Here is a 56,416-nt window from a genome sequence, read left to right on the forward strand (position 1 = left end):
CACGGAGGCCCACAGCCGCGACGGCGCCTCCCACGACGCCTGGTGGTCGCGTCCCCGAGTCGCGGCCATCACGCCGAAGGAGCGGAGGAACGGGTGGGGTCAGCCCTCTCGACGACATCGGCGCCCAGGTGCCCTCCCGTCAGGAACACCGTCGGGCAGGGCTCCTGACGCCCCATGCGTCGGAACCCTCGGGAAGGGCAACCTTGCGCGTCACGCCCACGGACTCGATCGGCGCGGGCGGGCCGCACATGGAGGCAGCCGGTCGGCTCGGGCTGCGCCTTCCCCGCCTCCGGGTCGACGGGGACTTCTGCCACTCGGCGTGGGCCAGGTCCGTGCAGCGAGAAGGGCCGAGGAGTACGGAAACCGCCACTTCGACCAGTCGCGTGTGGCCGTGGGAGCCCGCTGTTCCAGCGCCGCCTGGAGAGCGGCGGCGCCGACCGTGCGGCTCGTGGCCGCCGGCTGACGCGGTCAAGCGCACTGGTCCCCGACCGGCCCCAACCGGCCCCCAGAAACGATCAAGGGGCCGTTTTGGATTGCTCCAAAACGGCCCCTGACCTGCGACTCTTTCGAGTCGGGACGACAGGATTTGAACCTGCGACCCCTTGACCCCCAGTCAAGTGCGCTACCAAGCTGCGCCACGTCCCGATGCCCGCTGACCTGGGGTTTCCCCTGGTTTCACGCGCAGGAGAACAATACCGCACTTCGCGGGGTGGCCGCGCGCACCTTTCCGCTCCCCGGTCCGCGGCGGGAGCTTCTTGACCTCGACCGCACTTGAGGTTGCACGATCGGTGCATGACACAGGCAACCGCGGACACGGGTGTCCGCTACGAGGATCTGGGCCGGCTCATCGGCCTCATGACCGGGGCCGAGAAGCACGGCCCCGCCGCCACCTCCACACTCGACGTGCTGTGGGTGCTCTACGACCGGGTGCTGCGGGTGACGCCCGGGACCGCCGAGGACGCCGGGCGGGACCGGTTCCTGCTGTCCAAGGGGCACGGGCCGATGGCGTACTACGCCGTCCTCGCCGCCAAGGGGTTCTTCCCCGTCGAGTGGCTGCCCGGCTTCGGCTCGTACGACTCCCCGCTCGGGCACCACCCGGACCGCACCCTCGTTCCCGGTGTGGAGATCGGCAGCGGGTCCCTCGGGCACGGACTGCCGCTCGCCGTGGGCAGCGCGCTCGGGCTGCGCGCCCAGGGACTGGACGAGCCGGCGGTGTGGGTGCTGATCGGGGACGCCGAGCTGGACGAGGGCAGCAACCACGAGGCGCTCGCCTACGCGGGCTCCGCCGGCCTGGAGCGGCTGCACACGGTGGTGATCGACAACGACTCCGCGACGCACGGCTGGCCCGGCGGGATCGCGGCCCGCTTCGAGGCGGCCGGCTGGTCCGCGGCCACCGTGGACGGGCGGGACCATGCCGCGCTGCACGCCGCGTTCACCGAACCGCATCCCGGCCGGCCGCACGTCGTGGTCGCCCGTGTCGAGAAGAAGTTCTGAGGGCGGGAGACAGACATGGACACCATGCGGGAGCGTTTCATCACGGTCACGTCGGACCTTCTCGACGAGGATCCCCGGCTGACCCTGGTGCTCGCGGAGATCACCATGGACGGCTTCCGGCCCGCCCAGGGGCGGCACCCGGACCGGGTGGTCAACGTCGGGATCAGGGAGCAGCTCCTCGTCGGAGTCGGCGGCGGCCTGGCCCTCACCGGCCTGCGGCCGGTGGTCCACACCTTCGCCAGCTTCCTCGTGGAGCGGCCGTTCGAGCAGGTCAAGCTGGACTTCGGGCACCAGGGCACGGGTGGCGTGCTCGTCAGTGCGAGCGCCAGCTACGACTGGCCGGCCGGCGGCTACACGCACATGGCGCCGGGCGACGTGGCGCTGCTCGACACCCTCGACGGCTGGACGGTCCACGTCCCGGGCCACCCGGACGAGGCGGAGGCGCTCCTGCGCCACGCGTACGCCGCCGGGGACGACAAGGTGTACGTCCGGCTCTCCCAGCAGTCGAACGCGGCCCCGCGTCCGGTCGAGGGCCTGCGGTTCCAGACCGTACGGGAGGGGCGGGCGGGCGTGGTGGTCGCCGTCGGACCGCTGCTGGACAACGTCCTGGCGGCGACCGAGGGCCTGGACCTCACGGTGCTGTACGCCCCTACCGTCCGCCCCTTCGACGGCGCGGCCGTGCGCGAGGCGGCCGGCCGCGCCGCGGCCGACGTGGTCCTCGTCGAGCCCTACCTCGCGGGCACGTCCACGGCCGCGGCGAACGACGCCCTGGCCCACACACCCCACCGGGTGCTGGGCCTGGGCGTGGGACGGGCCGAACTGCGACGCTACGGCACCATCGACGAGCACACCGCCGCGCACGGCCTGGACCCGCGGTCCCTGCGGGAGCGCATCACGGGATTCCGGGCGCCGAAGTGAACACCCCCCACCGCCCGTCAGCCCGCGCCGGCCGCCGACAGTTCCGGATGGGCCGCCGCGAGCCGCTTCGGGGCCGCCTGGAGCCAGGAGTCGATCAGGATCGAGCGCAGTTCGCCCTCGTCCTCCACCGCCTGCAGGCGGACCCGCAGCCAGGCATAGTTGTCGTCGTGGCCCTCGCGCACGAAGAACTTGCCGGGCTCCGCCGCGATCAGCTCGGCCCGGTCCTCCTTGGGGCACTTCACCCCTATCGAGGTGTCGTCGTCACCGAGCGCAGCGAAGATCTTTCCGCCGACCCGGAAGGTCGGCATGCCCCAGGCGAGCTTCTCGCTGCTGTCCGGCAGCGACAGCGCGATCGTACGGACGTCCTGCGCGGTGGTGCCCATCGCGCGACTCCTCTCCGGCCACTGGTGAACCCTCGTCCACGACCGTAGACCCCGGCACTGACATCCGCCGCCCCGCACCGCACTGCCCCCGCACCGCACCGCCTTCCCCAGACTCACGGCGTCACGCCGCCTCACCCCGCCTCACCCCGCCTCACCCCGCCTCACGCGGTCCGCCGCCGGTCCTCCCTGGCGTGCACCAGCTCCACCAGCTCCGCCGCCAGCGCCTTCACGCTCGCGAGCCCCTCCGTCCCCCACCGGTGCGGCACCACGTCCACCGCGCACACCGTCCCCAGCACGATCCCGCGCCGGTCCGTCAGCGGCGCGCCGACGTAGGAGCGCACGCCGCTCCCGTCGACCACCGCGTTGCCCGCGAAGCGCGCGAAGTCCCGTACGTCCTCCAGCACCAGGGCCCGCCGCCGCACCACCACGTGCGGGCAGTAGCCGTGGTCCCTGGCCAGTACCCGCGCCGGGTAGTCGCTGGCCGGCGCCTCGGGCGCGTGGTGCAGCCCGGCGAAGAACTGCCGTTCCTCCCCGATGAAGTTGACCCCCGCGTACGGGGCGGCGAGCGCGTCCGCGACGCGCCTCGCGAAGGCGTCCAGTTCGGCGTCGGCCCGCTCGCCCAGGCCCAGTTCGCGCAGCCGGACGACGCGCGCGGGCGCCTCCCGGTCCACGGGCGTGAGCAGCAGGTGTCCGGTCGATTCGTAGTACGTCATGGCGGTTCCCCCGACTCCGAAGACGAAGAGCTGACTGTGCAGGCGCTTTCCTTGAACATGCACAGGAGATGGCGGACGAGCGCGGCCAGCGCGCCCGTTCCGGAACTGTTCAGGCGTGCGTCGCACCGTACGACGGGCACCTCGGGCCCGAGCCCCACCGCTTCGCGCACCTCGGCGGGCCCGTAGCGGTGACCGCCGTCGAACTCGTTGACGGCGACGATGAAGCCGATCCCGCGCCGCTCGAAGAAGTCCACGGCGGGGAAGCAGTCCGCGAGGCGGCGGGTGTCGGCGAGCACCACCGCCCCGAGCGCGCCCGCGCACAGCTCCTCCCACAGGAACCAGAAGCGGTGCTGCCCGGGCGTGCCGAAGAGGTAGAGGACATGGCCCTGTTCGAGCGTGATCCGGCCGAAGTCCAGCGCGACGGTGGTCGTGGCCTTGGCCTCGACCCCGTCCAGCCGGTCGGCGGTCCGGCTGAGGTCGCTCACCAACTCCTCCGTGCTCAGCGGCTCGATCTCGCTCACCGCGCTCACGAAGGTGGTCTTCCCCGCCCCGAACCCGCCCGCGACCAGGATCTTCAGCGTCGCGGGCACGGAGTCGGGGACGGCCGCGTCACAGCCGTTTGTGGAGACCATCGAGCACCGCCCGGAGCAGGGACTGGTCATCGGCGGCGAACGAGCGGCCGCCCGGGAACCGCGGGGCCTGCGCCACGACGGCCCCGTGTTCCATCAGATCGGACAGCAGCACCTTCACCACCACCGCGGGCAGCCGCAGTTGTCCGGCCACCTCTGCGACGGTGACCGCCGCGGTCCCCGCGCACAGCCGCAGGGCGAGGGCGTGCTCCGCCCCCAGGGGGATGCGCGGCCGCACCCCCGTCGCGGTCACGAGCGAGAGCAGGTCGAGTGCGACTCCCGGCCGGGTCCGCCCGCCGCTGGCGGTGTACGGGCGCATCACCCGGCCCGCCGAGTCGTCGAGCCAGGGTGTGTCACGCGTGGCCTTCGGCACCCCCCTCGCGCGGCCCCTCATCGCTCCGGGTCGGCGACGGGCCGACGCGGTGGGGCCGCCAGGTACGGACGCACGCTCTTGACCAGCATCGCCATCTCGTAGCCGAGCACTCCGGCGTCGGCCTCGCGGTCGGCGAGGACGGCCAGGCAGGTGCCGGCGCCGGCGGCCGACACGAAGACGAGCGCGGTGTCGAGTTCGACGACGACCTGGCGGACCTCCGAGCCGTCCGCGAAGCGGGATCCGGCGCTGCGCCCGAGCGAGTACAGCCCGGACGCCAGCGCCGCCAGGTGGTCGGCGCTGTCCGCGTCGAGGCCGTGCACGCAGGTGACGAGGCCGTCGGCGGTGAGGAGTACGGCGCTGCGCGTGTACGGCACGCGCTGCACCAGGCCGCTGAGCAGCCAGTCGAGGTCCGGGAGCCGGTTGCCGGTCTTCGTCGCCACTTCGCCGCCCATGGGGGTGCGCTCCTTGCTGAGGTGAGGGGTCGGGGTCATACCTGCTTCTCCGACTGGGCGAGGCCGAAGCCCCGTTGGAAGGCGGCCATCAGGCCGGGGTCGTGCACGGGCTGACCGGTGCGGGCGGACCGCCGCGGGGCGGGCGCCTCGCGCAGCTGGGGCGCGAGGTGTTCCTGGGCCCGCCGCCTGGGCAGCGGCGGCCGCTCCGCCTCCGTGGTCCCGGGCTCGCCCCACGGCCCGGCGGGACCGGACCGGGGCGCGCCCACCGCCGGAGCCGAGGCTCCGTCCCCGGCCCGGGGCGCGGGCAGCGGCATGGCCACGGCTTCCGTGGCTCCGCCCCCGGCCCGGCGCACGGGCAACGGCGCGGCCGAGGACGCACGCGCGGGCGCGCCCCCGAACCGCATCCCGGCCCCGTCCCCCGCCTCGGACAAGATCCCGGCCCCCCGCCCGGGCTCACTCCCCGGCCGCGATCCACTCCCGGCCTCCGGCCCGTCCACGGGCGTCGTCGGCGCCTGCGCGGGCCGGGCTGCGGGCCCAGGACCGGACTGCCTGAACCGCGTACCGGGCCCGGACTCCCACTCAGGCACATCACCAGGCCGAATCCCGCTCCCGGCCCCCGGCTCGGACACGATCCCGGAGCTGATCCCGGCCCCAGGCCCGGGCGCGGTCCCGCCACCGGGCTGCACCCCGACCGAGGATTCCGACTCCGACCGGCGACCGGCCCCCCGCCCGGGCCCACCCCCCGGCCGCGACTCGCTCCCGGCCTTCGGCACGCCCACGGGCGTCGTCGAGGCGTGCTTGGGCCGGGCTGCGGGCCCAGGACCGGACTGCCCGAACCGCGTACCGGGCCCGGACTCCCACTCAGGCACATCACCAGGCCGAATCCGGCTCCCGGCCCCCGGCTCGGACACGATCCCGGAGCTGATCCCGGCCCCAGGCGCGTGCGGGGCACCGGACTGCACCCCGATCCCAGCTTCCCGCGCGGGCGCGTGCGCGTGCGCTGCCCCGGACCGGATCCCGGCCGCAGGCTCCCGCGGGGCCCCGGGCGCGGTGCCGGGTCCCGGGGCGGTCTGCGGGCGCGGCCCGCGAGCGGGGTCGGGGGCGGCCCGCGGAACGGGCGCGGGCCCGTTCACGGCCGGGGCAGGGCCGGCGGCCCCGGCGCACCAGGCCCCGGCCCCGGCCCCGGTTGGCGCCCCTCGCCCCGGCAGGGGCTCCGGGTCCGCGCGCGGCGGGGTCACCCGCACCGGCTCCAGCGGCGGCACCGCCGCCGACTCCCCGGTCCCCCACGAGGTGGCCCGGGAGCCACCCGCCGCGTCGGCGGCGCTCGGCGCCTCCGCGCCCAGCAGCTCCTGAGGCAGCACCAGCACGGCGAGCACGCCGCCGTAGATGTTGGACTTGAGCTCGACGGCGATCCCGTGCCGGCGGGCCAGCGCGGAGACCACGAACAGGCCGATCCGCCCGTCGGCGAGAAGGTGTCGGACGCTGAACTGGTCGGGGTCGCCGAGCAGGGCGTTCATCCGGTGCTGTTCCTCGGCCGGCATGCCCAGCCCGCGGTCCTCCACCTCGACCGCGATCCCGGCGGTGACCCGTTCGGCGCGCAGCACCACATCGGTGTCGGGTGCGGAGAACACCGTGGCGTTCTCGACCAGTTCGGCCAGCAGGTGTACCACGTCCGCCACGGCGTGGCCGCGTACGCTGCCGCCCGCCGGGGGCACGACCTTGACCCGGGTGTACTGCTCGACCTCCGCCACGGAGGAGCGCAGCACCTCGCTCAGGTCGATGGGCCGGGTCCACTGACGGCGGGACGCGGCGCCGCCGAGCACGGCGAGGTTCTCGGCGTGGCGGCGGATGCGGGTGGCCAGGTGGTCGACGTGGAAGAGTTCCTTGAGCAGGTCCGGGTCCTCGACCGTGTCCTCCAGGCCGTCCAGCAGCGAGATCTCGCGGTGGACGAGGGACTGCAGCCGGCGCGCGAGGTTGACGAAGACCTCGACCTTGCGCTCGCTGTCGGACGGCGCGGCCGGGCCGGCCAGCCGTACGAGCGCCGTGTGGGCCTGTTCGCGGGCGCCGCGCAGCTCCTGGGAGAGCAGCCAGAACTCGTCCACGCCCGCCGGGTCGGTGCCGAGCGGTGGTCCGGTCGGTCCGCCGCGCACGGGGCGGGGCGGGGTCTCGCCCCGCTCCAGCCGGTCGGCGGCCGTCCGCAGTTCCTGGCGTCCGCGCGCACTGGAGCGGCGCAGTGCCTCGCACCGGTCCCGGACGGCCTTGGCCGCCCGCTGGGCCCCGAGCAGGGCGGCGGCGAGGGCTCCCAGGACGAGCAGGGCGCAGCCGGTGAGCACCGGCCAGAGCCGGGCGTCCCGTTCGCCTGCTCCCCCGCCGAGTTGGAGGGTGAAGATGACCGCGGCGGCGCCGCTGAGCCCGGCGGCGAGCGTCGGCAGCACGGCGGCGCGGACCAGTTGGGGGCGTATCTGCCGGGCCGGACCGGTGACGGCGTGTCTCGACGGGGCGTGGCGGGCGGCGCGGAGTCCGGACATCGGCGTCCTCGGTACGTGGGGCCCGGCCCCCAGCGTTCCCGGGGCCCGGTGTTGATCACCGGATACCCACGCTAGACCGCACCATCCCGACCCGGACGGTCAGTTGGGGAAGTTCACGGGGGTGCTTCCCGCTCCCGGTGGAGCGCTCGCACAGCCGCCCGAATCCGCCGGGGCGCCTCCCGCGAGGACCGGCAACGGCCCCGTGCCGCCGGGCTCCCGGGCCGCCTTGCCTACCCGCTCCCGCGCCCCGTGCCCCCGCCCCCGTGCCCCCGCCCCCGACGGCCGGGGCGTCGCGCCCGCCGCGGGCGTACGCCCACCTCGGGTACGCCCACCTCGGGCACGCCCACCTCGCGCACGCCCGCTCCGGGCTCGCCCGGCTCCCAGCGGCCCCGCAGCCGAGGGGCGGGGCCGCCCGGCCGCGGGGCCCCGGTACGTCAGGACCCGACGGCCTCGGGCTCCTCGCGGATCACGGCGTGCGGCCGCGCCGCCGTGACCGGATGCGGGGTCGCGGCCGGGGTGACCGCGGCGCCCGCCACGAAGGGCCGCCACCAGGGTTCCGCCGGGGCATCGGCGGAGCCGGGCTCGAAGGGCTGGCCCGGGATCGGCAGGGCGATGGCCGATCCGGTCTCCTCGGCCGCGGCCAGGGTGCCCTCGCCCGGTTCGTCCCACGGGTGGAGGGCCAGGTTGAAGGTGCCCCAGTGGATCGGCATCATCGTGCCGCGCGGGGCTCCGCCCTGGAGGTCGAGGTGGGCGCGCATGCCCTCCCCGGGGGTCATGTGGATGTCGGGCCAGTACTCCGAGTAGGCCCCGATCTGGATCATCGTGGCGTCGAACGGCCCGTGCTCGGCGCCGATCTCCTTGAAGCCGGGGAAGTATCCGGTGTCCCCGCTGTGGTAGATGCGGTGCTCGTCGCCCGCGACGACCCAGGAGGCCCACAGGGTGTTCTGCTGGTTGCGCAGCCCGCGTCCGCAGAAGTGCCGGGCGGGGGTCGCCGTCAGCGAGAGCCCGGCGACCTCGGTGCTCTCGTTCCAGTCCAGCTCGCGCAGCCGGTCGGCCGGTACGCCCCAGCGCTCCAGGTGCGCGCCGACGCCCAGCGGGACGGCGAAGACCGTGTCCGTACCGGCCAGCGCCTTGATCGTCGGCAGGTCGAGGTGGTCGTAGTGGTCGTGCGAGATCACCACCACGTCGGCCGTCCCCAGCGAGGCCAGGGGCACCGGCACGGGGTGCAGCCGCTTGGGGCCGGCGAAGGGGAAGGGGGAGCACCGCTCGCCCCACACGGGGTCGAAGAGCACCCGTCGGCCGTCGATCTCGGCGAGCACGCTGGAGTGGCCCATCCAGGTGAGCCGCAGACCGCTCACGGGCGGCTTCGCCAGCTCCGCGAGCGTCGTCGGGTACACGGGGATCGGCGCGCCGGGATTGCGCCGGAGCCGCTCCTCCTTGTGGAAGTAGATCTTCGCGAACTCCGCCATCGACCCCGAGGGCCTGGTCCGGGCCCCGACCGGATTCTGGAAGACGCCGTCGGCGAAGTTCGGCGAGCGGCGGATCCTCTCCAGCCGGGCGCCGGACGGGTCCGCGCCGAAGGCTTCGGGCCGCAGGGCACGCAGCCGTGGACGCAAGGGACGGGAGCCGGTCAAAGCGCCTCCTGGGAGGATGGGGTCAGGACGGTCGTCGCACTACGACCATCCCAACGCACACGCGCCCCGGAGGATTCCGCTCGCGGCTCCCGTCCGCACCGCCGGTCGCCCCCTACAACGGGAGCAGGTCCGGTCGCTTCGCCTCCACGTGGTCCCCGGAGGACTCCCCGCGCAGCCGTCGGCCGATCCACGGCGCCAGGTGCTCGCGCGCCCACTGGATGTTGTCCCGGGTCACGTCCACCGAGCCGCGCGGCCGCTCCGGCGGCCACGGCTGGTCGGGGTCGGCGGGCACTTCCAGCCCCAGCACCTGGGCGGCGCGCAGTGCGACCCGCGTGTGCCCCTCGGGTGACAGGTGCAGCCGGTCGGCGTCCCAGGCCCGCCGGTCCTGTACGGATTTCAGCGACCAGAGGTCGAGCACCGGGCAGTCGTAGCGGTCGGCGATGGCGCGGACGTGCGCGCTGTACGTCGCCACCTTGCCGCGCAGGTGCTTGAGGACCGGCACGCCCCGGGTGTCGAAGCCGGTGGTGATCATGACGTGGCCGACGGCCCCGGTAAGGTCGGCGACGGCGGCCTCGAACCGCTCCGCCACGTCGTCGGGGTCGCTGCCGGGCCGGATGATGTCGTTGCCGCCCGCGCAGAAGGTCACCAGGTCGGGCGCGAGCTCCTTGGCCCGCGGGACCTGTTCGGCCACGATCTGGTCGAGGAGTCGGCCGCGCACGGCCAGGTTCGCGTACCGGAAGTCGTGCTCGTCACGCCGGTCGGCCAGGAGCACGGCGAGCCGGTCCGCCCAGCCGAGAAAAGAATCCCCGGGTCCCGGGTCCCCCACGCCCTCGGTGAAGCTGTCCCCGATCGCCGCGTACGAGCCGATGGTCTTGAGTGTCGTCGTCGTCGCTGCCACGAGACGACATCCTTCACTCCCGTACACGACCTACGCCAACGTAAGCAGGGGTTGACGGACCGTGATCTTTACCACGCGGGGGATAAGGAATAGGTACACGTGAGGCCGGGACCCCCCTCGGGGCCCCGGCCTCACGCGTGCCTGCGTTCCGGCGGCGGGTGCCGTCAGATGCTCACGCCCTTCGAGCGGAGGTAGGCGAGCGGGTCGATGTCCGAGCCGTAGGACGGGCCCGTGCGGATCTCGAAGTGGAGGTGCGGGCCGGTCGAGTTGCCGGTGGAGCCGGAGAGACCGATGCTCTGGCCGCCGGTGACGCTCTGACCCGCCGAGACGGACAGCACGGAGAGGTGGCCGTACTGCGAGTAGGTGCCGTCCGTGTGCTTGATGATGACCTCGTTGCCGTACGCGCCGGCCCAGCCGGACGAGACCACGGTGCCCGGGCCGACGGCCTTGACGGTGGTGCCGGAGCTGGCGATGAAGTCGACGCCGGTGTGGTAGCCGGAGGACCACATGCTGCCGGCGACCTTGTACTGGGTGGATATCCCGCCGCTCACCGGGGCCACGAAGCCGGAGGCGGACCGCTGCGCGGCCGGCGCCTCGGCGGCGGCTTCGCGCTGCACCGGGGCGGCCTTCTCGGCGACCTTCTCGGCGGGCTTGGGAGCCGACTTCGGAGCCGGCTTCGCAGCGGCCTTGGGAGCCGGGGCGGGAGCCGGGGCGGCGGGGGCGGAGTCGGGTGCGGCCGCCGCGCCCTTCGCGCCCAGGGTCAGCTTCAGGCCGGGGTGGATGAGGGAGGGGTTGGTACCGACGGCCTCGCGGTTGTCGGCGTACAGCCGCTCCCAGCCCCCGGAGAGGTGGCGCTCTGCGGCGATCTTGGAGAGGTAGTCGCCGGGCACGACCGTGTAGACGGTCGGCGCGGCCTCCACGGCGGCGGTCGGGGCCGCCTGGAGCGAGAGGGGAAGCTGCGGCGCCACGGCGGGGGCCGCGGCAGGCGCGGCGGCCGGAGCGGGGGCCGCCTGGGCGCCGGCGGCACCCATCAGGGGCAGCGCGAGCGCCGCACCGCCGGTGCCGGCGACGGCGAGACCGCGGGAGATGGAACGGGACTTGGGACGGCGGTGCTTGCCCTTTGCGGACATGGCGAATTCCTCTCCGTCGCCTGCGAGGTGAGCTGTCGGGTTCGGACTGGAGATGTCCGGCCGTCCGTGAACGGAACATGGGCGGCTTAACCCCGAGCCGTCCCGGAAAGATCCGGAACAGCGGCTTACCTGGTTCCCCCGCTCCTGCCGAGCGCGTGAATAGTTGGGTGCGGTTTCCGGGCGGCGGCAGGATTCGGCGGTCCACCCGGATGGATCGCGAAGGTAATCCCATAAGGCCGTACACAACAAGCCGTGAATTCCCTGACGGAATAACAGGGATGAGGGACCGCCGGAATTCCGGTCACCCTGCGTCCCGCCCCCACCGCCAACAACCGCTCCGGCCGGGCCATTCACCCTTCGCGATCAGGCACGCACGGTCACCGTATGATCTGGCTCACGGGGCCGCGTCCGATCTCGCCGCCGTTCATGGCAAGTTGGCGCCAAGTAGCTTAATTCGGACAGATGACCCACCACGAAGCGGAGGAGTTCCCGTGACCCAGCAGATACAGGAGCCGGAACTGTCCGGAGTGCGCAATTTCCGCGACGTGGGGGGATTGCCGACTTCCGGCGGGCGAAGGGTCAAGGCGGGACGACTGTTCCGAAGCGGACATCTCGCGCATGCCACCGAAACCGACGCAGAATTCCTCGCCTCGCTCGGCCTCCACACCGTCTTCGACTTCCGCAACAACGCCGACCACGCCCTGGAGGGGCCGGACGTCGAACTGCCCGGCGTCCGGAACGTCAACATCCCGCTCTCGGACCCGGCCGACGGCCGGGAGTTCTGGAAGATGGTCCGCGACGGCGACCTCGACCAGCTCCGCGCCATCCTGGGCGACGGGAAGGCCGCGGCCCGGATGGAGAGCTCGTACCGCGGGATCATCAAGCACCGCACCGGCGAGCACAGCCGGGTGGTGCACGCCCTCGCCGAGGACAGCGTGCCCGCCCTCCTGCACTGCGCGGCCGGCAAGGACCGGGCGGGCCTGTCGATCGCCGTCACCCTGCTCGCGCTGGGCGTCGAGCGCGAGGCGATCGTGGCGGACTACCTGGAGTCGAACGCTCCGCACCGTCGCTACCGGGTACGCCGCAGCGGCGGGTCGGCCGAGGCCCGCTCCCCCGAGGCGATGGAGCTGCTCGCCCCGCTCTTCGATGCCCGCGCCGAGTACCTGGAAGCGGCCTTCGACACCATCGACGGGCACTGGGGCGGTGTGGACCGCTACCTGGCGCAGGGCCTCGGACTCACGCCCGAGACCCTCGGCCGGCTGCGGGAGCGGCTGCTCGACTGACGACGCCGCCGCAGGCCGTCACCGGTTGCCGACGGCCTGCTTCACCAGGGTCCTGCCGAAGTCCCACATCAGCCCCGAGCCGCCGTGCGCCTCGTCCATGACGTCCCGGAAGGCGCCGACGAACCGGTCGACGTCCCGCTCGTCCACGATCAGCGGCGGGATGAGCTTGATCACTTCGAGGTGGTCCCCGGACACCTGGGTGAGGATCCGGTGCTTCTGCAGCAGCGGCACGACGACCATCTGCGCGAAGAGCCCCTTGCGGGCCGCCTGCAGCATGGTCCACCGGCTGCGCAGCCCCAGCGAGGACGGCCGGCCGAACTCGATGCCGATCATCAAGCCGCGCCCCCGCACCTCGTGCAGCAGCTCGTACTCGCCCACCAGGGCGGCGAGCCGCCCGCGCAGCAGGTCCCCCACGGCGCGGGCACGGGCCACGACCTCCTCGTCCTCCATGACCGACAGCACCGCCAGCCCGGCCGCCATCGCCTGCGCGTTGGAGCCGAAGCTCGCGGAGTGCACGAGCACCCGGTCCATGGACGAGTAGACCTTCTTGAAGATCCAGTCCTTGCCCAGGGTCGCGCCGACCGGCACGTACCCACCCGACAGGGCCTTGGCCACGCACACCAGATCCGGTTCCACGCCCGGCTCGTGCTGGTACGCATAGAAATCGCCGGTGCGGCCGAGGCCGGTCTGCACCTCGTCCGCGATCAGCAGGGCCTTGTGCCGGCGCAGCAGCTCCTGCGCCGCGAGCAGGAAGCCGGGCGGGGCGGCGAGCACCCCCTTGCCCTGGATCGGCTCGACGACGAAGGCGGCCACGTCGCCGCGCTTCAGCTCCCGCTCCAGTGCGCCCAGGTCCCCCAGCGCGACCTTCGTGTCGGGGAGCAGCGGCGCGAAACCGTCCCGGAAGCCGCCTTCGCCGTTGACCGAGAGCGACCCCGTCGTGAGCCCGTGGAAGGCGTGGTCGCAGTAGAGGATCCTGGGCCGCCCGGTGGCGTACCGGGCGAATTTCAGGGCCGTCTCCACCGCCTCGGTGCCGCTGTTGCCGAAGAAGACGCGGTCCAGGTGCGGGCTGTACGAGAGCAGCTTCTCCGCGAGCAGCCCGGGCAGCGGCTGGCAGTCGAAGCGGGTGAGGTCGGCGAGCTGGGCGTCCAGGACGTCGTGCAGGGCGCGGCGGACCACGGGGTGGTGCCGGCCCAGGCCCATCACCCCGAACCCGGCCAGCATGTCGAGGTAGTCGTTGCCCTCGGCGTCCCAGAAGTGGGCTCCCTCGGCCCGTTCGTAGACCTTGTCGAAGCCGATGGTGTGCAGCATCCGGGGCAGCTGGTGGTTGAGGTGCCGGGCGTGCAGCTCGTACCGCTCGCCGCCGCGCTCGGCCAGCAGGGCGCCGAGGTCGAAGCCACTGTGCCGGCCGCCCTTCCCCAGGCCGCCGGGGCCCAAGCCGCCCGGGCCCTGTCCGCCCGGGCCTTGTCCGGCCGGCGTCATGCCGACTTGTCCCGGTTGCCGCCGACCGTCTCCCTGGCCGCGCGCAGGGACTCCTTGAGGGAGCCCATGGTGGCGAGGACGGCGGTCGGCTCGTAGCCGCAGTGCGCCATGCAGTTCGCGCAGCGCGGGTCCTTGCCCCGGCCGTACTTGCTCCAGTCGGTGTCGTTGATGAGTTCCCGGTACGTGGGCACGTAGCCGTCGCTCATCAGATAGCAGGGGCGCTGCCAGCCGAAGAGGGAGTAATTCGGAATGGCCCAGGCCGTGCAGGGGAAATCGGCCTTTCCTTCCAGGAAGTCCAGGAAGAGCGGCGAGTGGTTGAGCCGCCAGCGCCTGCGGTTGCCGCCCGCGAAGGCCTTCCTGAAGAGTTCGCGGGTCTGTTCCACGCCGAGGAAGTGCTCCTGGTCGGGGGCCTTTTCGTAGGCATAGGCGGGCGAGATCATCATCTCGTCCACCTGGAGTTCGTCATTCAGGTAGTTGAGTACCTCGATGATCGTCTGCGGAGTGTCCGTGTTGAAGAAGGTGGAGTTGGTGGTCACCCGGAACCCGCGCCTCTTCGCCTCCTTGATGGCCGCGACGGCCTCGTCGAAGACGCCTTCCTTGGCCACCGACTCGTCGTGCCGTTCGCGCAGGCCGTCGATGTGCACGGCGAAGGCGAAGTACGGGGACGGGGTGAACTTCTCGATCTTCTTGCGCAGGAGCATGGCGTTGGTGCAGAGGAAGACGTACTTTCGCCGCGCCACCAACTGACGGACGATCTCGTGGATCTGCGGGTGCATCAAGGGCTCGCCGCCCGCGATGGACACCATGGGAGCGCCGGACTCCAGCACGGCGCCGACCGCCTGGGCCACCGGCATGCGCTGCTTGAGCACCCCGGCCGGATGCTGGATCTTCCCGCACCCTTCACAGGCCAGGTTGCAGGCGTAGAGCGGTTCCAGCTCGACGATCAGCGGGAACTTCTCACGCTTCCGCAACTTCTGTTCGAGAAGATAGGTCCCGACCCTGATGGTCTGGCGCAGCGGCATGGCCATCTGGCTCACCTCCTGGGGAGCAGCAAAGAACGGTGCCATTCGTAGAACGCGGGCAGTACGGCACGTAGTACGCGGAAGGCCGATATTCCACCGCGGACGGTGCCGATACGGACGAGCTCATGCTCCGGAGCGTCCACGACCACCCGGACGGCCGCAACCGGACGGCCGCTGCCACGGGTGGCGGTCCGCAAAGTGGCCGCGGACTCCATGTCGACCGCGATCGCGCCGGTGGCGCGCAGCCGCGCGCGCTCCTGGCCGCGGACGACGTGGTCGGATCCGGTCAGTACGCCGATGTGCACGGCACGGCCCGGGGCGGCCCGGGCCAGCGCCTCGGCGAGCAGGGGGGTACCCGTGCACGGGACGGCCCCGTGCGCGTCCCGGGTCTCCTCGGCGAGGACCAGGTCGCCGGGGTTCATGCCGGGGACCAGCCCGGCGCAGAACCCGGTCGCGAGGACGGCGGCCCGGCCCATCCCGGGCCGGGCCAGTGCCCGGCCCACGGCCCGCTCGGCGGCGCGCGGGCCCATGCCCGTGCGCAGCAGGGCGTACGCGTCGGGCGCGCCGCGGCCCGCGCCGCGCAGCGCCGCCTGCTCGATGCGCAGGGCGCAGGCGACCATCAGCGGGGTGGTCACCGGATCTCCACGGCCGCGGGCCCGGCCGCGGCGCCGGGTTCCCCGTACAGGTAGCGGCCGAGCGCGGTGAGCGGGAACACCTGCCGGTACAGGTGGTAGTTGATGGAGAAGTCCCAGGGGAAGCCGGTGCCCGTGAAGTACGGCTCGTCCCAGGAGCCGTCCGCCTGCTGGGTCTCGACCAGGTAGGCGATGCCCCGCTCGACGGCCACGGCGTCCCGCTCCCCGGCCGACAGCAGGGCCATCAGCGCCCACGCGGTCTGCGAGGCGGTGGAGGCGCCCTTCCCCGCCCAGGAGCGGTCCTTGTAGGAGCGCTGGTCCTCGCCCCAGCCGCCGTCCCCGTTCTGTACGGATTCCAGCCAGCGCACGGCTCGCCGGATCGCGGGATGCCCCGGGGCGAGGCCGGCCGCGGTGAGGGCCGGCACCACCGACCCGGTCCCGTAGATGTAGTTGGTGCCCCAGCGGCCGAACCAGGCTCCTTCGGGCTCCTGTTCGGCGAGCAGCCAGGCGATGCCGCGCCGGGTCCGGGCGTCGCCCGCCCGGCCCTCGAAGGCGAGCATCTCCACGACGTGGGCGGTGACGTCCGCGGAGGGCGGGTCGATGACCTCGCCGAAGTCGCAGAAGGGCAGCCTGTTCGGGAGGGGGCTGGTGTTGTCGGCGTCGAAGGCGCCCCAGGCGCCGTTCTTCGACTGCATGCCGAGGTTCCAGGACACCCCGCGGGCGATGGCCGCCTCAACCCGGGCAGGGTCGGGATGCCTGATGCGGCGCAGCGCGAGGACGACCTCGGCGGTGTCGTCGATGTCGGGGTAGTTGTCGTTGTGGAACTCGAACGCCCAGCCACCGGGGGCGAGTCCGGGCCGCCGTACCGCCCAGTCCCCGCTGCGGACGATCTCCTCGCCGAGCATCCAGTCCGCGGCCTTGACCAGCGCCGGGTGGTCGGGGCGCAGGCCGGCGTCGGCCAGTGCGATCGCGGCGAGGCAGGTGTCCCAGACCGGGGACTGGCAGGCCTCGATCATCCGGGCGCCGTCCTCGCGCCACACCGCGAACCGGTCCAGGGATTCCAGTCCGGCGCGCATCACCGGGTGCCCGAGGTCGTAGCCGAGCAGGTGCAGGGCGATGACGGAGTACACGGCGGGTGGCTGGATGCCGCCCCAGCAGCCGTCGTTCTCCTGGCGCTCGATGATCCAGCGGGCGGCGGCGGCCATGGCCGCCTTGCGCAGCCGGCGGGGGGCGAAGCGCCGGTAGACGTGCAGGGCCTTGTCCATCCGCTGGAAGGCGCCGTCCCAACTGGCCAGCGGAGCCAGGTCCCTGGCGGGGTTCGGCTCCCGCGCGTCGGCGTGCAGCTCGTCCAGTGTGAAGGGGGCGGGGCGGACGGGGCGCAGCGCGGAGACCACCGTGAGCGGGACGATGGTCTGGCGGGCCCAGCAGCCGAAGTCGTAGATGTTCAGCGGCACCCAGGGCGGCAGGAACACCAGCTCGGGAGGGAGCTCGGGCAGGTGTTCCCAGCGCCACCAGCCGAAGAGCGCCAGCCAGATCCGGGTGAAGACGCGGGCGGCGGCGATCCCTCCGTGGGCGCGGATCCAGGCCGACGCGCGGGCCATGTGCGGGGCGTCGGGGGCGTCCCCGGCGAGGCGCAGGGCCACGTACGCCTCGATGGTGGCGGAGAGTTCGGGCGGTCCGCTGTGGAAGGTGGCCCAGGTGCCGTCGTCCCGCTGCTCGCCGCGGATGAACAGGGCGGCGGCGTGGGTGGTGGCCTCGTCCCGGATCCCGAGGAACTGCCGGAGCAGCAGGTCCTCGGCGTCCATGGTGACGTTGGTCTGGAGGGTTCCCTTCCACCACCCCGCGGGGTCCTGGCGGCCCAGCAGCTGGCGGACCGCTCGCGCGGCGGCGCCGTACGCGGCCTGCTCCTTGCCGTCCGGGGGCTCGGGCAGCTCCACGGCGGCCCAGTCCCCGACCCGGCCCGGCCACGGGCCGGCTTCGGTCGTCGTGCTACCAGCGCCAGCGCTCTCCGCGCTGCCGTCGGTCGTCGCTGTCATGGCTTCCCCTTAGAACAGTGTCCTGTGCTGTGCTGGGGTCTGCCGTCGGCCGGCGCCACGTCGCGCCGGCCGGCGACTCGCGAGTCATATCCGCCGCCCGGTGGCGGTCACCGCTTGCGCACGACGACGAAGTCGGCGAGGGCCACGAGCTGGTCGCGGACCCGCTGCGGCATGTCGACGTCGTCCAGGGCCCTGATCGCCACGGCGTGCTGGCGGCGCGCCTCGTCCGCCGTCCACCGACGGCCGCCGGCCGCCTCGATGAGCGCCGCGCGGGCCGCGAACTCCTCCTCCGAGAAGTTCTCGAAATCGTTGCTCTTGGCGTCGGCGGCGAGCAGCTCGGCGAGCTCCTCGCAGGCCGGTCCGCCCGCCGCGAGGGCGGCGACCACCGGCAGGGACTTCTTGCGCTGGCGCAGGTCGCTCCAGGTCTGCTTGCCGGTGGCCTCCGGGTCGCCCCAGATGCCGAGGAGGTCGTCCACGGCCTGGAAGGCGAGGCCCAGGTGGTAGCCGTACTCCTCCAGCTTGTCGGCCGTACGGTCGTCCGCGCCGCCGAGCACGGCGCCGATGGACACCGCGCAGGCGAGCAGGGCGCCCGTCTTGTTCCCCTCCATCTCCAGGCACTCCTCGACGCTGACGCGTTCGCGGTGCTCGTAGGAGATGTCCTGCGCCTGGCCGTCGATGAGCTTGCGGGAGGCGGTGGTCAGCCGGCGGGCCGCGCGGCCCGCCTCGACGGTGCCGAGCTCCAGCAGCACCTCGTTGGCGAGGGCGAAGAGCGCGTCGCCGACCAGGATCGCCTGGGCGGGACCGTGCACCTTCCACACCGTGTCGCGGTGGCGGCGCTGCTCGTCGCCGTCCATCAGGTCGTCGTGCAGCAGCGAGAAGTTGTGCACGAGTTCGACGGCGACCGCGCCGGGGATGCCGACCTCGGGCGGGGCGCCCGCCGCCTCGGCGGAGAGCAGTGCGAGCGCGGGGCGCACGGCCTTGCCGCCGTCGCCGTCCGCCGGGTTGCCGTGGGCGTCGATCCAGCCGAAGTGGTAGGCGGCGACGGTGTCCATGGGCGCCGCGAGCCGGTCGACGGCGGCGCGGAGCACGGGAGTCGACAGCGTGCGGCCGCGTTCCAGGAGGGCGATCGTGTCCGCCTTCTCCACGCCCCCTCCGGCCGTGCCCACACTGGCATCCGTGTTCTCGACAGCCGGATTCCCCGGGTTCACTGGCTCTCCTCTGGTTCCTGTACGTGCTGTGCCGGTAGTGCTGGTGGTGGTCATGCCGCCTCCTGCAGAGGGTGTTCGCGGGGGCGGCCGAGCGCGGCGAGCGCGGCGTGTGCCGCGTTCAGTCCGCTCCGCACGGCGCTCTCCATGGTCGCGGGCCAGCCGGTGGCAGTCCACGCACCGGCCAGGTAAAGCCCCGGCGTGTCGGTCCGCGCCCCGGGGCGCAGCCGGCCGACGCCGGGTGTGGGGGCGAAGGTGGCCGTCCGCTCCCGGGTGACGAAGAAGTCCCGTACCTTGGCGCCGCGCACCGCGGGCAGCAGCCGCTCCAGCTCGGGCAGGTACTTGGCGCGCAGCACCGAGACGGGCTCGTCGATGTCGTCCTGGGCGACGGACTGGGACAGCGCCAGGTACTGGCCGCCGTCGGGGAGTCCGGAGGCGTCGGTGCGGTCGAAGACCCACTGCACCGGGGAGCCGAGCGCCGCGAAGAACGGCGCCTTGAGCACCTTGCGGTCGTAGACGACGTGGACGTTGAGGATCGGCGCGGTGCCGATGTCGAGGAGCTTGTCGGGGTCGGCCAGCGCCCCGGGCGGGAGCAGCCCGTGGGCCTCGCGCTGGGGGACGGCGAGCACGACGGTGTCCGCGTCGAGGGACTCCTCCTCGGTGTCGACCCGCCAGTTCCCCTCGGGCGCACGGGAGACGCAGGTGACCCGGGTGCGCAGCTCGGTCCGTACCCCGGCCGCGTCGAGCGCCTTGCGGGCGAGCGTGTCGTGCAGGTCGCCGAGCGGTACGCGGGCCCAGCCGATGTCGGCCGCGCCGTTCTCGGAGAGCAGCCCGGTCTTGAAGACCATCGCGGCCAGGCCCAGCGAGGACTGGTCGGCGGTGGCGTTGAGGGTCGCGATGCCGACGAGGTCCCACAGGGCTTCGACGGTCCGGGCGGACTGGCCGTAGCGGCCGAGCCAGGTCGCGAAGTCCAGGCCGTCCAGCGCCGGGTCGGCGGGGTCGAGGCGGCGCAGCGCGAGGGCGGCGCGGCCTACTCCGGCGCGCTCCGCGAGGGACAGGTGGGGGTAGCGGGCCAGGGAGGCGGCCAGGTGCAGGGGCACCGGCAGGGAGCTGCGGCGCAGCCGCCCCAGGCGCGGGCCGCGGGGGTGGGCGACGTCGAGGACGGGCACGTCGAGCCGGTCCTGGACGGGGGCGAGGTGCGCGCCGTCGACACGGTCGAGGAACCACCGGTAGGCGGTGCAGCAGCGCAGGTAGACGTGCTGGCCGTTGTCGACGGTGAGCTCACCGCGCTTGAAGGAGAAGGCGAGGCCGCCGAGCCGGGGGCGGCCCTCCAGCAGGGTCACCTGGAGCCCGGCGCCTGCGAGTTCGAGGGCGGCGGTGACCCCGGCGAGTCCCCCGCCGACGACGACGGCGCGCTGCTCCGTGCGGTGGTCGCCGCCGCTCATGAGCCCTCCCCGGTGGTGCGCTCGCCCGTCGGCCGGTACTGCCGGTCCCGCGCGGGGGCCGAGCCCGCCGGGAGAGACGCGGCCGGGGGCCGGCCGGTTGCCTCCGGGGCCCAGGGCGCGGCCGGGCGGCGGACCTGGGGCACGGCGAAGACCGGCGGGGCGGTCGGGGGCAGGGTCATCAGGCCCGCCGCCGGGCGCTCTGGCGGGAGATCGTGCGCGCGTCGAGGCCCGAGAGGCCGCGCACGGCGACGTACGCCTTCTCGTGGGTCGGCAGCGAGACCCGGCCCCGCAGTACCGCCTCCGGTTCCCGTTCGATGCGGTCGAGGAGGCGCCGGTAGATGCCGGCCATGGCGGCCACGCAGGCGCCGCTGCGGCGGTCCAGCATGGGCAGCAGCCGGTAGCCCTCGGCGAACAGGGCGCGGGCGCGGCGGACTTCGTGGTGGACCAGCCCGGCGAAGTCGGAGCCCGCGGGCGCCCGGTCGCTGTGGAGGGCTTGCGAGCAGCCGAACTTGGCGAGGTCCTCGGCGGGCAGGTAGGTGCGGCCGTTGGCGGCGTCTTCGCGAACGTCCCTGAGGATGTTGGTGAGTTGCAGGGCGAGTCCGAGCGTGTCGGCGTACTCCGCCGCGCGGGCGGAGTCGGGCGCGCCCGGCGCCGTGCCGAACACGCCGAGCGAGAGCCGCCCGATGGCTCCGGCCACGCAGCGGCAGTAGGCCTTGAGGTCGTCCCAGGTCTCGTACGTCTCGCCGCGCACGTCCATCAGGACGCCGTCGATGAGTTCGTCGAGGCCGCCGAGCGGGATCGGGAAGCGCTGCGCGGCGTGCGCGAGGGCCACGGCGACGGGGTCGGTGTCGTCGTCGTCGATCTCCTCGGCGCGGATCCGGCCGAGGAGGGCGCGGGTCTCCTCCAGCCGGGCCAGCTTCGCGGCGGGCGCCAGCGCGCCGTCGCCGATGTCGTCGACGCGCCGGGAGAAGGCGTACAGCGCGGACATCGCCTGGCGCTTGTCGGTGGGCAGCAGCCGGATGCCGTACGCGAAGTTGCGCGCCTGCGACCCGGTGACGGCCTCGCAGTAGCTGTAGGCCGCCATGACCTGGGCGGACGCGTGTGTGGGGCCCTCCACGGTGGGGCTCACCCCTTTCTCGGCGCAGTGCGCAGGACGGCGACCACCTCGCGGAGCAGGCCGCTCCTGGTGGGCTTGGGCGGGCCGGGTGCCACGTCGAAACCGGCGGCCGCGATCGCGTTCAGGGCGGCGCGCCCTCCTCCCACGAAGCCCGCGAGCAGCAGCCGGAGCCTGCCGTGCACGCTACCCACCAGCGGGGTGCCTTCATTCAGGAGTTCGCGTGCGCGTTCGACTTCGAACGCGACCAGCGAGCGTACGGACGCACCGGCGGACGGCGCCTTGAGGTCGGCCTCGGTGACGTGGAAACGCCGCATGTCCTGCGCGGGAAGGTAGATCCGGTTCCGGCCGAGGTCCTCGGTGACGTCCTGGAGGTGTTCGGCGATCTGCAGGGCGGTGCAGACGGCGTCGGAGCGGCGGACCCGCTCGGGGGTGCTGGTGCCGGTGAGGGACAGCACGAGGCGCCCCACGGGGTTGGCCGAGAGCTCGCAGTAGGCGAGCAGGTCCCCGTACGTCTCGTAGCGCGCGACCCGCTGGTCCTGGCGGTTGGCCTCGATGAGCCCGAGGAAGGGCTCCGGGGTGAGGCCGTGGGCGCGGACGACGGGCTGGAGGGCCAGCACCAGCGGGTGGCGCGGCGGACCGTCGTGGCCGCCGAACACGCGCCGCAGGTCGGCCTCGACGGCGTCGAGCAGGGCGAGCCGGTCGCCGGCGGCGGCGGGGTCGAGGCCCAGCAGCACGGCGTCGCGTCCGCCGGGGGCGAGGTCGCCGTCGCCGATGTCGTCGACGAGGCGGGCGTAGCCGTAGACCGCCATCAGGCCGTCCCGCCAGGCACGGGGCAGGAATACGGGGGCGACGGGGAAGTTCTCCGACGCGGCCTTGCCGAGGGTGGCGCGCGCGTGGACGGTGTCGGACAGGGGGCGGATGCCGTCCGCCGGCGTCACCGCCCGCCGCCCGGGGCGGGGACGGCCCTAGTGCCTGGGGGACGGAGAATTCCCGTAGCCATTGCCGTCACATCTCCCGTTCTACACTGCGGACCCAATACATCCTATTTCGGACACGCCGCCCGGGTTTTACCCGGGCCGCCCCAGGCCGTTCACCTGCGGGGAATCGTCCCCTCTTGCCGCGATTCAGGACTGCTTCAGCTTACGCTGTACAACGCCGCCGGGACCGCTCGGGTATTCGTCGCGCCACTGAATGTCGCCGGGGAAATGCCGGGACATGCCGGGGCCCCCGCCGCGCTGAGCGGAGGGGGCCCCGGAAGCCGGCCGCGGAGTGCGGAATCCGCGTCAGCCGTTGGACGCCTTCTCATATGCCGAGACGACTTCTTCCGTGGGTCCGTCCATCAGGAGCTCGCCCCTTTCCAGCCACAGCACCCGGTCACAGGTGTCACGGATGGACTTGTTGTTGTGGCTCACGAGAAAGACCGTACCGGCCTTCTCCCGCAGTTCGCGGATGCGGTTCTCGGAACGCACCTGGAAGCTGCGGTCACCGGTGGCCAGCGCCTCGTCGATCATCAGGACGTCGTGGTCCTTGGCCGCCGCGATGGAGAAGCGCAGTCGCGCCGCCATACCGGAGGAGTAGGTGCGCATCGGCAGGGAAATGAAGTCGCCCTTCTCGTTGATGCCCGAGAAGTCGACGATGCCCTGGTAGCGCTCCTTGATCTGCTCGCGGCTCATGCCCATCGCGAGACCGCCGAGGACGATGTTGCGCTCGCCGGTGAGGTCGTTCATCAGCGCCGCGTTCACGCCCAGCAGCGAGGGCTGGCCGTCGGTGTAGACCTTGCCCTCCTCGCAGGGCAGGAGGCCCGCGATGGCGCGCAGCAGGGTCGACTTGCCGGAGCCGTTCGAGCCGATGAGGCCGATCGCCTCGCCGCGGTACGCGGTGAAGGAGACCCCGCGTACGGCGTGGACCCGGCGGACGCCCGGCGCGTCGCCCTTGCCCCGGCGCATTATCTTGCTGAGCGCCGCGGTGGCGCTGCCCTTGCCGGAGCTGCCGGTGTTGACGCGGTAGACGATGTGGACGCCGTCGGCGATGACGGTGGGGACGCGTCCCCGGGTGTTCTCAGCCACGGCCGTAACGCTCCTCAGCCTTCCAGAAGTACACGAATCCGCCGAGGCCGATCACGACGGCCCAGCCGACCGCGAACGCCCAGACGTGCGGCGGCAGGTTCTCCCGTCCGTACTCGTCGATCAGCGCGAACCGGACCAGGTCCATGTAGATCGCCGCCGGGTTCCACTGGAGCACGTCCGAGACCCACGCGGGCACGTCCCTCTCCTCGAGCGCCCCGCTGATCGAGAACATGACGCCCGAGGCGTACATCCACGTACGCGTGATGAACGGCATGAGCTGCGCGAGGTCGGGGGTCTTGGAACCCATCCGCGCGAAGACCAGCGCGAGGCCGGTGTTGAAGACGAACTGGAGCACCAGGGTCGGGATGACCAGCAGCCACGACAGCCTCGGGTAGTTGCCGAAGCCGACCGTGACGACCACCACGACGATCATCGAGTACAGCAGCTGCTGCAGCTGCTGCATCGAGAACGAGATCGGCAGGGAGGCGCGCGGGAAGTGCAGGGCGCGGACCAGGCCCAGGTTGCCGGGGATGGCCCGGACTCCCGCCATCAGCGAGCTCTGGGTGAAGGTGAAGACGAAGATACCCGTCACCAGGAAGGGGATGTAGACCCCCTTCTCCATGCCCCGGCCCGCGTTCAGGATCAGGCCGAAGATCAGGTAGTACACCAGCGCGTTCAGCAGCGGGGTCGCCACCTGCCAGACCTGGCCGAGCTTCGCCTGGCTGTACTGCGCGACCAGCTTGGCCCGGGAGAAGGCCATGATGAAGTGGCGCCGGCCCCAGAGCTGCCGCACGTACTCGCCCAGACCGGGCCGTGCGCCGCTCACGGAGAGGCCGTACTTCCTGGCGAGCTCCGCGGGGCTCAGCCCCGCGTCGTCGGACGGCGGCCTGCTCGTGGCGAGGGCGCCGTCGTGGGTTGTGTCACTCACAAGTTGAAACTTTCGTCTTCAAGATGCGGCATGAGGGGCATCAGGCTGGTGGCGCGAAGCCCGTGATCGCGCCATGTTCCCAGACGCGGGCTTGTCAGATGACAGGTGGTCGGCCCAGCCGGGTCAACCGCCAGACCGTACGCCATTTCATCGGGCGGCGGGGACCGCAGGGAGTGGTCCATCCCTCCCTGAATCCGCCGAACCAGGCCTTGAGCGCGGGCACCGAGGGCCTGCGCAGGAGCGTCAGCAGGAGCCAGACGCCCAGGTAGACCGGGACCAGCGGGGCGGGCAGGTTGCGGCGGGCGAGCCACACCCGGTTACGGGCCACCATACGGTGGTAGACCGCGTGCCGGGAGGGGGCGGTCGCCGGGTGCAGCAGCACCATGTCCGCCCGGTAGTCGATCAGCCACCCGGCGTCGAGGGCACGCCAGGCCAGGTCGGTCTCCTCGTGCGCGTAGAAGAACTCCCCCGGAAGCGCTCCGACCTGCCCGATCACCCTCGTGCGGACGGCGTTGGCGCCGCCCAGGAACGTGGTCACCCGGGAGGAGCGCATCGGGTCCGCGGCGCGCAGCCGCGGCACGTGCCGGCGCTGGGTCACACCGGTCTCGGGGTCCGCGATCCGGAAGCTGACGATCCCGAGCCGGGGGTCCTCTGAGAAGGCCTGGCGGCACAGCTCGGCGGTGTCGGTGCGCTCCAGCAGGCCGTCGTCGTCCAGGAAGAGCAGGGCGTCCACGTCGCTGCCGCCGGGGCCGAAGGCCTCGATGCCGACGTTGCGCCCGCCGGGGATGCCCAGGTTCTCGGGCAGCGTGACGGAGCGCACGCCCTCGGGCAGGCCGGTGACCTCGACGCCCTGGCCGACGACGACGACCTCGACCGGTTCGCCGTCCTGCCGGGCCACCGAGTCGAGGAGCGCCTTGAGCTCGTCGGGCCGGTTGCCCATGGTGATGATCACGGCGCCCAGCCGCATCGGGGCGGTCGCGCTGTTCGATGTCATCGCAGCCTGCTCGAGGCGAGGACCGAGACCAGGTGCAGCACCGTCTGCAGCATCGCGATGCCGGCGAGTACGGCGACGCCGATCCGGGAGAAGAACAGGTCGCCGTGGACCTGGTCCATGACGGCCAGCACGAGGATCAGCAGCGAGGCCTCTATGCCGAGGACGAGGCGGTGGAACTTCAGCGCGGCCGCGGCCCGGCGGGCGAGCGCCATGCCGGACGAGCGCGGCTCGGCCGCCGCGTCCTTGACCACCGGCTTCCCGGCCTGGTGGCGGGCGACACCGACCAGGTCGGTCTCGGCCTTGATCAGGATCGCGCCGAGCGCCGCGAGGGTGCCCAGGAAGGCCCACAGCCAGTCGATCCGCCCGGTGCCCCACAGGTCGGAGGCGCGCAGGCCGAACCCGACCAGCACCGCCGCGTCGCACAGGTAGGCACCGACCCGGTCGAGGTACACGCCGGAGAGCGAGAACTGCTTCTTCCAGCGGGCGACCTCGCCGTCGACGCAGTCGAGCAGCAGGTACAGCTGGACCATGACGACGCCGAGGACGGCGCCCCAGATGCCCGGCACCAGCAGGGCGGGGGCAGCGAGGACACCGGCCAGGGTCATCACGTAGGTCAGCTGGTTCGGCGTGACCTTGGTGGTGACCAGGTGGCGGGTGATGCGCAGGGAGATCTCGCGCATGTAGAGGCGCCCGCCCCAGTGCTCGCCACTGACCCGGTCCTTGACGCCCGCCGGGTGCACGACGGGCCGGAGTTCAGCTACGGATGGTCTTGGCATAGTCGGCGTAAGCGTCCCTGATCTCGGCGGCGGACAGGTTGAGGTGCTCCAGGACCGTGAAACGTCCCGGGCGGGTCTGGGGGGCGTACTCGACGGCCGTGACGAACTCGTCGATGCTGAAGCCGATCTCCTCCGGGGTCACCGGCAGGCCGTGCCGGCGCAGCACCTCGACGAAGAGGCCGGACTGCTCCCCGGCCCCGCGCAGGTGCATCGCGAACGCGGCGCCGAGGCCGACCTGCTCGCCGTGGAGCGCGGAGCGCCCCGGGTAGAGCAGGTCGAAGGCGTGGCTGATCTCGTGGCAGGCGCCGGAGGCGGGGCGGGTGTCCCCGCTGATCGACATGGCGATGCCGGTGAGGACCAGGGCCTCGGAGAGCACGGTGAGGAACTCGTCGTCGCCGCATCCGCCCGGGTGGCGCAGCACCGACTGGCCGGCCGTACGGGCCATGGCGGCGGCCAGGCCGTCGACGGGCTCGCCGGTGATCTCGTGCGAGAGCTCCCAGTCGGCGATGGCCGAGATGTTGGAGATCGCGTCGCCGACGCCGGCGCGGATGAACCGCACCGGGGCTTCCTTGATCACGTCGAGGTCGATCACCATGGCGATCGGCGTGGGGACGCCGTAGGAACCGCGGCCGTTGTCGTTGTCCAGGATGGACACCGGCGAGCAGATGCCGTCGTGCGAGAGGTTGGTGGCGACAGCCACCATGGGCAGGCCGACCCGCGCCGCGGCGTACTTCGCCACGTCGATGATCTTGCCGCCGCCCAGGCCCACGACGGCGTCGTAGCGGCGGCCCTTTATGTCGTCGGCCAGCTTGACCGCGGAGTCGATGGTGCCGTCGACGACCGCGTACCAGTCGGCGTGCGGCAGTACGGGCTCCAGCTTGGCGCGCAGCGCGACGCCGGAGCCGCCGCTGATCGCGATCGCCAGCTTGCCGGACGCGGAGATCCGCTGGTCGGCCAGGAGGCCGGCCAGGTCGTCCATGGCCCCGCGGCTGATGTCGACGACGACGGGCGAGGGGATGAGCCTCGTCAGTACTGGCATGCGATCGTCCGGCCCTTGGCGAGGTCGTCGTGGTTGTCGATCTCGACCCACCTGACGTCGCCGATGGGTGCCACGTCGATGGTGAAGCCGTCATTGACCAGCTGCTGGTAGCCGTCCTCGTAGTAGAGGTCGGGGTCGCGCTCGAAGGTGGTCTTCAGCGCTTCGGCCAGCTGCTCGGCGGCCTCGGCCTCGATGAGGGTGACCCCGATGTACTCGCCCGTCGCGTCGGCCGGGTCCATCAGCTTGGTGATCTTCCGCACGCCCTCGCCGTCGGCGGTGACGACCTTCATCTCCTCGTCGGCCAGGTTCTTGACCGTGTCGAGGGCGAGGATGATCTTCTGGCCGTTGCCGCGGGCGGCGAGCAGGGTCTTCTCGACGGAGACGGGGTGGACGGTGTCGCCGTTGGCGAGGATCACGCCCTGCTTGAGGACCTCACGGGCGCACCACAGGGAGTAGGCGTTGTTCCACTCCTCGGCCTTGTCGTTGTCGATCAGCGTGATCTTGACGCCGTACTTGGCCTCCAGGGCCTCCCGGCGCGCGTACACGGCTTCCTTGCGGTAGCCGACGACGACGGCGACCTCGGTGAGGCCGACCTCGGCGAAGTTGCCGAGGGTCAGGTCGAGAACCGTGATGCTCTCCTCGTCGCCCTCGGGGCCGACGGGCACGAGGGCCTTGGGCAGGGTGTCGGTGTAGGGACGCAGACGGCGTCCGGCACCGGCAGCGAGTACAAGGCCGATCATGCTGGTTCTCCTTCGTCATGTACGGCGGGTGCTCCGGAGGAGACCCAGAACCGGATGCTCTCCATGAGCACCACGAGTGCCACGAACACGGCCAGGGCCGTGAGCGCGACGGGGAAGTCCGATTCGCGCGACGCGAGGACGGCCGCCAGGACCGTGATCAGCAGGACCCGGCCTTCGTGGCCGCCGATCGTCCGCACCAGCCAGTGCGGGGGCGCGCCGGTGCCACCGCGGATGCGGTACACCGTGTCGTAGTGATGGTAGGCGACCGCCGCGATCAGGCCGAATGCCGCCGGAAGGGCTCCGGGGACCTCCGCCTTGGCCGCGAGCACCAGGACCGTGACGTACTCGGCGGCCCTGAACAGCGGCGGGATCAGCCAGTCGAGGGCGCCCTTGAGGGGTGCGGCGACGGCGAGGCCGGCGGTCATGACGTACATCACCGCGACGACGGTCAGCCGCGGGTCGCCGAACGGCAGGTACAGGGCGCCGCCGGTCATGAGCAGCGTGCCCAGGGCCGCCACGTACACGGAGCCGAAGGATCCGGCGCGGCCGCGCAGCAGCCTGGCCTGGAGCTCGGCGAGCGGGCCCGAGTCGGCGAGGTCCGCGAGGGCCTGCGCGGCCCGGTCGGTGCGGTTCGCCTTGCGCGTCAGCGAGCGCAGGACCCGGCCGGCGGTGGTGTAGAGCGCGCCGAAGGCGCAGCCGACGAGCAGGGCGTAGAAGACGATCCGGGGCGTGGTGAAGGCGGTCAGGACCGCGATCATCGCCCAGCGCTCACCGATCGGGAGGATGATCATCCGCCGGACCCAGACGGTCCAGCCGACGCTGTCGAGCCTGTCCGACAGGGCCGCCGTGGGACTCGTGTTGGCGGTCGCGTCGTGGTTGGCCTCGTTGAAGGAGAAGTCGACGACGTGCCGGCAGGTCATGAGGATCATGGAGCCGACCGCAAGGGCCCAGACGTCGTCGCCGTTCCGGGCCGCTCCGAGCGCGAGGCCCGCGTAGAAGGAGTACTCCTTGGCCCGGTCGAAGGTCGCGTCGAGCCAGGCGCCCATCGTCGAGTACTGGAGCGAGTAGCGGGCCAGCTGCCCGTCGGTGCAGTCCAGGACGAAGGAGACCAGGAGCAGCACGCCGGCCGCGACGTAGCCCCAGCGCTCGCCGGTGGCGGCGCAGCCGGCCGCGATCAGCGCGGTGATCAGCGAGGCGGTGGTGACCTGGTTCGGGGTCAGGCCGCGGCGCGCGCACCAGCGGGCGATGTAGCGCGAGTACGGGCTGATGAAGAAGGTGGTGAAGAAGCCGTCGCGGGACTTCACGGCGGTCCGCAGGCGGACGGCCTCGTCGTCGACGGCGGCGACGGCGGCGCTCGCCGCGTCCCGGTCCGCCGCGGTGGCGGGGACGGCGGCGACGAGGGTGCCGAGCTCGGGGCGCTGGACGGCGGTCCCGGAGGCCTCGACCGCGGCGGCGAGCCGGTCCGCGTACGGGCCGGTGCCCGCGGGGGCGTCGGCCGCGGCCTTGTCGAGGGCCTCGCGGGCGCCGGGCTGGACGGCGAGGGCGCCGGTGACCGCGCAGGCGTCGAAGCGCGGGTCGGTCAGTGCGAGGCGCAGCGCGTGGAGGTGCCCGACGAACGCACTGTCCACGACGGCCACCCGCTGGTCGGCGGGTACGGCGGCCAGCGCGGCGGCGGCGTCCTCGGGGCCGGCGGCGGGGCGGACGTCGAAGCCGAGGGAGCGCAGCTCGTCAGCGAGCGGTGATCCGGGGACCGGCAGGCCGGTGAGGATGACGGTCGGCAGACGAACTCACTCCTTGTGACGGATTCCGAACGGCGCCTCTGGGGGGCGGCGACACGTCGGCAGAGGCTATCGGATGAATGGAAGCAGGGGTTCACCACCCGTTTACGCCCCGATGGGCCGAAGATTCCCGGCCCGGGGCCCGGGCGTGATCATCATTGACGATCACGGCGTGGTACCACAAACGGCGTCGATGTTACGGTGGACACGCCCCTGATCGTGTCGAGTGGAAAGAGGTGGGTTGATGACCGTCGTAGTGGTCGCTGCCGTGCGCGGCGAACTCCGGTGCGTCTCCCCCTTTCCTCTTCCACCGGGCATCCGGCCGGGCCTGATCACGCGCTGCACACGCGGCACGCGCTGAGCGGCCTCGTCGGCCGGAGCCCCCGTTCAAGGGTTCACGTTGACCGACACCACCTTCATTGAGGCTTTCTTCACTCTGCACCGCGGCCTGCCCCGGCAGGCTCCGGGTTCCGACGCGAGCACCCGGCACCTGCTGTCCCTGTGCGGACCGCTGCCCGAGCGGCCGCGCGTCCTCGACCTGGGCTGCGGCCCGGGCCCGAGCGCCCTGCTCCTCGCGGCCGAGGCGGGACGTCCCGGATCCGGCGGCGCCGAGGTGACCGCCGTCGACCTGTACGAGCCCTTCCTCGAAGAGCTCCGTACCGCCGCCGGGGCCCGTGGGCTCGCCGACCGCGTCCGCACCGTCAGGGCGGACATGGGCGCACTGCCCTCCGAGGAGTTCGAGGACGGCTCCTTCGACCTCGTGTGGGCGGAGGGTTCGGCCTATGTCATCGGCTTCGCCACCGCGCTCGCGCGGTGGCGGCGGCTGCTCGCCCCCGGCGGCACGATCGTGCTGACCGAGTGCGAGTGGACCGTCGAGGAGCCGTCCGCCGGCGCCCGTGCCTTCTGGGACCGGGAGTGCCCGCTGCGCACCACCGCGGGCACCGTCGCGGCCGCGCGGGCCGCGGGGTACCGGGTGCTCGGCGTGCACCGCCTGCCCGACTCCGACTGGGCCGGGTACTACGGACCGCTCGCCGAGCGGGTCCGCATCCGTTCCCTCGACGGTTCCGCCCAGAACCCCGCCATGGCGGCCGCGCTGGCCGCCACCCGCGAGGAGCTCGACGTCCGGGCCCGCCACGGGCACGAGTACGGGTACACGGGCTACGTCCTGCGCCCGGTGACCGCGGACGACGGCGGCGCCTGAGGGCTGTAGGGCCGGAGTACGGCGGCCGGCCGGCCGCCGTACGGGAGGTCGGTCCGGCGGGGCCCGCGACCCCGCCGGAGGCGGACCCCGTGGCCGCCCCGCGCACCGGTTCCTCCCGGTGACGGCGCCGGTCGCAAACGGTTCCGTCCCCGCGCCCTCGGGCACGATCAGGTACCGGGCACCGGTCCGCCCCCGCCGCATATCACGCGGCGGGGGCGGACATGCGCGGATCTCCGAAGTGGGGACAAGCCTCTTTTGTACGGCAGACTGAAGGCCGAGTCCGAAGCGAAGGATGGGTATGCCGACCACACCAGCCACCGCCGCGAACAGCGCGACCAACGGCACCGGGACCCAAGAACCGATCATGCTCGAACTGGTCGACGAGTCCGGGAACACCATCGGCACGGCGGAGAAACTCTCCGCCCACCAGGCGCCCGGGCAGCTGCACCGGGCGTTCTCCGTGTTCCTCTTCGACGAGCAGGGGCGGCTGCTGATCCAGCAGCGGGCCCTCGGGAAGTACCACTCCCCCGGCGTCTGGTCGAACACCTGTTGCGGTCACCCCTACCCCGGGGAGTCGCCGTTCGCGGCGGCGGCCCGGCGGACCCACGAGGAGCTGGGGCTGTCGCCCTCGCTGCTCGCGGAGGCGGGGACGGTGCGCTACAACCACCCGGACCCGGCGTCGGGTCTGGTGGAGCAGGAGTTCAACCACCTGTTCGTGGGACTCGCGCAGGCGGCTCTGCGGCCGGATGGGCAGGAGGTCGGGGACACCGCCTTCGTCACCGCCGAGGAGTTGGCGAAGCGGCACGCCGAAGCGCCGTTCTCGGCCTGGTTCATGACCGTGCTGGACGCGGCGCGGCCCGCGATCCGTGAACTGACCGGCGAGGCCGCGGGCTGGTAGCCCCTGCGCCGGTGCGCCCGCACCGCGGTCAGCCGGCCGGGGTCGCGGAGGCGGGAGCAGGGGCGGGGGCGGCCGGTGCGGTGAGCGGCAGAGCCGCCCAGATGACCTTGCCGCCGGTCGAGGTGTGCTCGACGTCGCAGACCCCGCCCGCCTCCCGCGTGACCTCCCGTACCAGGAGCAGGCCCCGGCCGCCGGTCTGGGCGTAATCGGCCTCCAGCGCTTTGGGCCGGTACGGGTGGTTGTCCTCGACGGCCACCCGTACCCATTCCCGCCCGATCGCGACCTCGACCGCGACCTGCGGGGAGAGCAGGGCGGCGTGCCGGACCGAGTTCGTCACCAGCTCGGAGACGATCAGCAGCAGCGAGTACACGACGTCCTGCCGGGCGGGCACCCCCTGGCGCCCGAGGAGGTCGCGGACCGCGCGGCGGGCCTGCGGAACGGATTCTTCTACGGCGGGAGCGGTGAACCGCCACACTCCCTCGTACGCGAGGGGGTCGGCCGGGGCCTCCGGCTCCCCCTCCCTGGCTGGCGGGACGTTCCCGCTGGCATCCATCTTCCGTCCCCCGTCTTCGCGCTCGATCGTCTCCACGCGTCCAGAGTGGGCAACGGGCTGGTCGGGGCCGGACCGCTGACCATAAGTCAGCGTGATTCGGACACATTTTGACCGTTGGTGTATGACGGAGTCAGTTGTTCGACCGTTCCTGATCTTCTTTGAGGTGTTTCCCGGCTGTCTCGCGCCCCACGTCCGCCGTGCCCGCATCCGCCCCGGCGTCCCGTCGTGCCTGACCAGGTCCACGATGCGCCCGGCCGAAGGCCCCCGGCCACCCGTCCGGAGGCCCGGGATAGCATCCGGCGCATGGACGCAGCCCGGGACGCAGCCCTCCTGCACACGGTCACCGACGGGGTCGCCACCGTCGTCATCTCCCACCCCGCCAAGCGGAACGCCATGACGGTGGCGATGTGGCGTGCCCTGCCGGAGCTGCTCGCGGAACTGGCGGCCGACCCCGCCGTACGGGTCCTCGTCCTGACCGGCGCGGGACCGACCTTCTGCGCGGGCGCGGACATCTCCTCGCTGACCGGGAACGACGAGCCGCAGGCACTCGCCGTCGCGGCGGAGGAGGCCCTGGCCGCCTTCCCGAAGCCGACGCTGGCGGCCGTCCGCGGGTTCTGCGTGGGCGGCGGCAGCCAGCTGGCCGCCGCCTGCGACCTGCGGTTCGCGGAGGAGGGGTCGTCGTACGGGGTGACCCCGGCGAAGCTGGGCATCGTCTACCCGGCCTCCTCCACCAGGCGGCTGACGGCCCTGGTCGGGCCGGCCACCGCCAAGTACCTGCTCTTCTCGGCAGAGTTGATCGACGCGGACCGGGCGCTGCGGACCGGCTTCCTCGACGAGCTGCTCCCGGCGGGCCAACTGGCCAAGCGGGTGGCCGAGTTCACCCGCGTACTGGTCTCGCGCTCGCAGCTCACCCAGGGCGCGGCCAAGGAGTTCGCGGACGGACGGACGGACCGCGACGGGTACTGGGCCGCGCAGGCGGCCGGAAGCGGCGACACCGCGGAGGGCGTCGCCGCGTTCCTGGAGCGCCGGGCGCCCGACTTCCGCTGGCCGGCCGAGAGCCGGCGCGTCAGAGGCCTGCCCGCGGAGGACTGACCCCTACAGGGGACTGACCGCCCGCATCCGCGCGACGATCTCGGCCGGGGCCTTGGCCGGGGAGCCCGCGTCGTAGGGCGGCTGGGGGTCGTACTCGGTCATCAGCTGGACGGTCTGGGCGTACTCGTCCCCGGCGATCCTGCCCAGCAGGGTGAGGCCCATGTCGATCCCGGCGGAGACGCCCGCGGCGGTGACGTACTTCCCGTCGGACACCACCCGCTCCCCGGTCGGCTCGGCCCCGAACTGCTGCAGCTGGTCCAGGAACAGCCAGTGGCTCGCGGCCCGCCGCCCGTCGAGCAGCCCGGCGGCGGCCAGCAGCAGGGAGCCGGTGCATACGGAGGTCGTCCAGGTGGTGGTGGCGTCGACCGCCCGCAGCCAGTCGAGGACGGCGGGATTCTTCATCTCGACCTCGGGGTGCGGTCCGCCGGGCACGACGACGATGTCGGGCCGGGTCACCTCGTGGAGCGCCTTGTCGGCGACGATGGCGAGAGACCCGTTGTCGGTCCGCACGGGCCCGGGATGCTCGGACACGAACACGGTCTCGGCGCCCTGGAGGCGGCCGAGCGTGTCGAAGGGCCCGATGGCGTCGAGGGCGGTGAAACGGTCGTAGAGCAGTACGGCGATCTGCATGGCTCCTCCGGAGCGGTCGGTCGTTCGGTCGGTGCCGGTCCCCGGTGGGGCCGGCGGGTCTGTCCGGGCGCGCGCCCGTACCCGGGCCGGGCGCTGCGCCGGGTACGCGGGACCCGGGTCCGGGGCACGCGGGGTCAGGCGCCGAAGCGGCGGCGGTACTCGGCCGGGGACTGGCCGAGCGTCTTCACGAAGGCCCGGCGCAGCGCCTCGGGCGTGCCGTAGCCGCACGCCCGGGATATCTGGGCGACGCCTTCGCGGCTGTCCTCCAGCAGGCGCCGCGCGTGCTCGACGCGCACCCGCTCGACGTACCGCCCCGGCGTCACACCCGTCTCCGCCTGGAAGGCGCGCGCGAAGTGCCGCGGCGACAGCCTGGCCCGGGCCGCCAGCGCCTCGACGCTCAGGTCCCCGCCCGGATGCTCGGTGATGAACTGCTGCACGTCCCGCAGCGGCTCCCGCCGCGCCGTCTGCGCCTCCAGCTGCGCACTGAACTGCGCCTGGTTGCCGGGCCTGCGCAGGAACACCACCAGGTGCCGGGCGATCGTCAGCGCGACGTCCCGCCCGTGGTCCTCCTCCACCAGGGCGAGCGCGAGGTCGATGCCCGCCGTGACCCCGGCCGAGGTGGCCACGGGCCCGTCCCGTACGTAGATGGGATCCGGCTCCACCGTGACGGCGGGGTAGTCCCGCGCCATCCGCTCGCACACGCACCAGTGCGTCGTCGCCCGCCGGCCGTCCAGCAGACCCGCCTCGGCCAGCAGCAGCCCGCCCGTGCACACGGACACCAGCCGCCGCGCGCCACCCCCGTGAGCGCGCAGCCAGTCGGTGAGCCGGAGCTCGAAGTCGGCCGTGGTGCGGCCGCCGGGCACGAGCAGCGTGGTCCCCTTCCCCGGCCGGGCGCTCTCCAGCTCCCCGTCCGGTACCAGGGTCAGCCCGCTGCTCGTGCGGACCGGCGTGCCGCCCGGAGACACGGTCCGGATCGCGTAGCCCGTCCGGCCCGGAAACCGGTCCACGGCGGCGAACACCTCGACCGGCCCGGTCACGTCAAGGCTCTGCACCCCGTCGTAGAGGACGACGAGCACGTTTTGCAACGACATGGCCTCATGGTGTGACGAGGAGCCCGGTGGCCGCAATGCCGTGCATCCCACCTATCCGGCCATGCCCCTGGGGGCGGTGCGCGCCCGGATAGGATCGGGCCATCATGACTGCAACCCTCGTCGCCAAGAAGCTCACCGCCGCGCACGGTGAGCGCACGCTCTTCGCCGATCTCGACCTCGTCGTCGCGCCCGGCGACGTCATCGGCCTGGTCGGCGTGAACGGCGCCGGGAAGTCCACCCTGCTGCGCCTGCTCGCCGGGCTGGACACCCCCGAGACCGGTGAGCTGCGGCTCTCCCCGCCCACCGCCGCCGTCGGACACCTCCCGCAGGAGCCGGAGCGACGGCCCGAGGAGTCGGTACGGGACTTCCTGGCGCGGCGTACGGGCGTGGCCACCGCGCAGGCGGAGCTCGACGCGGCGACGCAGGGCCTGGTGGACGGGACCCCGGGCGCGGACGACGCGTACGCGACGGCGCTGGACCGGTGGCTGGACCTCGGCGGCGCCGACCTCGACGAGCGGGCCGAGGAGGTCGCAGCCGAGCTCGGCCTCACGGTGGGCCTGGACCTGCCCATGACGGCGCTCTCCGGCGGCCAGGCCGCCCGCGCCGGCCTCGCCTCGCTGCTGCTGTCCCGCTACGACGTCTTCCTGCTCGACGAGCCCACCAACGACCTGGACCTGGACGGTCTGGAGCGGCTGGAGCGGTTCGTCAAGGGGCTGCGCGCGGGCACGGTGGTGATCAGCCACGACCGCGAGTTCCTGGCGCGGACGGTCACCAAGGTCCTCGAACTCGACCTGGCCCAGCAGCAGATCAACCTCTACGGCGGCGGCTACGACGCCTACCTGGAGGAGCGCGAGCGCGCCCGCGACCACGCACGCGAGGAGTACGAGGAGTTCGCGGGCAAGAAGTCCGCCCTCGAGGGCCGGGCCCAGATGCAGCGCAACTGGATGGACAAGGGCGTGCGCAACGCCCGCCGCAAGGCGAGCGACAACGACAAGATCGGCAAGAACCTGCGCGGCGAGTCGAGCGAGAAGCAGGCCGCCAAGGCCCGCCAGACGCAACGGGCGATCGAGCGGCTGGAGGTCGTCGAGGAGCCCCGCAAGGAGTGGGAGCTGCGCATGGAGATCGCGGCGGCCCCGCGCTCCGGCTCCGTGGTCGCCACCCTGCGCGAAGCCGCCGTCAAGCGCGGGGACTTCCGCCTGGGCCCGGCCAGCCTCCAGATCGACTGGGCGGACCGGGTGGCGATCACCGGGGCGAACGGCGCGGGCAAGTCCACGCTGCTGGCCGTCCTGCTCGGCCGGCTCGTGCCGGACTCCGGCTCCGCCACCCTCGGTTCCGGCGTCCTGATCGGCGAGGTGGACCAGGCCCGCGGCCTGTTCCTCGGCGACGAGCCGCTGCTGGAGGCCTTCTGCGCGGCCGTCCCGGACACCGAGCCGGCCGAAGTCCGCACCCTGCTGGCCAAGTTCGGACTCAAGGCGGCCCACGTCCTGCGCCCGGCGGCCACCCTCTCCCCCGGCGAGCGCACCCGCGCCGCCCTGGCCCTGCTCCAGGGCCGCGGCGTGAACCTGCTAGTCCTGGACGAGCCCACCAACCACCTCGACCTCCCGGCGATCGAGCAGTTGGAGTCGGCCCTGGAGGCGTACGAGGGCACGCTCCTCCTGGTCACCCACGACCGCCGCATGCTGGACGCCGTCTCGGTGACCCGCCGCCTCCAGGTCTGCGACGGCAAGGTCACCGAGCTCTGACGCTGCGGCCGCAAAGGTGTGCCGGGTCGCGGCGTTCGGTGCATCGCGGTGCGGAGGACCGCGGCCCGTACCGGACCTGCCGGCGTGGTCCGACAACGCGGCGCGGTGCCGTGCCGGGGGCCGCGCCCGGTGGACCCTGCCGGTCACCGCACGAGCCGGGCCCTGCGTCGAAGTGGCGCCGGACGGCGGCGCCATGAGGTCTCGAGGTGCCGACCGGCGCGTACGCGACTAGCCTTTGTAGGTGAGAGCCGCAACCGCGGAGCACGCCGCCATGGCCGGAGTCTCGCGTCGTCTGGGGTGGAGCCTGCGACGCATGCCTGCTTCGGGCCCGTGTGGCGCCTGAGCCCCTCGTGGCCGGACGTGTGTTTCCGCACTTCCCGCGGCCCTGTATCCGATCCGCGCTGCACGTCTTCACGGCGGTCGCGGTTCCGCCCCCCTCATACCCCGCAGAGGTGTGCGAGGGACGGGAGGAAAGGGAAAACCCATGCATGCACAGCGAGCGAAGCGCCTCTTCGTGGCCTCCGCTGCCGGTCTCCTGCTGGCCGGTGGGGCCGCCCTCGGCACGGCGGGCACCGCTTCGGCGGCAGCCCCGGCCCAGCCCGTCAGCTACGTCAACGGCGGCGGCTGCGGCGACGATGACGACGACTGGGGCGGTCACTACAGCGGCTGGCGGCACGGCGGCTGGGACGACGATGACGACGACAACGGTTACGGAGGACACGGCCGAGGCCACGGACACGGACACGGGCACGGCAACTGGTAACTGATCCGCCCCTTTCACAGCAGGCCCTGCGCGGACCCTTCACCGGGCCGCGCATCGGGCTGCCGCGGCGGCTTCAGCGGTCGTCCGGCCGGTCTGCCGGGGCGCGCCGGGTGCGGGCCATCCTGCGGGCCACGAAGGCCCTCGGCAGATGGCGGACCGCCAGCGCGTACGCCCTGTAGCGGCGGCCCGTGATGCTCAGCGGGCGGCGCAGGGCGAGGTCCCGCAGGGCCTGGTCCACCACGGCCCGCGGTTCCAGCCACACCGCCTCGCGCAGTGCGCTGACGTCCATCCCGGCGCGTTCCTGGAACTCGGTGCGCGTGAAGCCCGGGACCACCGCCAGCACCCGGACCCCGTACGGTTCCATGTCCACCCGCAGCGACTCGCTGAACGCCGTGATCCAGGCCTTCGCGGCCCCGTACGTGCCGGTCGGCAGCAGTCCGGCCACCGAGGAGACGTTGACCACCGCACCCCGGCGGCGCTCGCGCAGGCCCGGCAGCACGGCGTGGGTGAGCCGGAGCGGGACCTTGACCAGCAGGTCGAGCATCCGCTCCTCGTCCTCGACCGGGTTGTACGGGAAGGGTGCGGGCAGCCCGAAGCCCGCGTTGTTGACCAGGACGTCCACGGGCCGGGCCCGGTCGGCGAGCCGCTCGGCGACCGCGGCGCGGTCCGCCTCGTCCAGCAGGTCGGCGGGCAACACCTCGGCCGCCGTGCCGAACTCCCGTCCCAGGTCCCGCGCGAGGGACTGCAGCCTGTCCTTGTCGCGGGCCACGAGGACCAGGCGGCAGCCCTTGGCGGCGAAGCCCCGGGCGAAGGCCGCGCCCAGTCCGGCGCTGGCCCCGGTGATCAGTACGGTGGTCAAGACGGTTTCACTTCCCGGGGGTCGGCCACGCCACGGTGTGCGGTGTACTCCTCGGCGACGTCGACGAGGAAGCGGGCCTCGTCCGCCAGGTCCCCGCCCTCGTCGGAGGTCTGGATCGCGGCGGTCAGCTCCAGACCGGCCGCCTCGCCCGGCTGACCGGGCAGTCCGTCGAGTTTCGTCCGCCGCGCCTCCTTCAGTACGGAGGCCAGCGCGGCCGCGGTGCGCCGCTGCTCGGGGACCCCGCGGCCGGCGACCTGGCCGCGGGCGAGTTCCAGGGCTCCCGGGGAGACGTACTCCCCGAGGATCAGGATCGCGTCGCGCGTCTCGATGACCTTGCGGTACACCAGCAGGTTGCGCGGGACCGGCGGCCACAGCAGCTCGACCACCCGCCCGGCCCGGGGCTTGTTCAGGGCCACGTGCGGGACGGCGTGGACCAGGTCGCGCCACAGCGGCCACAGCCGCCACGCGGTGACGATGTCGGCGGCGGTGCGGCGGAAGGTGAACAGCGTCGGCACGAGGATGCCCGCGGCGCGCAGCAGGCCGTGCACGTTCATCATCAGCGGCAGGGCCGGCATCGCCCAGGTGCTGCCGAACAGTGCCTTGAGCAGGTACGCGAGCCAGAACAGGCCGGCGAGGGCGGTCCCGAGGCCGAACAGGCGCAGCCCGGCGGCCAGCCCCCGGCTCTCGGTGCGGCGGCTGTAGCGCCAGCACAGGGAGACGCAGATGGTGTTGGCGGCCAGGTGCGCGGAGATCAGCACCAGCCAGTAGGCGAGGGAGGGCACCGGGTCGCCGACCGGCGGCATGGTGTGCGTGCCGTGCGCGGGCGCGGCCAGGTCCAGGGCGACCAGCGCGGTGAGCCAGCCCGCCGTGGCGGCCCAGGAGGCGAGCTGGAGCCGGCCGCGGCCGGTGGCGGCGGCCACGAAGTACAGGACCGCGCCGGCGGAGAGGACGCCGATGAGGTTGCGTACGAGGCCGATGGTGTGGGCGTAGGAAGCCTCGCGGCTCATCGCGTAGGCCACGACGTCGGGGAGGTTCAGGGTCATCGCGGCGGCGGCGGTGGCGACGGCCAGCCACAGGCCGCGCTGCTGCCGGGAGCGCAGGGCGCCCGGGGCCCGCAGGAGGACCGCGATCCACAGGAACACCACGCTGGGAACCGACAGCCAGTTGCCGAAGGCGGTCAGGTCAGCTGCCATCGTGGCCCCACCCGTAGCCCATGGCGGACTCCAGCCGGGCCAGCGTGCCCCGGGCCCTGGGGGCCGGCTGCGGGCCTGCGTTCGCCGTGCGGATGCGGATCATGCTCGCGAGCATCTCCGCCTCCTGTTCCTGGCGGGTGGTGTAGTTGGTGCGCCCGAGCACGGTGGGGGCGCCTGCGCCGGTTTCCTCGCCCTCCAGCGAGTGGTGGCCGAAGAGGATGTGGCCGAGCTCGTGGAGCACGATGTGCTCCCGGTGGAGCGGGGTGGTCTGCGCCTCGTAGAAGACGTAGTCGACGCTGGCGGTGCCGACCCACAGGCCGCAGACGCCGGACTCCGCGGCCTCCTTGGGCAACGGGTGGAGCCGGATGGGGCGGCCGCGCCGCTCGGCCATCCGGTCGCACAGCGCGTCGAGGGAAAACGGGTGGGTCAATTCCAGATGGCTGAGAATGTTCTCGCACCGTTTGCGCAGGCTGAGTTGCCGGTGGGGCATGTGATCCCTCTTCGGACCCTTTCTCGGGCAGCGTCGGTAGGCGTGTGCGGGCATGGGCATGGTGTCCTGTGCCTTCAAGGCGGCCTCGGGGAATGCGGTCCTGAGGGGAAATGCGGAGGCCCGTCCGCCGGGTGACGAACGGGCGTTCCACCATGCCTACAGATCTTGCACGGGAGTTGGCAAGGCAGGTCCCCCGGTGAGGGACCTATTCGGCCAACGTGTACGAAGACCTCACGCGCCCGGGTGGCTGCAAGCCTGCGGTCACCGCTTGCGGCGCTCCTCGGGCCCGGTGAGGCCGGCGCGGCGCAGGGCGTCGGCCATCGCGCTGTTGGCGGGCGCGGGGCCGGAGGCGCCGCCCTGCCGCTGGCCCTGGCCGCCTCCCTGGCCCTGGCCACGGCGGTCCTGGTTCCTGCCCGCGACGTCGCGGGTGCCCGCGGCGCCGCGCTGCTGCGGCGGACGGCCGCCGCTCCGCCGCTCCTGCCGGTCCTCGCGCTGCCGGGGCGCACCGGCGGAACGGTCCGCCTCGTCCTCCAGCCGCAGGGTCAGCGAGATCCGCTTGCGCGGGATGTCCACCTCCATGACCTTCACCCGGACGATGTCGCCCGGCTTGACCACGTCCCGGGGGTCCTTGACGAAGGTCTTCGACAGCGCCGAGACGTGCGCCAGGCCGTCCTGGTGGACGCCGATGTCGATGAAGGCGCCGAAGGCGGCCACATTGGTGACCACGCCTTCCAGGATCATCCCGGGGGCCAGGTCGCCGATCTTCTCCACGCCCTCCTTGAAGGTCGCCGTCTTGAAGGCGGGACGCGGGTCACGGCCGGGCTTCTCCAGCTCGCGCAGGATGTCGGTGACGGTCGGCAGGCCGAAGGCCTCGGTGACGAACTGGTCCGGGCGCAGCGAGCGCAGCACGCCGGTGTTGCCGATCAGGGCCGCCACCTCGCCGCCCGCCGTCTTGCCCATCGCCCGGACCACCGGGTAGGCCTCGGGGTGCACGGCCGAGGCGTCGAGCGGGTCGTCCCCGCCGCGGATCCGCAGGAAGCCCGCGCACTGCTCGTACGCCTTCGGGCCCAGCCGGGCCACGTCCTTGAGCCCCTTGCGGCTGCGGAAGGGGCCGTTGGCGTCGCGGTGGGAGACGATGTTCTCGGCGAGCGAGCCGCTGATGCCCGACACGCGCGAGAGGAGCGGCGCGGAGGCGGTGTTGACGTCCACGCCGACGCCGTTCACGCAGTCCTCGACCACCGCGTCGAGCGAGCGGGAGAGCTTCACCTCGGACAGGTCGTGCTGGTACTGGCCCACGCCGATCGACTTCGGGTCGATCTTGACCAGTTCGGCGAGCGGGTCCTGCAGGCGGCGGGCGATGGAGACCGCGCCGCGCAGCGACACGTCCATGCCGGGCAGTTCCTGCGAGGCGAAGGCGGACGCCGAGTAGACGGAGGCACCGGCCTCCGAGACCATCACCTTGGTGAGCTTCAGTTCGGGGTGACGGGTGATGAGGTCCCCGGCGAGCTTGTCGGTCTCACGGGAGGCCGTGCCGTTGCCGATGGCGACCAGCTCGACCGCGTGCTCCCCGGCGAGCCGGGCGAGCTTGGCGAGGGACTCGTCCCACTTGTTGGCCGGCACGTGCGGGTAGATCACGTCCGTGGCCACGACCTTGCCGGTGGCGTCCACGACCGCGACCTTCACGCCGGTACGGAAGCCCGGGTCCAGGCCGAGCGTCGCGCGGGTGCCGGCGGGGGCGGCGAGCAGCAGGTCGCGCAGGTTCGCGGCGAAGACCCGTACGGCCTCGTCCTCGGCGGCGGCGCGCAGCCGGGTCCGCAGGTCGATGCCGAGGTGCACCTGGATCTTCGTGCGCCAGGCCCAGCGGACCGTGTCGGCCAGCCACTTGTCGCCGGGGCGGTTGCGGTCGGCGATGCCGAAGCGGCGGGCGACCATCCCCTCGTACGTGGACGGGCCGGGGGTCTCGCCCGGCTCCTCCGGTTCCAGGGTGAGGTCGAGGACGTCCTCCTTCTCGCCGCGCAGCATCGCGAGGACGCGGTGCGAGGGCAGCGCGGTGAACGGCTCGGCGAAGTCGAAGTAGTCGGCGAACTTGGCGCCCGCCTCCTCCTTGCCCTCACGGACCTTCGCGGCGAGCCGGCCGCGGCCCCACATGCGCTCGCGCAGTTCGCCGATCAGGTCGGCGTCCTCGGCGAACCGCTCGGTGAGGATGGCGCGGGCGCCCTCCAGGGCCGCGGCCGGGTCGGCGACGCCCTTGTCTGCGTCCACGAACGCGGCAGCGGCGGCGGCCGGTTCCACGGACGGGTCCGCGAGCAGGCCCTCGGCGAGCGGCTCCAGACCGGCCTCGCGGGCGATCTGCGCCTTGGTGCGGCGCTTGGGCTTGAAGGGCAGGTAGATGTCCTCCAGCCGGGCCTTGGTGTCGGCGGCGTTGATCCGCGCCTCCAGCTCGGCGTCGAGCTTGCCCTGCTCCCGCACGGAGTCCAGGATCGCGGAGCGCCGGTCCTCCAGCTCGCGCAGATACCGCAGCCGCTCCTCGAGGGTGCGCAGCTGGGCGTCGTCGAGCATCTCGGTCGCTTCCTTGCGGTAGCGCGCGATGAACGGAACGGTGGAGCCGCCGTCGAGCAGCTCGACGGCGGCCTTGACCTGCCGCTCCCGTACGCCGAGTTCCTCGGCGATCCTGCCTTCGATGGACGTCGTCACGATCGGTCCCGCCTGCCTTCGTTTGCACTGGAAGGCTGCCAATTGTGGCAGGTGGCCGTGACAAGGGGCGGTAAGCCCGCCAGAGCGCGGCCGGTCAGGCCTTGCCGCGCAGGTCCGCCGGGAAGGCTCCGGCCATGACGGCCTTCATCACCAAGGCGCTGCCGAGTTCCGCCAGCCGGGCCAGGCCGGCCGCGCCGAGGAGTTCGTAGGGGGCGGCGTCGAGGCGGTCGGTCTCGGTCTCCAGCCGCTCGCGCAGGGCGGCGCCCTCCTCGGTCAGCGCCCCGTCGGCGTCGAGCACACCGCGTCCGCGCAGCCGGGCGGCCGCGGCGTCCAGGTCGGACTGCTCCCAGCCGCGGATGGACTTGATCCACTTCGGGGTCATGCCCTTGCCGGTGGCGGTGTGGCTGACCAGGGCCTCCAGCGGGTCCAGGTCCAAGGTGAGCAGGGCGGCGAGGTGACCGTCGCCGCGGTGCTCGCGCAGCAGGGTGGTGGCGTGCCACAGGCGCAGGTGCGGTTCCTCGGGTACGGGGAGGTCGGCGTGGGCCGAGTAGAGGGGACGCGCGTGCCGGGTGCAGCCCTCGGTGGCGCGTATGGCCAGGTCGGCGGCCTCGGCGAGCTCGGGCGACTCGATGGTCTCGGCGCCCAGCAGTCGGCGCAGGGTGGCGTCGGCGGCGCGCAGCCGGGCGGCGAGGGCCTGTTCGGGCGTGGTGGTGTCCCAGACGGCCGGGAGGTGCCGGGCGACGTGGTCGTGGCGGTAGTTGTAGAACGTGGCGGTCACCGTGCCCGCCCCGACGGCGCCCATGGCGGCGGACCGGTGGGCGAGGTTGACGGCGAGGGGGTGGGTGATCCCGAGGCCGGCGAACTCCTTGGTGGTGTCCGGCGAGAAGTAGACGGTGGAGTGCAGCGGATTGATCGCGGCGTGCCAGCAGTGCCGGGCGGCGAGCGGGGGAAGGGTCATGGACGGCAGGTTACCGACTGTTCGGTATGCCAGCCAGCCTCTCGCTCCGGATGCGGCCGGCCCCGCCGGCCCCCTGGTCCTCCCGCCTGCCGACCCCTGGTCCTCCCGCCTTCCGTCCCCCTGCCACACCGGCGCCCGGAAACGCGGACCAGGCGCGGGAGGCGCACCGGCCGATCTCCTCGACCCCCGAGGCGGCCCTCTTCTTCCCGGGCCTTCCTCCCGCGGTCCATCCGGCCGGATCCGGCCGATCCGAAGGCCCGGAGGGGGCTTCCCGGAGGGGTGTTCCCCGCCCTCGGCGCGCCCCTCGGCACCGGTCGCGCGTGCACCGGCGGCGCCCTGAGCCGCCGGCTGCGCCGCAGGCCACGGGCCCTGGCACGGCAGCACCGGGCCGCCGCCGGGACGTATCCGGCGCCCGGTGCGCCGGGCGCCTTCGCCGCTCCGTCCCGGAGCCCGTGACGGCCGGATGGCGATCGTGTGACAGCGGGGGCCATGGACATGACGTGGGGCGTCACGGATGAATACGGTCGAGCGACAAGGCCTTGAACCACTCTGTGAACCGATCTGTCTCCCCTACCACTTGGAGCCATTCGTGCACCGCAAAGTCATCGCCCCGAGCGTGCTCGCCGCTTCCTTGCTGCTGGTGATCCCGGCGTCGGCGGCGAGTTCGGGCCCGGGCGCCCCGGGTATCGGCGATCCCTACTACCCGGCCAGCGGCAACGGCGGATACGACGTGTCGCACTACGACCTGCGCCTGCAGTACCAGCCGAAGACGGACCTGCTCGAAGGCACCGCCACCCTCCTCGCCACCGCCAAGCAGGACCTGTCCCGTTTCAACCTCGACTTCGGCCTCCAGGTCAGCGAGGTCCGCGTCAACGGGGCCAAGGCGAAGTTCGCCACCTCCGGGACCCAGGAGCTGGAGGTCACCCCGGCCAAGCCGCTGGCGCGCAACACCGCGCTGACCGTCGTCGTCAAGTACGCGGGCAAGCCCTCCGAGCTGAAGGTGGACGGCTGGACGGCCTGGCAGCGCACGCCCGACGGCGGTGTGGCGGCCCAGGAGCCCGACTCGGCGGTCTGGTGGTTCCCGAGCAACGACCACCCGCTCGACAAGGCCACCTTCGACGTCTCGGTCAACGTCCCCGACGGCACCCAGGCGATCAGCAACGGCGTGCTCCAGTCGCAGACTTCGCGGCTCGGCTGGACCCGGTACAACTGGCGTTCCAACAAGCCGCAGGCCACGTACCTCGCCACCCTGGCGGTCGGCAAGTTCGACATCACCACCGACAAGACGGCGAGCGGCCTGCCGGTCCTCAACGCCTACAGCAAGGACCTCGGCGACAACGCGGGCGCGGCGCGCGCGAGCGTGGAGCGGACCGCCGAGGTCGCCGAGTGGCTGGAGGGGGTCTTCGGTCCGTACCCCTTCAACGCGCTGGGCGGCTACGTGCCGAACGTGACCGCCGGATTCGCGCTGGAGACCCAGACGCGGCCGTTCTACGGCCCGCGCCAGTTCCAGAACGGGGCGAACGTCTCGGTGGTCGTGCACGAGCTGGCCCACCAGTGGTACGGCGACAGCGTGTCCGTGGAGGGCTGGAAGGACATCTGGATCAACGAGGGCTTCGCCCGCTACAGCCAGTGGCTGTGGTCGGAGAAGGAGGGCGAGGGCACCGCCCGGGAGCTCGCCGACTGGGCCTATTCCACGCGCCCGGCCGAGGACCCGTTCTGGCAGGTCAAGCCCGGTGACCCCGGTCCGGAGAACCAGTTCCACGGTGCCGTGTACGACCGTGGCGGGATCGCCCTGCAGGCGCTGCGCAACCACATCGGCGACGAGAAGTTCTTCCAGATCCTGGGGGGCTGGCCGGCCGAGCGCGCCTACGGCAACGCCAAGGTCTCGGACTTCGTCGCCTACGCGGAGAAGGTCTCGGGCCGCCCGCTGGCCCAGCTCTTCGACACCTGGCTGTACACCCCCGGCAAGCCGGACGCCTCGGCCCTGAACCCCGCGGCGCCGACCGCCACGGCCCGTTCCCTCTCGGCCCCGGCGCCGAAGACGGAGCCGAAGTCCTGGAAGAAGATCGCGGAGACGAACACGATCCACGACCGCGGGCACGAGAACGGGCACTGAGTCCCGTCAGCGGGCGGCGGCGCGCCATCGGGCCCGCGCCGCCCGCGCCACGGGCAGGTACCGCAGCCGTTCGGGGAGCAGCGGTACGAGGAGCCGTACGGCCGTGCTGAACCGCCGGAGCCTGCGCTCCTGGGCGGGGCTCCACTCCAGACCGATGGCGGCGCGCGCGTCGGGCGGCATGTAGCCGACGGTGACGAAGGCCCGCAGGCGCAGGAAACCCACCCGCAGCACGGGCCAGGTGAGCCGCAGCAGCAGCCGCACCGGCAGCGGGCCGCCCTCGGGGCGGGGCAGCGGCACATCGGTGGCGACCAGCTCGCGGGCGACCGCGGTCGGTTCGATCTCCTCGGCCAGCATCCGGCGGTAGTACGGCCAGAACTCCTCGACGGTCTGCGGCATGTCCCGGTCGCGGAGGCCGAGTATCCGGCCCACCTGGAGCCACTCCCGGTAGAGCTGCCGCTCGTGGGCCGGGCTCATGCGGCGGAACAGGTAGCGCCCGGAGTACAGGGCGACGGGGAATCCGGTGGCGTGCACCCAGGCGTAGCAGGCCGGGTCGAGGGAGTGGTAGCGGCGCCCCCGGGTGTCGGTGCCCTGGATCTCCCGGTGCAGGCGGCGGACCCTGCGACCCTCGGCCGCGGCTTCGTCCCCGCCGTACACCCACAGCTGGACGGAGCGCAGCGAGCGCTCGCCGCGCCCCCAGGGGTCGGTGCGGAAGACCGAGTACTGGTCGACCCCGGCCCCGACCGCGGGGTGGGCGACCTGGAGGGTGAAGGCGGCGGGCAGCGTCAGCAGGGACCGGATGTCCCCGGCGGTGGTCCACAGCACACCGCCGGGCGGGGGCGGCTCTGGGTCGGTACGGCCCCCGGCCGTACGGCGCGCCGTCCCGTTCACGGGATGCCCGGCAGCGTGCCCCGCGGGGTGCTCCGTCGTGCTCATGAGTCTGCCCCCAGGCTGTAGACCTCGCTGTTCTCCCAGTATGAGGGACCCTCCGCGAAGGACGGATCAGCTCCGTTTCCACCGGCGTCCCCACGTTGTCGTGGCCCGGACAGAAAGTCTTGTCACGGGTGTTACCCAGAGGTAACCGCGGCTGCTTGGATGGCGGAGCCGATCTTCCCCCGCAGGAATGATGGAGACCCCCATGCAGCACACCCCGAACCGCCGCAACCGGGCCGCCGCCGCTGCCGTCGCCGCGGTCGCCGCCGGCGCGCTCGCCGCCACCACCGCGCCCGCCGCCACGGCCGCACCCTCCTCCACCGCTGCGGTCGCCGCCGCCCCGCGGCTGAGCGTCCTGTCGTACAACGTCTTCCTGATGAGCAAGAACCTGTACCCGAACTGGGGCCAGGACCACCGGGCCGCGGAGATCCCCAAGGCGGCCTTCTACCAGGGCCACGACGTGGTCGTGCTCCAGGAGGCCTTCGACAACGGCGCCTCCGACGCGCTGAAGGCCAACTCGGCGGCCCAGTACCCGTACCAGACCCCGGTCGTCGGCCGCAGCAAGACCGGCTGGGACGCCACGGGAGGCGCGTACTCCTCCACCACCCCGGAGGACGGCGGCGTCACGATCCTCAGCAAGTGGCCCATCGTCCGCAAGGAGCAGGTCGTCTACAAGGACGCCTGCGGCGCGGACTGGTGGTCGAACAAGGGCTTCGCCTACGTCGTGCTGAACGTGAACGGCGCCAAGGTGCACGTGGTCGGCACCCACGCGCAGTCCACCGACCCGGGCTGCGGCGCGGGCGAGGCCGCGGAGATGCGCGCCCGCCAGTTCCGCACCATCGACGCGTTCCTGGACGGCAAGAACATCCCGGCGGACGAGCAGGTCATCGTGGCGGGCGACATGAACGTCGACTCGCGCACGCCGGAGCTCGCCTCCATGCTCGCGGGCGCCGACCTGGCGGCCTCCGACACGCGTACGGGCCACCCGTACTCCTTCGACACCGCGCTCAACTCGATAGCGAACTACCGCTACCCGACCGACCCGCGCGAGGACCTGGACTACGTCCTCTACCGCAAGGGCAACGCCCGCCCGGCGGGCTGGGAGAACAACGTCGTCAAGGAGCAGTCGGCGCCCTGGACGGTCTCCAGCTGGGGCACCTCCTACACGTACACCAACCTTTCGGACCACTATCCGCTGATCGGCCGCTGAGTCCTGTCCTCTTCGGCATCGGCCCTCGTTCCGGTGAGCGGCGTGCCGCCCACCGGAACGAGGGACGTCCGCGTTACGGAGCCTCGTGCGGCGCCTCGTAGAGGCCGTCGATCAGTGCGCCGTACTTCTCCCGGACCACTCGGCGGCGCACCTTGAGCGAGGGGGTGAGCTCGCCCGACTCCGGGCCCCACTCCTCGGTCAGCACCCGGTACCGCTTGATCTGCTCGGTGCGGTTGAGCCGCGCGTTGGCCGCCTCGACGGCGCGGGCGATCTCTTCCCGGACGGCGGGGTGTTCGGCCAGCTCGTCGAGTGAAGCGGCCTCGATGCCCCGGGCGGCCGCCCAGGCCGGGGCCAGCTCCGGGTCCAGGACGAGCAGGGCGACGAGGTAGGACCGGGCGTCGCCGTGGACCAGGGCCTGCCCGATGAGCGGGTGCTCCTTGACGGTGTTCTCCACCAGCGCCGGGGAGACGTTCTTGCCCGTGGACGTGATGATCAGTTCCTTCTTGCGGTCGGTCAGCCAGAGGAACCCGTCCTCGTCGAGCCGGCCGATGTCCCCGGTCGGGAACCAGCCCTCGGCGTCGGCCGCGCTCTCCACCGAGCCGTCGGGCCGCAGATAGCCGCCGAAGACGGTCTCGCCGCGGGTGAGGATCTCCCCGTCGTGGGCGAGCCTCAGCTCCAGTCCCTCGATCGGCCGGCCCACCGAGCCGAGCCGGAAGGCGTGCGGGCTGTTGACCGTGCAGACGCCGGAGGTCTCGGTGAGCCCCCAGGCGTCCATGATGGTGATCCCCCAGCCCGCCCAGAAGCGGACCACGTCGATCGGCATCGGCGCGGTGGCACTCGCCGTCCAGACGAGGCGGTCCAGGCCCGCCAGGCCCAGCAGCGGGTCCAGTACCCGCTCCTTCGCCGTGGCGTACGAGGCTTCGAGCGCGGCCGGTATCGCCTCCCCGCGCTCGCGGTGCCCGGCCCGGGCGCGGGCGAGGTCGTTGGCCGCCTCGATGGCGGCGCGCTGCTCCTCCGGCAGCCGGGCGAGGACGGCCCGGACGGAGGCGGCGAGCTTCTCCCATACGCGGGGCACGCCGAAGAACTGCACCGGGCGCAGCTCCCGGACCGCCCCGGACACGGCGGAGGGATCCGCGCACAGCCGGACGTGGGCGGCCCGCAGCAGCGGCAGGTAGATGCCGAGGACCCGCTCGGCGATGTGCGCGAAGGGCAGGTAGCAGATGTGCTCGGCGTGCTCGGGCAGTTCCACGTGCCGGTCGAGGCGGACCGCCTGGAGCATGAGGTTGCGGTGGCTGAGCCGGACGCCCTTGGGGTCGCCGGTGGTGCCGGAGGTGTAGACGACGGTGAGCGGGTCCTCGGGGCGGGTGTCCTGCCAGGCCTTCTCGAAGGCGTCGGCGCGGTGCAGCCGGGCCCCGCTCGCGTACAGGGATCCGTAGGTGCGGTGCGGGCCCGCCTCGGCGGCGTTCGCCACGACCAGCCGCTCCAGGGGCACGCCGGCGTCGGTCAGCAGCGGCTCCCACCGGGCGAGCTCCCGGGCCCCCTCGACGACGGCGACCCTGGCCCGGCTGTGGCGGGCGATGTGGGCGATCTGCTCGGGTGCGGAGGTCCCGTACACGGTGACGGGGACGGCGCCGAGGTGGACGAGGGCGAGATCGCTGAGCCAGTGCTCGGGGCGGTTGCCCATCATCAGCAGGACGTGGTCCCCGCGCTCGACGCCGAGGGCGGCGTAGCCGGAGGCGAGGACGGCGGTCTGGCGGCGTACCTCGCGCCAGGTGAGGGTGGTCCACTGGGCGGCTTCGGGGCCGGCCCGCCAGGAGAGGGCGGGCAGGTCCCCGTACTCGGCGGCGTTGCGGGCCAGCAGGGAGGGGAGGGTGAGCTCCTCGGGTCGTCCGGGCAGTCGCAGGTTCGTGGTCATGGGCAGCTCCTGGCCGTTTCACATCGTTGGTGCGACAGCAATACTGTTGAACCCAAGCTGTGGAGCATGTGGAGCAGAGAGCGAGGCGCAGACGATGGCCGACCAGGCACCCGGGCCGATGCTCACCGTCGACGAGCTGGCGGCCAGGGCAGGCGTCACCGTCCGTACCGTACGGTTCTACAGCACGCGCGGGCTTTTGCCCCCTCCCTCGATCGGCCCCCGCCGCGTGGGCCACTACGGCCCGGAGCACCTCTCCCGGCTGGCGCTCATCGAGGAGTTGCAGCACCAGGGCATGACGCTGTCGGCCTGCCAGCGCTACCTGGACGCGCTGCCGGACGATCTGAACGCGCACGATCTGGCGATCCACCGTGCGCTGGTGGCCAGTTGGGCCCCGGATTCGGCGCAGGACGTCTCGCGGGACGAGCTGGAGAAGCGGGCGGGGCGGACCCTGTCGGACGCGGACGTGCGGCGCCTGACGGCGATGAACGTGCTCGCCGTGTCGGGGGACGGATTCCGCGTGGACGTGGGGCTGTTGCGGCTGGGGGTCGCGCTGCTGGACGTGCCGATCGCGCACGAGACGATCCTGGCTGCGCGCAAGGTGCTGGTGGAGCACACCAGGTCGGCGGCGCACGAGCTGACGGCGCTGTTCCGGGACGAGGTGTGGGGGCCGTTCACGCAGGGCGAGAGCGATCCGGAGCGGGTGGAGTCGATGAAGGCGCTGTCCGCGCACATGCAGCCGATGGTGGTGCAGGCGCTGGTGACGGCCTTTCAGCGGTCGCTGAAGGAGGAACTGCGGGCGGCCTTCGTCTCGGGCGAGGAGTGAGGACGCCGGCCCGGCCCGGATGACGCGGGGGCCGGCTGCGGCCGAGGGGAAGCGAAACGGCCCGTCCTGAGTGCGCCGGAGGGGAATCTCCGCGCCGGGCGGGCCGGTCCTGCCTCGTTCGGTCTACGCCGGCGCGCCCCGCACCGGCCTGCTCCCGGTGGGCTCGTGCGACGCGGGGGAAGGCCGGCCGCGGGTGACCCGGCCGGCCTTCCCGGTGGCCGCGCTAGTCGGTGTAGGTCTCGCCGCGCTCGGCCTTCGCGATGAGGGAGGCCGGCGGGGTGAAGCGCTCGCCGTACGCAGTGGCGAGTTCGCGGGCCCGGGCGACGAAGCCGGGCAGGCCGCCCTCGTAGCCGTTGATGTACTGGATCACGCCGCCGGTCCAGGCCGGGAAGCCGATGCCCATGATGGAGCCGATGTTGGCGTCGGCGATGGAGGTGAGGACGCCCTCGTCGAGGCAGCGGACGGTGTCCAGGGCCTCGGAGAAGAGCATCCGCTCCTTCATGTCCTCGAAGGGGATGTCGGCGTCCGGCTTGGCGAAGTGCTCGCGCAGGCCCGGCCAGATGCGGGTGCGCTTGCCCGCCTCGTCGTACTCGTAGAAGCCGGCCCCGCCGCTGCGGCCAGGGCGGCCGAAGTCGTCGACCATCCGGTCGATGACGGTGTCGGCGGGGTGCTCGGCCCACGCCCGGCCCTCGGCCTCGAAGGCCTTGCGGGTCTCGTTGCGGATCTTGCGCGGCAGGGTGAGGGTGAGCTCGTCCATCAGCGAGAGCACCTTGGCCGGGTACCCGGCCTGGGCCGCGGCCTGCTCGATGGAGGCGGGCTCGATGCCCTCGCCGACCATGGCCACGCCCTCGTTGATGAACTGGCCGATGACGCGCGAGGTGAAGAAGCCGCGCGAGTCGTTGACCACGATCGGGGTCTTGTTGATCTGGCGGACCAGGTCGAAGGCCCGGGCGATGGCCTCGTCGCCGGTCCGCGCGCCCTTGATGATCTCGACCAGCGGCATCTTGTCGACGGGCGAGAAGAAGTGGAGTCCGATGAAGTCGGCGGGCCGCTTCACGCCCTCGGCGAGTCCGGAGATCGGCAGCGTGGAGGTGTTGGAGCAGAGCAGGGCGTCGGGGGCGATGACGTCCTGGATCTCCTGGAACACCTTGTGCTTGAGGGCGGTGTCCTCGAAGACGGCCTCGATGACGGCGTCGCAGCCAGCCAGGTCGGTGACCGAAGCGGTCGGGGTGATCCGGGCGAGCAGCTCGGCGCGCTGGGCCTCGGTGGTACGGCCGCGCGAGAGCGCCTTGTCGAGCAGCTTCTCGGAGTACGCCTTGCCCTTGGCCGCGGCCTCGGCGCTGACGTCCTTGAGCACCACCTCGATGCCCGCGCGGGCGCAGGAGTAGGCGATGCCCGCGCCCATCATGCCCGCGCCGAGGACGGCGACCTTGCGGACCTTGCGGGGTTCGACGCCCTGCGGACGGCTGCGGCCGGCGTTGACGGCCTGGAGGTCGAAGAAGAACGCCTGGATCATGTTCTTGGCGGTCTGCCCGGTGACCAGCTCGGTGAAGTAGCGGGCCTCGATGGTCAGAGCGGTCTCGAAGTCCACCTGGGAGCCCTCGACGGCGCAGGCCAGGATGTTGCGCGGCGCCGGGTACGGGGCCCCGTTCAGCTGCTTCTTCAAGCTGGCCGGGAACGCGGGGAGGTTGGCGGCGAACTTCGGGTTCGACGGCGTGCCGCCGGGGATCCGGTAGCCGGGTACGTCCCAGGGCTGCTTCGACTCGGGGTTCGCGTCGATGAAGGCGCGGGCCTTGGCGAGCATCTCCTCGGGGGTGGCGGCCAGTTCGTGCACCAGGCCGTTGTCCAGGGCGCGCTGGGGGCTGTACTGGGTGCCCTGCAGCAGGACCTTGAGCAGCGCGTCGGCGATGCCCATGAGGCGCACGGTACGGGTGACACCGCCGCCGGCCGGGAGCAGGCCGAGGGTGACCTCGGGCAGGCCGATCTTGGAGCCGGGGGCGTCGAGTGCGACGCGGTGGTGGGAGGCCAGGCAGATCTCGTAACCGCCGCCCAGGGCCGCGCCGTTGATGGCGGCGACGACGGGCTTGCCGAGGGTCTCGATGCGGCGCAGCGAGTGCTTGATGGCGGTGCCGGTGTCGAAGGCCAGCTGCGCGTGTTCGGGGCGCAGCCGGATCATGTCCTTGAGGTCGCCGCCCGCGAAGAAGGTCTTCTTGGCGGAGGTGTAGATGATGCCGCGGATGGAGTCCTTCTCGGCCTCGGCGCGGTCGGCTACGCCTGCGATGGAGTCCTTGAAGGCCTGGTTCATGGTGTTCGCGGACTGGTCGGGGTCGTCGAGGATCAGGGTGACGACGCCGGTCTCGTCCTGTTCCCAGCGGATCGTGGTGGACTCGCTCATGGTCACTGCTTTCGTGTCGGAAGGTCCGGGGGGCGGGGATGCAGGACGGTTCAGAGCCGCTCGACGACGGTGGCGACGCCCATGCCGCCGCCGACGCAGAGGGTGACGAGCCCGTAGCGCTTGTCCTGGCGCTCCAGCTCGTCGACGATCGTGCCGAGGATCATCGCGCCGGTGGCGCCGAGCGGGTGGCCGAGCGCGATGGCGCCGCCGTTGACGTTGACCTTGTCGAGGGAGACGCCCATGTCCTTGACGAAGCGCAGGACGACGCCCGCGAAGGCCTCGTTGATCTCGATCAGGTCGATGTCGTCGATGGTCAGGCCGGCCTTGGCCAGCGCCTTGCGGGTGGCGGGGGCGGGGCCGGTGAGCATGATGGTGGGCTCGGAGCCGGAGACGGCCGCCGAGACGATCCGGGCGCGCGGGGTGAGGCCGTTCCGCTCGCCCGCCTCGCGGGAGCCGATCGCGACGAGGGAGGCGCCGTCGACGATGCCGGAGGAGTTGCCCGCGTGGTGGACGTGGTCGATCTTCTCGATCCAGTGGTACTTCTGGAGCGCCACCGCGTCGAAGCCGCCGAGCTCGCCGATGTCCGCGAAGGACGGCTTCAGCTTGGCCAGGGTGTCGGCGGTGGTGCCCGGACGGACGAACTCGTCGTGGTCCAGGACGAGCAGGCCGTTGCGGTCGGTGACCGGGACGACGGACTTGGCGAAGCGGCCGTCCTTGATGGCGGCGGCGGCGCGCTCCTGGGAGAGGGCGGCGTACTCGTCGACGTCGCGCCGCGAGAACCCCTCGATGGTGGCGATCAGGTCGGCGCCGATGCCCTGGGGGACGAAGTTGACGTCCCAGTTGGTCATCGGGTCGTTGAACCAGGCGCCGCCGTCGGAGGCCATCGGGACGCGGGACATGGACTCCACGCCGCCCGCGAGGACCAGGTCCTCCCAGCCGGAGCGGACCTTGGCGGCGGCCAGGTTGACGGCTTCCAGGCCGGAGGCACAGAAGCGGTTCTCCTGCACACCGGCGACGGTGTCCGGAAGGCCGGCCGCGATGGCCGCGATCCGGGCGATGTCGGAGCCCTGGTCGCCGACCGGGCCGACGACGCCGAGCACGATGTCGTCGATGGTGGCGGGGTCCAGCCCCGGGTTGCGCTCACGCAGCGCGTGGATGAGGCCGACCACCAGGTCGATCGGCTTGGTGCCGTGCAGGGCGCCGTTGGCCTTGCCGCGGCCGCGCGGGGTGCGGATCGCGTCGTATACGTAAGCTTCGGTGCTCACTGGTCAAGCCTTTCGGGGAGGTCTGGGCGTTAGCCGAGGAGGGAGCGGCCGATGATCTCTTTCATGATCTCGGTCGTACCGCCGTAGATGGTCTGGATGCGGCCGTCGGTGAAGGCCCGCGCGACCCGGTATTCGGTCATGTATCCGTATCCGCCGTGGAGTTGCAGGCAGCGGTCGGCGACGCGCTTCTGCAGCTCGGTCGCCCACCACTTGGCCATCGAGGCGTGTACGTGGTCCAGCTCGCCGTTCGCGTGGTCGGTGATGCAGCGGTCGAGGAACGTGCGGGTGACGGCGCACTCGGTGGCCATCTCCGCTATCTCGAACCGGATGTGCTGGAGCTTGGACAGCGGCCGGCCGAAGGCCTCGCGCTCCTTGACGTACTGGGTGGTGATCTCCAGCAGGTACTCGGCGGCCGCGATGCCGGCCATCGCGATGCCCATCCGCTCCTGCGCGAGGTTGGTCATCAGATGGACGAAGGCGCCGTTCAGCTCGCCGAGCAGGTTCTCCTTGGGGACGCGGACGTCGTGGAAGAACAGCTCGGCGGTGTCCTGCGCCTTCTGGCCGATCTTGTCGAGGTTGCGGCCGCGCTCGAAGCCCTCCGCACCGCGCTCGACGACCAGCAGCGACAGGCCGTGCGCGCCGCCCTCCGGGGTGGTCTTGGCGACCACGATGACCAGGTCGGCGAGGATGCCGTTGGAGATGAAGGTCTTGGACCCGTTGAGCACCCAGTGGTCGCCGCGGTCCTCCGCGGTGGTGCGGATCCCCTGGAGGTCGGAGCCCGCGCCCGGCTCGGTCATCGCGATGGCGGTGATGGTCTCCCCGGAACAGAATCCCGGCAGCCAGCGGCGCTTCTGCTCCTCGGTGGCCAGCGAGGTCAGGTACGGCCCGATGATGTCGTTGTGCAGGCCGATCGCGAGCCCGGGGGCGCCGGCCCTGGTGAACTCCTCGGCGATCACGGCCGCGTAGCGGAAGTCGGTGTTCCCGCCGCCCCCGTACTCCTCCGGGACGGCCATGCCCAGCAGCCCCTGCCGGCCGGCGGCACGCCAGGCCTCGCGGCTGACGATGCCGTCCTTCTCCCACTGTTCGTAGTACGGCAGCACCTCCTTGGTGAGGAAGGTGCGGACGGTCTCGCGGAACGCCTCGTGGTCGGCGTCGAAGATCCGGCGTTGCATCAGGGCTCCTTAAAGCCAGTTCTTGACGGTTTCGACCAGCCGGGCCGGCTCGGGACCGACGGGCGTGATGTTGAGCATGGTGACGCCCGCCTCGCGGAAGGCCTCGACACGCTCGCGCACGTAGCCCTCGGGCCCGCACAGCGTCATCAGCTCGCAGAACTCGTCCGGGACGGCGGCCGCGGCGTCGCGCTTGCGCCCGGAGAGGTACAGCTCCTGGATCTTCCTGGCTTCCCGCTCGTAGCCGTAGGCCACGGCGAGGTCGTTGTAGAAGTTCTTGCCGACCGCGCCCATGCCGCCGACGTACAGGGCGATCTGCGGGCGCGCCAGGTCCCGTACGGCGGCCGCGTCCTCGCCGATCGCGAGCAGGCCGCCCGCCACGGTCCGCAGCGGGCCGAGCTCCGGCGCCCTCTTGGCCGCACCCTCCGCGAGGGGCGCGCCCCAGACCGCCCGGGCCTTCTCCGGGATGAAGAGCGTGGGCAGCCAGCCGTCGGCGATCTCGGCGGTCAGGCGGACGTTGGCCGGGCCGAGCGAGGCGATGTAGACGGGGACGGCGTCACGCACCGGCCGGGTGAGGATCTTCAGCGGCTTGCCGTGCCGGCCGCCCTTCTCGGGCGGCAGCGGCATGTCGGTGATGCCGTGGTGGTCGATCGTCTCGCGGCGCCAGATGCGGCGGCACAGCTCGACCGTCTCCCGGGTCCGGCCGAGCGGCTTGTCGTACGGCTTGCCGTGCCAGC

General features: G+C 72.6%; 50 protein-coding genes, 1 tRNA gene and 1 riboswitch (1 of these 52 running past the window's edge). Of the genes, 11 read left to right on the forward strand and 40 right to left on the reverse strand.

Going from position 1 to position 56,416, the window contains the following annotated elements; genetic code table 11:
- Positions 1-571: 571 nt before the first annotated feature.
- A tRNA-Pro gene (locus ACFCZ1_RS23865) sits at positions 572-645 on the reverse strand.
- A 147-nt stretch (positions 646-792) separates the two neighbouring features.
- Here ACFCZ1_RS23865 and ACFCZ1_RS23870 point away from each other — a divergent pair.
- Both ACFCZ1_RS23870 and ACFCZ1_RS23875 read left to right on the forward strand, forming a co-directional pair.
- The gene (locus ACFCZ1_RS23870; protein WP_376680301.1) at positions 793-1,494 is read left to right on the forward strand and encodes a transketolase; all 702 of its coding nucleotides are present in this window, start codon (positions 793-795) and stop codon (positions 1,492-1,494) included.
- 15 nt (positions 1,495-1,509) lie between these two features.
- Positions 1,510-2,412 carry a transketolase family protein gene (locus ACFCZ1_RS23875; RefSeq protein ID WP_376680302.1) on the forward strand — a complete coding sequence of 301 codons (903 nt, stop codon included), beginning with the start codon at positions 1,510-1,512 and terminating at the stop codon, positions 2,410-2,412.
- Between the two features lie 17 nt (positions 2,413-2,429).
- Here the strand turns inward: ACFCZ1_RS23875 and ACFCZ1_RS23880 are convergent, their stop codons facing one another.
- The 9 genes from ACFCZ1_RS23880 to ACFCZ1_RS23920 all read right to left on the reverse strand — a co-directional run bounded on the left by ACFCZ1_RS23880 (position 2,430) and on the right by ACFCZ1_RS23920 (position 11,152).
- Entirely contained in the window at positions 2,430-2,795 is a 366-nt protein-coding gene (locus tag ACFCZ1_RS23880; RefSeq protein WP_376680303.1) for an MmcQ/YjbR family DNA-binding protein, read from the reverse strand.
- 161 nt (positions 2,796-2,956) lie between these two features.
- Positions 2,957-3,508, reverse strand: a complete 552-nt coding sequence (locus ACFCZ1_RS23885) for a GAF domain-containing protein (RefSeq protein ID WP_376680304.1) — start codon at positions 3,506-3,508, stop codon at positions 2,957-2,959.
- Positions 3,505-4,140 carry an ATP/GTP-binding protein gene (locus ACFCZ1_RS23890; protein ID WP_376680305.1) on the reverse strand — a complete coding sequence of 212 codons (636 nt, stop codon included), beginning with the start codon at positions 4,138-4,140 and terminating at the stop codon, positions 3,505-3,507. Before ACFCZ1_RS23890 ends, ACFCZ1_RS23885 begins: the two co-directional genes overlap by 4 nt.
- Positions 4,118-4,531, reverse strand: a complete 414-nt coding sequence (locus ACFCZ1_RS23895) for a DUF742 domain-containing protein (protein ID WP_376680306.1) — start codon at positions 4,529-4,531, stop codon at positions 4,118-4,120. The genes ACFCZ1_RS23890 and ACFCZ1_RS23895 overlap by 23 nt, the downstream gene beginning before the upstream one ends.
- A complete protein-coding gene (locus tag ACFCZ1_RS23900; protein WP_376680353.1) occupies positions 4,528-4,962 on the reverse strand; it encodes a roadblock/LC7 domain-containing protein in 435 nt (144 codons plus the stop codon). Before ACFCZ1_RS23900 ends, ACFCZ1_RS23895 begins: the two co-directional genes overlap by 4 nt.
- 35 nt (positions 4,963-4,997) lie before the next feature.
- Complete coding sequence (locus tag ACFCZ1_RS23905; RefSeq protein ID WP_376680307.1) at positions 4,998-7,490, reverse strand: ATP-binding protein; 2,493 nt, start codon at positions 7,488-7,490, stop codon at positions 4,998-5,000.
- 434 nt (positions 7,491-7,924) lie between these two features.
- Positions 7,925-9,124 (reverse strand): MBL fold metallo-hydrolase, encoded by a 1,200-nt coding sequence (locus tag ACFCZ1_RS23910; RefSeq protein WP_376680308.1) that lies wholly within the window; start codon positions 9,122-9,124, stop codon positions 7,925-7,927.
- 112 nt (positions 9,125-9,236) lie between these two features.
- Positions 9,237-10,022: an SGNH/GDSL hydrolase family protein gene (locus ACFCZ1_RS23915; protein WP_328928749.1), complete on the reverse strand. Its 786-nt coding sequence runs from the start codon at positions 10,020-10,022 to the stop codon at positions 9,237-9,239.
- Between the two features lie 164 nt (positions 10,023-10,186).
- Positions 10,187-11,152 (reverse strand): peptidoglycan DD-metalloendopeptidase family protein, encoded by a 966-nt coding sequence (locus ACFCZ1_RS23920; RefSeq protein WP_376680309.1) that lies wholly within the window; start codon positions 11,150-11,152, stop codon positions 10,187-10,189.
- A gap of 4 nt (positions 11,153-11,156) precedes the next feature.
- Positions 11,157-11,359: riboswitch (cyclic di-AMP (ydaO/yuaA leader) on the reverse strand.
- Between the two features lie 284 nt (positions 11,360-11,643).
- Here ACFCZ1_RS23920 and ACFCZ1_RS23925 point away from each other — a divergent pair.
- Positions 11,644-12,435 carry a tyrosine-protein phosphatase gene (locus ACFCZ1_RS23925; protein WP_376680310.1) on the forward strand — a complete coding sequence of 264 codons (792 nt, stop codon included), beginning with the start codon at positions 11,644-11,646 and terminating at the stop codon, positions 12,433-12,435.
- Positions 12,436-12,453: 18 nt separating this feature from the next.
- On the opposite strand, the gene ACFCZ1_RS23930 is transcribed toward ACFCZ1_RS23925, so the two are convergent.
- From ACFCZ1_RS23930 to ACFCZ1_RS24005, 16 genes are all read right to left on the reverse strand, one after another.
- On the reverse strand, positions 12,454-13,914 hold the full coding sequence (locus tag ACFCZ1_RS23930) for an aspartate aminotransferase family protein (protein ID WP_376680311.1): 1,461 nt from the start codon (positions 13,912-13,914) through the stop codon (positions 12,454-12,456).
- On the reverse strand, positions 13,911-14,942 hold the full coding sequence (hpnH, locus tag ACFCZ1_RS23935; RefSeq protein ID WP_376680312.1) for an adenosyl-hopene transferase HpnH: 1,032 nt from the start codon (positions 14,940-14,942) through the stop codon (positions 13,911-13,913). Before hpnH ends, ACFCZ1_RS23930 begins: the two co-directional genes overlap by 4 nt.
- A 5-nt stretch (positions 14,943-14,947) precedes the next feature.
- Positions 14,948-15,556 carry a 1-hydroxy-2-methyl-2-butenyl 4-diphosphate reductase gene (locus ACFCZ1_RS23940; RefSeq protein ID WP_376680354.1) on the reverse strand — a complete coding sequence of 203 codons (609 nt, stop codon included), beginning with the start codon at positions 15,554-15,556 and terminating at the stop codon, positions 14,948-14,950.
- An 11-nt stretch (positions 15,557-15,567) separates the two neighbouring features.
- On the reverse strand, positions 15,568-17,604 hold the full coding sequence (gene shc, locus ACFCZ1_RS23945; RefSeq protein ID WP_376680313.1) for a squalene--hopene cyclase: 2,037 nt from the start codon (positions 17,602-17,604) through the stop codon (positions 15,568-15,570).
- A gap of 107 nt (positions 17,605-17,711) precedes the next feature.
- Positions 17,712-18,812: a polyprenyl synthetase family protein gene (locus ACFCZ1_RS23950; protein ID WP_376680314.1), complete on the reverse strand. Its 1,101-nt coding sequence runs from the start codon at positions 18,810-18,812 to the stop codon at positions 17,712-17,714.
- Between the two features lie 50 nt (positions 18,813-18,862).
- Positions 18,863-20,254: a hydroxysqualene dehydroxylase HpnE gene (hpnE, locus tag ACFCZ1_RS23955; RefSeq protein ID WP_376680315.1), complete on the reverse strand. Its 1,392-nt coding sequence runs from the start codon at positions 20,252-20,254 to the stop codon at positions 18,863-18,865.
- On the reverse strand, positions 20,251-20,433 hold the full coding sequence (locus ACFCZ1_RS23960; RefSeq protein WP_376680316.1) for a hypothetical protein: 183 nt from the start codon (positions 20,431-20,433) through the stop codon (positions 20,251-20,253). Before ACFCZ1_RS23960 ends, hpnE begins: the two co-directional genes overlap by 4 nt.
- Positions 20,433-21,383: a presqualene diphosphate synthase HpnD gene (hpnD, locus tag ACFCZ1_RS23965; RefSeq protein WP_376680317.1), complete on the reverse strand. Its 951-nt coding sequence runs from the start codon at positions 21,381-21,383 to the stop codon at positions 20,433-20,435. The genes ACFCZ1_RS23960 and hpnD overlap by 1 nt, the downstream gene beginning before the upstream one ends.
- Entirely contained in the window at positions 21,380-22,309 is a 930-nt protein-coding gene (hpnC, locus tag ACFCZ1_RS23970) for a squalene synthase HpnC (protein ID WP_376680318.1), read from the reverse strand. Before hpnC ends, hpnD begins: the two co-directional genes overlap by 4 nt.
- Positions 22,310-22,654: 345 nt before the next feature.
- Entirely contained in the window at positions 22,655-23,437 is a 783-nt protein-coding gene (locus tag ACFCZ1_RS23975; RefSeq protein ID WP_376680319.1) for an ABC transporter ATP-binding protein, read from the reverse strand.
- Positions 23,430-24,365: an ABC transporter permease gene (locus ACFCZ1_RS23980; protein ID WP_376680320.1), complete on the reverse strand. Its 936-nt coding sequence runs from the start codon at positions 24,363-24,365 to the stop codon at positions 23,430-23,432. The genes ACFCZ1_RS23975 and ACFCZ1_RS23980 overlap by 8 nt, the downstream gene beginning before the upstream one ends.
- Before the next feature lie 94 nt (positions 24,366-24,459).
- Positions 24,460-25,332 (reverse strand): glycosyltransferase family 2 protein, encoded by an 873-nt coding sequence (locus ACFCZ1_RS23985; RefSeq protein ID WP_376680355.1) that lies wholly within the window; start codon positions 25,330-25,332, stop codon positions 24,460-24,462.
- 23 nt (positions 25,333-25,355) lie between these two features.
- Positions 25,356-26,135 (reverse strand): CDP-alcohol phosphatidyltransferase family protein, encoded by a 780-nt coding sequence (locus ACFCZ1_RS23990; protein WP_376680321.1) that lies wholly within the window; start codon positions 26,133-26,135, stop codon positions 25,356-25,358.
- Positions 26,113-27,174 (reverse strand): iron-containing alcohol dehydrogenase family protein, encoded by a 1,062-nt coding sequence (locus ACFCZ1_RS23995; RefSeq protein WP_376680322.1) that lies wholly within the window; start codon positions 27,172-27,174, stop codon positions 26,113-26,115. Before ACFCZ1_RS23995 ends, ACFCZ1_RS23990 begins: the two co-directional genes overlap by 23 nt.
- Positions 27,162-27,914 (reverse strand): sugar phosphate nucleotidyltransferase, encoded by a 753-nt coding sequence (locus ACFCZ1_RS24000; protein WP_376680323.1) that lies wholly within the window; start codon positions 27,912-27,914, stop codon positions 27,162-27,164. Before ACFCZ1_RS24000 ends, ACFCZ1_RS23995 begins: the two co-directional genes overlap by 13 nt.
- Positions 27,911-29,695, reverse strand: coding sequence for a DUF5941 domain-containing protein (locus ACFCZ1_RS24005; protein WP_376680356.1), 1,785 nt, complete (start codon positions 29,693-29,695; stop codon positions 27,911-27,913). Before ACFCZ1_RS24005 ends, ACFCZ1_RS24000 begins: the two co-directional genes overlap by 4 nt.
- A 397-nt stretch (positions 29,696-30,092) precedes the next feature.
- On the opposite strand from ACFCZ1_RS24005, the gene ACFCZ1_RS24010 reads away from it, so the two are divergent.
- Both ACFCZ1_RS24010 and idi read left to right on the forward strand, forming a co-directional pair.
- Complete coding sequence (locus ACFCZ1_RS24010) at positions 30,093-30,893, forward strand: SAM-dependent methyltransferase (protein ID WP_376680324.1); 801 nt, start codon at positions 30,093-30,095, stop codon at positions 30,891-30,893.
- Between the two features lie 298 nt (positions 30,894-31,191).
- Complete coding sequence (gene idi / locus ACFCZ1_RS24015) at positions 31,192-31,791, forward strand: isopentenyl-diphosphate Delta-isomerase (RefSeq protein ID WP_376680325.1); 600 nt, start codon at positions 31,192-31,194, stop codon at positions 31,789-31,791.
- Positions 31,792-31,819: 28 nt separating this feature from the next.
- Here idi and ACFCZ1_RS24020 read toward each other — a convergent pair whose 3' ends face one another.
- Positions 31,820-32,344 (reverse strand): ATP-binding protein, encoded by a 525-nt coding sequence (locus ACFCZ1_RS24020; protein WP_376680357.1) that lies wholly within the window; start codon positions 32,342-32,344, stop codon positions 31,820-31,822.
- A gap of 303 nt (positions 32,345-32,647) precedes the next feature.
- On the opposite strand from ACFCZ1_RS24020, the gene ACFCZ1_RS24025 reads away from it, so the two are divergent.
- The gene (locus ACFCZ1_RS24025; protein WP_376680326.1) at positions 32,648-33,436 is read left to right on the forward strand and encodes an enoyl-CoA hydratase/isomerase family protein; all 789 of its coding nucleotides are present in this window, start codon (positions 32,648-32,650) and stop codon (positions 33,434-33,436) included.
- A gap of 3 nt (positions 33,437-33,439) precedes the next feature.
- On the opposite strand, the gene ACFCZ1_RS24030 is transcribed toward ACFCZ1_RS24025, so the two are convergent.
- Together ACFCZ1_RS24030 and ACFCZ1_RS24035 are read right to left on the reverse strand one after the other, a co-directional pair.
- Positions 33,440-34,066, reverse strand: a complete 627-nt coding sequence (locus ACFCZ1_RS24030; protein WP_376680327.1) for a DJ-1/PfpI family protein — start codon at positions 34,064-34,066, stop codon at positions 33,440-33,442.
- Positions 34,067-34,200: 134 nt separating this feature from the next.
- Entirely contained in the window at positions 34,201-35,157 is a 957-nt protein-coding gene (locus tag ACFCZ1_RS24035; RefSeq protein WP_376680328.1) for a GlxA family transcriptional regulator, read from the reverse strand.
- A gap of 104 nt (positions 35,158-35,261) precedes the next feature.
- On the opposite strand from ACFCZ1_RS24035, the gene ACFCZ1_RS24040 reads away from it, so the two are divergent.
- On the forward strand, positions 35,262-36,899 hold the full coding sequence (locus tag ACFCZ1_RS24040) for an ABC-F family ATP-binding cassette domain-containing protein (protein ID WP_376680329.1): 1,638 nt from the start codon (positions 35,262-35,264) through the stop codon (positions 36,897-36,899).
- Positions 36,900-37,383: 484 nt separating this feature from the next.
- Positions 37,384-37,662: a hypothetical protein gene (locus ACFCZ1_RS24045; protein WP_376680330.1), complete on the forward strand. Its 279-nt coding sequence runs from the start codon at positions 37,384-37,386 to the stop codon at positions 37,660-37,662.
- 73 nt (positions 37,663-37,735) lie between these two features.
- On the opposite strand, the gene ACFCZ1_RS24050 is transcribed toward ACFCZ1_RS24045, so the two are convergent.
- The 5 genes from ACFCZ1_RS24050 to ACFCZ1_RS24070 all read right to left on the reverse strand — a co-directional run bounded on the left by ACFCZ1_RS24050 (position 37,736) and on the right by ACFCZ1_RS24070 (position 43,856).
- Entirely contained in the window at positions 37,736-38,521 is a 786-nt protein-coding gene (locus tag ACFCZ1_RS24050) for an SDR family NAD(P)-dependent oxidoreductase (RefSeq protein ID WP_376680331.1), read from the reverse strand.
- Entirely contained in the window at positions 38,518-39,714 is a 1,197-nt protein-coding gene (locus ACFCZ1_RS24055; protein ID WP_376680332.1) for an MAB_1171c family putative transporter, read from the reverse strand. The genes ACFCZ1_RS24050 and ACFCZ1_RS24055 overlap by 4 nt, the downstream gene beginning before the upstream one ends.
- The gene (locus ACFCZ1_RS24060; protein ID WP_376680333.1) at positions 39,704-40,144 is read right to left on the reverse strand and encodes a hypothetical protein; all 441 of its coding nucleotides are present in this window, start codon (positions 40,142-40,144) and stop codon (positions 39,704-39,706) included. Before ACFCZ1_RS24060 ends, ACFCZ1_RS24055 begins: the two co-directional genes overlap by 11 nt.
- Before the next feature lie 321 nt (positions 40,145-40,465).
- Positions 40,466-42,898, reverse strand: a complete 2,433-nt coding sequence (locus tag ACFCZ1_RS24065; protein WP_376680334.1) for a Tex family protein — start codon at positions 42,896-42,898, stop codon at positions 40,466-40,468.
- Between the two features lie 94 nt (positions 42,899-42,992).
- Positions 42,993-43,856, reverse strand: coding sequence for a hypothetical protein (locus ACFCZ1_RS24070; RefSeq protein WP_376680335.1), 864 nt, complete (start codon positions 43,854-43,856; stop codon positions 42,993-42,995).
- Positions 43,857-44,445: 589 nt separating this feature from the next.
- Between ACFCZ1_RS24070 and ACFCZ1_RS24075 the strand changes: the two genes are divergently transcribed.
- A complete protein-coding gene (locus ACFCZ1_RS24075) occupies positions 44,446-45,972 on the forward strand; it encodes a M1 family metallopeptidase (protein WP_376680336.1) in 1,527 nt (508 codons plus the stop codon).
- Between the two features lie 6 nt (positions 45,973-45,978).
- Here the strand turns inward: ACFCZ1_RS24075 and ACFCZ1_RS24080 are convergent, their stop codons facing one another.
- The gene (locus tag ACFCZ1_RS24080) at positions 45,979-46,905 is read right to left on the reverse strand and encodes an oxygenase MpaB family protein (protein ID WP_376680337.1); all 927 of its coding nucleotides are present in this window, start codon (positions 46,903-46,905) and stop codon (positions 45,979-45,981) included.
- Between the two features lie 202 nt (positions 46,906-47,107).
- Here ACFCZ1_RS24080 and sph point away from each other — a divergent pair, with 202 nt between their 5' ends.
- Complete coding sequence (gene sph, locus ACFCZ1_RS24085) at positions 47,108-48,112, forward strand: sphingomyelin phosphodiesterase (protein ID WP_376680338.1); 1,005 nt, start codon at positions 47,108-47,110, stop codon at positions 48,110-48,112.
- A gap of 73 nt (positions 48,113-48,185) precedes the next feature.
- Here sph and ACFCZ1_RS24090 read toward each other — a convergent pair whose 3' ends face one another.
- Positions 48,186-50,027: an AMP-dependent synthetase/ligase gene (locus tag ACFCZ1_RS24090; protein ID WP_376680339.1), complete on the reverse strand. Its 1,842-nt coding sequence runs from the start codon at positions 50,025-50,027 to the stop codon at positions 48,186-48,188.
- A 94-nt stretch (positions 50,028-50,121) separates the two neighbouring features.
- Between ACFCZ1_RS24090 and ACFCZ1_RS24095 the strand changes: the two genes are divergently transcribed.
- A complete protein-coding gene (locus ACFCZ1_RS24095; RefSeq protein ID WP_376680340.1) occupies positions 50,122-50,850 on the forward strand; it encodes a MerR family transcriptional regulator in 729 nt (242 codons plus the stop codon).
- 223 nt (positions 50,851-51,073) lie between these two features.
- Here the strand turns inward: ACFCZ1_RS24095 and ACFCZ1_RS24100 are convergent, their stop codons facing one another.
- The 4 genes in view from ACFCZ1_RS24100 to ACFCZ1_RS24115 are tightly spaced (at most 50 nt apart) and all read right to left on the reverse strand, a layout consistent with a single transcriptional unit that may run on beyond the window.
- Positions 51,074-53,245, reverse strand: coding sequence for a 3-hydroxyacyl-CoA dehydrogenase NAD-binding domain-containing protein (locus ACFCZ1_RS24100; RefSeq protein WP_376680341.1), 2,172 nt, complete (start codon positions 53,243-53,245; stop codon positions 51,074-51,076).
- 50 nt (positions 53,246-53,295) lie between these two features.
- A complete protein-coding gene (locus tag ACFCZ1_RS24105) occupies positions 53,296-54,510 on the reverse strand; it encodes an acetyl-CoA C-acetyltransferase (RefSeq protein WP_376680342.1) in 1,215 nt (404 codons plus the stop codon).
- 29 nt (positions 54,511-54,539) lie between these two features.
- Positions 54,540-55,682, reverse strand: a complete 1,143-nt coding sequence (locus ACFCZ1_RS24110; protein WP_376680343.1) for an acyl-CoA dehydrogenase family protein — start codon at positions 55,680-55,682, stop codon at positions 54,540-54,542.
- A 9-nt stretch (positions 55,683-55,691) separates the two neighbouring features.
- Positions 55,692-56,416, reverse strand: partial view of an LLM class F420-dependent oxidoreductase gene (locus ACFCZ1_RS24115; RefSeq protein WP_376680344.1) — the 3' portion only. 301 nt of this gene lie beyond the right edge of the window; the window shows 725 of its 1,026 coding nt (coding positions 302-1,026); its start codon lies beyond the right edge, outside the window — the gene reads right to left on this strand; the stop codon is at positions 55,692-55,694.

The sequence above is a fragment of the Streptomyces sp. NPDC056224 genome, from assembly GCF_042267665.1.
GTDB lineage: Bacteria > Actinomycetota > Actinomycetes > Streptomycetales > Streptomycetaceae > Streptomyces.

Coding starts and splice junctions, on each gene's coding strand:
- ACFCZ1_RS23890 (WP_376680305.1), bottom strand. CDS start 4,140: ATGGTCTCCACAAACGGCTGTGACGCGGCCGTCCCCGACTCCGTGCCC.
- ACFCZ1_RS24070 (WP_376680335.1), bottom strand. CDS start 43,856: ATGACCCTTCCCCCGCTCGCCGCCCGGCACTGCTGGCACGCCGCGATC.
- ACFCZ1_RS24055 (WP_376680332.1), bottom strand. CDS start 39,714: ATGGCAGCTGACCTGACCGCCTTCGGCAACTGGCTGTCGGTTCCCAGC.
- ACFCZ1_RS24080 (WP_376680337.1), bottom strand. CDS start 46,905: ATGAGCACGACGGAGCACCCCGCGGGGCACGCTGCCGGGCATCCCGTG.
- ACFCZ1_RS23895 (WP_376680306.1), bottom strand. CDS start 4,531: ATGAGGGGCCGCGCGAGGGGGGTGCCGAAGGCCACGCGTGACACACCC.
- ACFCZ1_RS24030 (WP_376680327.1), bottom strand. CDS start 34,066: ATGCAGATCGCCGTACTGCTCTACGACCGTTTCACCGCCCTCGACGCC.
- ACFCZ1_RS23920 (WP_376680309.1), bottom strand. CDS start 11,152: ATGTCCGCAAAGGGCAAGCACCGCCGTCCCAAGTCCCGTTCCATCTCC.
- ACFCZ1_RS23930 (WP_376680311.1), bottom strand. CDS start 13,914: ATGACGCCGGCCGGACAAGGCCCGGGCGGACAGGGCCCGGGCGGCTTG.
- ACFCZ1_RS23905 (WP_376680307.1), bottom strand. CDS start 7,490: ATGTCCGGACTCCGCGCCGCCCGCCACGCCCCGTCGAGACACGCCGTC.
- ACFCZ1_RS23870 (WP_376680301.1), top strand. CDS start 793: ATGACACAGGCAACCGCGGACACGGGTGTCCGCTACGAGGATCTGGGC.
- ACFCZ1_RS24100 (WP_376680341.1), bottom strand. CDS start 53,245: ATGAGCGAGTCCACCACGATCCGCTGGGAACAGGACGAGACCGGCGTC.
- ACFCZ1_RS24045 (WP_376680330.1), top strand. CDS start 37,384: ATGCATGCACAGCGAGCGAAGCGCCTCTTCGTGGCCTCCGCTGCCGGT.
- ACFCZ1_RS24000 (WP_376680323.1), bottom strand. CDS start 27,914: ATGATCGGCCTTGTACTCGCTGCCGGTGCCGGACGCCGTCTGCGTCCC.
- ACFCZ1_RS24090 (WP_376680339.1), bottom strand. CDS start 50,027: ATGACCACGAACCTGCGACTGCCCGGACGACCCGAGGAGCTCACCCTC.
- ACFCZ1_RS23990 (WP_376680321.1), bottom strand. CDS start 26,135: ATGCCAAGACCATCCGTAGCTGAACTCCGGCCCGTCGTGCACCCGGCG.
- ACFCZ1_RS24025 (WP_376680326.1), top strand. CDS start 32,648: ATGGACGCAGCCCGGGACGCAGCCCTCCTGCACACGGTCACCGACGGG.
- sph (WP_376680338.1), top strand. CDS start 47,108: ATGCAGCACACCCCGAACCGCCGCAACCGGGCCGCCGCCGCTGCCGTC.
- ACFCZ1_RS23940 (WP_376680354.1), bottom strand. CDS start 15,556: ATGGTCGCCTGCGCCCTGCGCATCGAGCAGGCGGCGCTGCGCGGCGCG.
- ACFCZ1_RS24035 (WP_376680328.1), bottom strand. CDS start 35,157: ATGTCGTTGCAAAACGTGCTCGTCGTCCTCTACGACGGGGTGCAGAGC.
- ACFCZ1_RS23900 (WP_376680353.1), bottom strand. CDS start 4,962: ATGGGCGGCGAAGTGGCGACGAAGACCGGCAACCGGCTCCCGGACCTC.
- ACFCZ1_RS23880 (WP_376680303.1), bottom strand. CDS start 2,795: ATGGGCACCACCGCGCAGGACGTCCGTACGATCGCGCTGTCGCTGCCG.
- ACFCZ1_RS24095 (WP_376680340.1), top strand. CDS start 50,122: ATGGCCGACCAGGCACCCGGGCCGATGCTCACCGTCGACGAGCTGGCG.
- ACFCZ1_RS23960 (WP_376680316.1), bottom strand. CDS start 20,433: ATGACCCTGCCCCCGACCGCCCCGCCGGTCTTCGCCGTGCCCCAGGTC.
- idi (WP_376680325.1), top strand. CDS start 31,192: ATGCCGACCACACCAGCCACCGCCGCGAACAGCGCGACCAACGGCACC.
- shc (WP_376680313.1), bottom strand. CDS start 17,604: ATGACAGCGACGACCGACGGCAGCGCGGAGAGCGCTGGCGCTGGTAGC.
- hpnE (WP_376680315.1), bottom strand. CDS start 20,254: ATGAGCGGCGGCGACCACCGCACGGAGCAGCGCGCCGTCGTCGTCGGC.
- ACFCZ1_RS23985 (WP_376680355.1), bottom strand. CDS start 25,332: ATGCGGCTGGGCGCCGTGATCATCACCATGGGCAACCGGCCCGACGAG.
- hpnH (WP_376680312.1), bottom strand. CDS start 14,942: ATGGCCATGCCGCTGCGCCAGACCATCAGGGTCGGGACCTATCTTCTC.
- ACFCZ1_RS23875 (WP_376680302.1), top strand. CDS start 1,510: ATGGACACCATGCGGGAGCGTTTCATCACGGTCACGTCGGACCTTCTC.
- ACFCZ1_RS24020 (WP_376680357.1), bottom strand. CDS start 32,344: ATGGATGCCAGCGGGAACGTCCCGCCAGCCAGGGAGGGGGAGCCGGAG.
- ACFCZ1_RS24040 (WP_376680329.1), top strand. CDS start 35,262: ATGACTGCAACCCTCGTCGCCAAGAAGCTCACCGCCGCGCACGGTGAG.
- ACFCZ1_RS24110 (WP_376680343.1), bottom strand. CDS start 55,682: ATGCAACGCCGGATCTTCGACGCCGACCACGAGGCGTTCCGCGAGACC.
- ACFCZ1_RS23885 (WP_376680304.1), bottom strand. CDS start 3,508: ATGACGTACTACGAATCGACCGGACACCTGCTGCTCACGCCCGTGGAC.
- ACFCZ1_RS23995 (WP_376680322.1), bottom strand. CDS start 27,174: ATGCCAGTACTGACGAGGCTCATCCCCTCGCCCGTCGTCGTCGACATC.